44 protein-coding genes and 3 tRNA genes (1 of these 47 running past the window's edge) are annotated in these 57671 nt (G+C 60.5%); 15 read left to right on the forward strand and 32 right to left on the reverse strand.

Translation table 11 applies throughout. The annotated features are described in order from the left end of the window. Positions 1-354: 354 nt before the first annotated feature. The 3 genes from DW870_RS05475 to DW870_RS05485 form a co-directional block, all read right to left on the reverse strand. Positions 355-430 (reverse strand) — tRNA-Ala (locus tag DW870_RS05475). A 55-nt stretch (positions 431-485) separates the two neighbouring features. Further along, a complete protein-coding gene (locus tag DW870_RS05480; RefSeq protein WP_117877098.1) occupies positions 486-1142 on the reverse strand; it encodes a thiamine diphosphokinase in 657 nt (218 codons plus the stop codon). A gap of 9 nt (positions 1143-1151) precedes the next feature. Then, positions 1152-1841, reverse strand: a complete 690-nt coding sequence (locus DW870_RS05485) for an HAD family phosphatase (RefSeq protein WP_117877100.1) — start codon at positions 1839-1841, stop codon at positions 1152-1154. Positions 1842-2172: 331 nt separating this feature from the next. Between DW870_RS05485 and glgB the strand changes: the two genes are divergently transcribed. The 7 genes from glgB to DW870_RS05520 all read left to right on the forward strand — a co-directional run bounded on the left by glgB (position 2173) and on the right by DW870_RS05520 (position 15484). Beyond that, entirely contained in the window at positions 2173-4449 is a 2277-nt protein-coding gene (gene glgB / locus DW870_RS05490; protein ID WP_117877102.1) for a 1,4-alpha-glucan branching protein GlgB, read from the forward strand. A 94-nt stretch (positions 4450-4543) separates the two neighbouring features. Continuing rightward, positions 4544-6970: a glycogen/starch/alpha-glucan phosphorylase gene (locus DW870_RS05495; protein ID WP_117877104.1), complete on the forward strand. Its 2427-nt coding sequence runs from the start codon at positions 4544-4546 to the stop codon at positions 6968-6970. Between the two features lie 106 nt (positions 6971-7076). Further along, positions 7077-8225, forward strand: coding sequence for a glucose-1-phosphate adenylyltransferase (locus DW870_RS05500; protein WP_117762940.1), 1149 nt, complete (start codon positions 7077-7079; stop codon positions 8223-8225). Positions 8226-8229: 4 nt separating this feature from the next. Next, on the forward strand, positions 8230-9357 hold the full coding sequence (glgD, locus tag DW870_RS05505; RefSeq protein WP_117735092.1) for a glucose-1-phosphate adenylyltransferase subunit GlgD: 1128 nt from the start codon (positions 8230-8232) through the stop codon (positions 9355-9357). A 90-nt stretch (positions 9358-9447) separates the two neighbouring features. After that, entirely contained in the window at positions 9448-11646 is a 2199-nt protein-coding gene (gene glgA / locus DW870_RS05510; RefSeq protein WP_199570189.1) for a glycogen synthase GlgA, read from the forward strand. A 217-nt stretch (positions 11647-11863) separates the two neighbouring features. After that, complete coding sequence (locus tag DW870_RS05515) at positions 11864-15160, forward strand: 4-alpha-glucanotransferase (protein WP_117877106.1); 3297 nt, start codon at positions 11864-11866, stop codon at positions 15158-15160. A gap of 87 nt (positions 15161-15247) precedes the next feature. Continuing rightward, positions 15248-15484 (forward strand): FmdB family zinc ribbon protein, encoded by a 237-nt coding sequence (locus tag DW870_RS05520; RefSeq protein ID WP_117877108.1) that lies wholly within the window; start codon positions 15248-15250, stop codon positions 15482-15484. 141 nt (positions 15485-15625) lie between these two features. Here the strand turns inward: DW870_RS05520 and DW870_RS05525 are convergent, their stop codons facing one another. The 5 genes from DW870_RS05525 to gltX form a co-directional block, all read right to left on the reverse strand. Further along, complete coding sequence (locus DW870_RS05525) at positions 15626-17032, reverse strand: RsmB/NOP family class I SAM-dependent RNA methyltransferase (RefSeq protein WP_117877110.1); 1407 nt, start codon at positions 17030-17032, stop codon at positions 15626-15628. Continuing rightward, positions 17029-17949, reverse strand: coding sequence for a methionyl-tRNA formyltransferase (gene fmt / locus DW870_RS05530; RefSeq protein ID WP_117877112.1), 921 nt, complete (start codon positions 17947-17949; stop codon positions 17029-17031). Before fmt ends, DW870_RS05525 begins: the two co-directional genes overlap by 4 nt. A gap of 327 nt (positions 17950-18276) precedes the next feature. Further along, a complete protein-coding gene (gene def / locus DW870_RS05535; protein ID WP_117877114.1) occupies positions 18277-18813 on the reverse strand; it encodes a peptide deformylase in 537 nt (178 codons plus the stop codon). An 18-nt stretch (positions 18814-18831) separates the two neighbouring features. Continuing rightward, on the reverse strand, positions 18832-21285 hold the full coding sequence (priA, locus tag DW870_RS05540; RefSeq protein ID WP_117877116.1) for a primosomal protein N': 2454 nt from the start codon (positions 21283-21285) through the stop codon (positions 18832-18834). A 210-nt stretch (positions 21286-21495) separates the two neighbouring features. Further along, the gene (gltX, locus tag DW870_RS05545; protein ID WP_117877118.1) at positions 21496-22971 is read right to left on the reverse strand and encodes a glutamate--tRNA ligase; all 1476 of its coding nucleotides are present in this window, start codon (positions 22969-22971) and stop codon (positions 21496-21498) included. Positions 22972-23303: 332 nt separating this feature from the next. Here gltX and metK point away from each other — a divergent pair, with 332 nt between their 5' ends. From metK to DW870_RS05580, 7 genes are all read left to right on the forward strand, one after another. After that, on the forward strand, positions 23304-24584 hold the full coding sequence (gene metK / locus DW870_RS05550; RefSeq protein WP_117877120.1) for a methionine adenosyltransferase: 1281 nt from the start codon (positions 23304-23306) through the stop codon (positions 24582-24584). A 311-nt stretch (positions 24585-24895) separates the two neighbouring features. Continuing rightward, positions 24896-26503, forward strand: a complete 1608-nt coding sequence (gene sdaAA, locus DW870_RS05555; protein ID WP_117877122.1) for an L-serine ammonia-lyase, iron-sulfur-dependent, subunit alpha — start codon at positions 24896-24898, stop codon at positions 26501-26503. A 149-nt stretch (positions 26504-26652) separates the two neighbouring features. Further along, the gene (locus DW870_RS05560) at positions 26653-28368 is read left to right on the forward strand and encodes a L,D-transpeptidase (RefSeq protein ID WP_158565180.1); all 1716 of its coding nucleotides are present in this window, start codon (positions 26653-26655) and stop codon (positions 28366-28368) included. Positions 28369-28500: 132 nt separating this feature from the next. Further along, positions 28501-29937, forward strand: coding sequence for an efflux RND transporter periplasmic adaptor subunit (locus DW870_RS05565; RefSeq protein WP_158565181.1), 1437 nt, complete (start codon positions 28501-28503; stop codon positions 29935-29937). Continuing rightward, complete coding sequence (locus tag DW870_RS05570; protein WP_117877128.1) at positions 29937-30710, forward strand: ABC transporter ATP-binding protein; 774 nt, start codon at positions 29937-29939, stop codon at positions 30708-30710. The genes DW870_RS05565 and DW870_RS05570 overlap by 1 nt, the downstream gene beginning before the upstream one ends. After that, positions 30707-31921, forward strand: coding sequence for an ABC transporter permease (locus DW870_RS05575; protein WP_117877130.1), 1215 nt, complete (start codon positions 30707-30709; stop codon positions 31919-31921). Before DW870_RS05570 ends, DW870_RS05575 begins: the two co-directional genes overlap by 4 nt. A gap of 216 nt (positions 31922-32137) precedes the next feature. Further along, on the forward strand, positions 32138-33571 hold the full coding sequence (locus DW870_RS05580; RefSeq protein WP_117794271.1) for a radical SAM protein: 1434 nt from the start codon (positions 32138-32140) through the stop codon (positions 33569-33571). A gap of 56 nt (positions 33572-33627) precedes the next feature. On the opposite strand, the gene DW870_RS05585 is transcribed toward DW870_RS05580, so the two are convergent. The 10 genes from DW870_RS05585 to DW870_RS05630 all read right to left on the reverse strand — a co-directional run bounded on the left by DW870_RS05585 (position 33628) and on the right by DW870_RS05630 (position 44469). Next, positions 33628-34239, reverse strand: a complete 612-nt coding sequence (locus DW870_RS05585; protein WP_117762930.1) for a TetR/AcrR family transcriptional regulator — start codon at positions 34237-34239, stop codon at positions 33628-33630. Positions 34240-34355: 116 nt separating this feature from the next. Next, positions 34356-35663, reverse strand: coding sequence for a lysylphosphatidylglycerol synthase transmembrane domain-containing protein (locus DW870_RS05590; protein ID WP_117877132.1), 1308 nt, complete (start codon positions 35661-35663; stop codon positions 34356-34358). Between the two features lie 150 nt (positions 35664-35813). Then, positions 35814-35890 (reverse strand) — tRNA-Glu (locus DW870_RS05595). 22 nt (positions 35891-35912) lie between these two features. Next, a tRNA-Glu gene (locus DW870_RS05600) sits at positions 35913-35989 on the reverse strand. A 226-nt stretch (positions 35990-36215) separates the two neighbouring features. Beyond that, positions 36216-37610 (reverse strand): CCA tRNA nucleotidyltransferase, encoded by a 1395-nt coding sequence (locus DW870_RS05605; protein WP_117877133.1) that lies wholly within the window; start codon positions 37608-37610, stop codon positions 36216-36218. 198 nt (positions 37611-37808) lie between these two features. Then, a complete protein-coding gene (locus DW870_RS05610) occupies positions 37809-38741 on the reverse strand; it encodes a 1-phosphofructokinase family hexose kinase (protein WP_117877135.1) in 933 nt (310 codons plus the stop codon). A 189-nt stretch (positions 38742-38930) separates the two neighbouring features. Then, entirely contained in the window at positions 38931-39863 is a 933-nt protein-coding gene (locus DW870_RS05615) for a 1-phosphofructokinase family hexose kinase (protein WP_117735074.1), read from the reverse strand. Positions 39864-39937: 74 nt separating this feature from the next. Next, a complete protein-coding gene (gene ptsP / locus DW870_RS05620; protein ID WP_117735073.1) occupies positions 39938-41641 on the reverse strand; it encodes a phosphoenolpyruvate--protein phosphotransferase in 1704 nt (567 codons plus the stop codon). Positions 41642-41774: 133 nt separating this feature from the next. After that, positions 41775-42038 carry an HPr family phosphocarrier protein gene (locus tag DW870_RS05625; protein WP_022094575.1) on the reverse strand — a complete coding sequence of 88 codons (264 nt, stop codon included), beginning with the start codon at positions 42036-42038 and terminating at the stop codon, positions 41775-41777. A gap of 421 nt (positions 42039-42459) precedes the next feature. Further along, positions 42460-44469, reverse strand: a complete 2010-nt coding sequence (locus DW870_RS05630; RefSeq protein WP_117877137.1) for a fructose-specific PTS transporter subunit EIIC — start codon at positions 44467-44469, stop codon at positions 42460-42462. A 272-nt stretch (positions 44470-44741) separates the two neighbouring features. Between DW870_RS05630 and DW870_RS05635 the strand changes: the two genes are divergently transcribed. After that, positions 44742-45599, forward strand: a complete 858-nt coding sequence (locus DW870_RS05635) for a MurR/RpiR family transcriptional regulator (protein WP_118273438.1) — start codon at positions 44742-44744, stop codon at positions 45597-45599. Between the two features lie 59 nt (positions 45600-45658). Here the strand turns inward: DW870_RS05635 and DW870_RS05640 are convergent, their stop codons facing one another. The 14 genes from DW870_RS05640 to alaS all read right to left on the reverse strand — a co-directional run. Continuing rightward, the gene (locus DW870_RS05640) at positions 45659-47287 is read right to left on the reverse strand and encodes a DNA repair protein RecN (protein WP_117877139.1); all 1629 of its coding nucleotides are present in this window, start codon (positions 47285-47287) and stop codon (positions 45659-45661) included. Further along, a complete protein-coding gene (locus tag DW870_RS05645; protein WP_117762925.1) occupies positions 47277-48137 on the reverse strand; it encodes an NAD(+)/NADH kinase in 861 nt (286 codons plus the stop codon). The genes DW870_RS05640 and DW870_RS05645 overlap by 11 nt, the downstream gene beginning before the upstream one ends. Then, positions 48134-48937, reverse strand: a complete 804-nt coding sequence (locus DW870_RS05650; RefSeq protein ID WP_233539338.1) for a TlyA family RNA methyltransferase — start codon at positions 48935-48937, stop codon at positions 48134-48136. The genes DW870_RS05645 and DW870_RS05650 overlap by 4 nt, the downstream gene beginning before the upstream one ends. 34 nt (positions 48938-48971) lie before the next feature. Further along, entirely contained in the window at positions 48972-49211 is a 240-nt protein-coding gene (locus DW870_RS05655; RefSeq protein ID WP_006233978.1) for an exodeoxyribonuclease VII small subunit, read from the reverse strand. 2 nt (positions 49212-49213) lie between these two features. Continuing rightward, entirely contained in the window at positions 49214-49801 is a 588-nt protein-coding gene (nusB, locus tag DW870_RS05660; protein ID WP_147326609.1) for a transcription antitermination factor NusB, read from the reverse strand. A 3-nt stretch (positions 49802-49804) separates the two neighbouring features. Then, positions 49805-50167 carry an Asp23/Gls24 family envelope stress response protein gene (locus DW870_RS05665; RefSeq protein ID WP_006233982.1) on the reverse strand — a complete coding sequence of 121 codons (363 nt, stop codon included), beginning with the start codon at positions 50165-50167 and terminating at the stop codon, positions 49805-49807. A 24-nt stretch (positions 50168-50191) separates the two neighbouring features. Continuing rightward, positions 50192-50755 (reverse strand): elongation factor P, encoded by a 564-nt coding sequence (efp, locus tag DW870_RS05670; RefSeq protein ID WP_006233983.1) that lies wholly within the window; start codon positions 50753-50755, stop codon positions 50192-50194. A gap of 186 nt (positions 50756-50941) precedes the next feature. Further along, on the reverse strand, positions 50942-52072 hold the full coding sequence (locus DW870_RS05675; RefSeq protein ID WP_117742841.1) for a Xaa-Pro peptidase family protein: 1131 nt from the start codon (positions 52070-52072) through the stop codon (positions 50942-50944). 133 nt (positions 52073-52205) lie between these two features. Further along, the gene (locus tag DW870_RS05680; protein ID WP_117877141.1) at positions 52206-53315 is read right to left on the reverse strand and encodes a hypothetical protein; all 1110 of its coding nucleotides are present in this window, start codon (positions 53313-53315) and stop codon (positions 52206-52208) included. Further along, positions 53312-53845, reverse strand: coding sequence for a shikimate kinase (locus DW870_RS05685; RefSeq protein WP_117735064.1), 534 nt, complete (start codon positions 53843-53845; stop codon positions 53312-53314). The genes DW870_RS05680 and DW870_RS05685 overlap by 4 nt, the downstream gene beginning before the upstream one ends. An 8-nt stretch (positions 53846-53853) precedes the next feature. Next, entirely contained in the window at positions 53854-54351 is a 498-nt protein-coding gene (locus tag DW870_RS05690; RefSeq protein WP_117646451.1) for a YqeG family HAD IIIA-type phosphatase, read from the reverse strand. A 1-nt stretch (position 54352) separates the two neighbouring features. After that, positions 54353-55738 (reverse strand): endolytic transglycosylase MltG, encoded by a 1386-nt coding sequence (gene mltG / locus DW870_RS05695; protein WP_233540131.1) that lies wholly within the window; start codon positions 55736-55738, stop codon positions 54353-54355. Continuing rightward, positions 55731-56159, reverse strand: a complete 429-nt coding sequence (ruvX, locus tag DW870_RS05700) for a Holliday junction resolvase RuvX (protein WP_117742838.1) — start codon at positions 56157-56159, stop codon at positions 55731-55733. Before ruvX ends, mltG begins: the two co-directional genes overlap by 8 nt. 17 nt (positions 56160-56176) lie before the next feature. Beyond that, on the reverse strand, positions 56177-57671 hold the 3' portion of the coding sequence (alaS, locus tag DW870_RS05705) for an alanine--tRNA ligase (RefSeq protein WP_117877145.1). 1163 nt of this gene lie beyond the right edge of the window; only the last 1495 of its 2658 coding nucleotides appear in the window; its start codon lies beyond the right edge, outside the window; the stop codon is at positions 56177-56179.

Consider the following 57671-nt stretch of genomic DNA (forward strand, 5'->3'; position numbering starts at 1 on the left):
AGAGCAAGGCGGGGCCGAGGCCGCCTCGATCAATTTGCGAAAGAATCTTGACGGTACCAAACTGATTTGGCTTGCGTTGGACAACATATCGTTCATTTGACGTGCTCAAGGTGGTTGTTTTGGGATGTTGTTCACGTTGCTGCTGGTTATTGGGGTGCTGACGATAATTAGAAGCGTTCCTAAAGTCCAAAAGGGGCAGCGAGCTGCACTGGTAATTGCGTTTGTCTAACAAACTATGTACAGACATGGGAAATAAATTGTGCAACTTTTTGTTGGTGTGGAAGTGGTTTGTGGCGCGAGGTATTTTGGCATGAAAAAAGGCCTTCGGAATTTCGAAGGCCTTTGCATTCACGATGGTGGAGACGAGGGGGATCGAACCCCTGACCTCTTGACTGCCAGTCAAGCGCTCTCCCAGCTGAGCTACGCCCCCGTGACGAGGACATACTATAAGGGAAGTTGGCGTGGGTTGCAAGGACTTTTTTGGGTCAGACTCTAAATGTCTCTTGATATAGGTAAGCGATGGCGGCGCCGGTGTGGACTTGGATCGTGGCTGTTGACCTGACGACGTTGCTGATGCCCGTGTCGGCCAATAGGCCCAAGGGGCTATGATCTAGTTCCCACTCCAAGCCATGTTCGCTTACCTCGGTGTTGGGGGCAATGGCGATGATGGAGAACGTCTTGCCCTCGGCACCTTCGATGGTCCACGTTTCGCCTGCGCGAAGGATGCGGGCGACCACCTTGTCCTCGGCGATCCAGACGGGGGCATCTACGTATCCCGCGAGCAGGCCCAGTACGGACAGTGCCATGTCGGAACGGCCGCCGGTGGCGCAGGTCGCAACCACTTCGGCACCCGGCCAGCGGCGGCGGACGGAATCGAGCGCCAGCGCCAGATCGGTATAGTCCTTGTAGGGATCGTGACGCTCTACCTCAAAAGCTTCGGCGGCATCGACTAGCGCGCGACCCGCATCGCTTACCGTGTCGGCATCCCCCACATATACGTCGCAGTCCAGTCCAGCGCCCAGCAGAGCGTCGAGTCCGCGGTCCACGGCGACAATGTGATCGCACTCCCCTGCTAGCCTATGCAACAGATCCGCGCTCGCCACCACGGGCGAGCCGCAGACCACTAATACCTTGCAAACCACAGCCCTCGCCTATCCCTCAAACGAAAGCACACGGGCCAGATCCAGGTCTTCATAGCTGTCGATAAAGATATCGCAGTTGTCGCGAACCTCGTCGCGCTCCATACGGCCATGCGGGTCATAGATGCCTACACGCTTAAAGCCGGCGGCGCCAGAACTCTTTAGGCCAAAGACGGCGTCCTCAAACACCCATGTGCCCTCAAACTTGTGCCCATGGCGCTCCTCAAGGCGGCGCAGCGCAAGCTCGTATACGTCGGGGAACTGCTTGGAGCGTCCCGCCTCACCCGTGGTGGTCACAAACTCCATGTAGGCATCGAGCCCGGCACCAGCGAGCGCAGACTGCACCAGCTCGGCCGGCGTGGACGTGGCAACGGACATGGCAATGCCGGCCGTCTTCGCCTGCTCCAAAAATGCCAAGAGCCCCTCGCGCGGTGGCACCTTGGAGTAGCCATCGATCAGGATGTCGCTCAGCTCGCGATACAGCTCCTCGCCATTCGCGCCAATGCCCCACGTGTCATGGTAGGCCTGGCACTCGTCCTCCAACGACAGGTGCTCAAATTGGGCAAAGTCATCCACGGTCACGTCAATCCCGTGGCGGCGCAATAACTCGGGCTGTGCATAGGCCCAAACGGGGGTGCTATTAACCAGTGTGCCGTCGCAATCGAAAATAAAAGCGACATTGGGAGCAGCGGTCTGGGACATAAACGAACCTTTCGATGTCAAATGGTAAACATCCTGCTAAAAACGTTTTACCAAACGTTAGTCTACTAGTCTAGAAACTCTATTTGGTAAAACTGTCAAGAGTTTTACCATCGCAATTCTGCCAGTGGTATAAACATGGCGCTCGCCGATTAAACGCCGCCGCAAATCCACTTTTCTCCATAAAAGTAACGAACAGGTGTTATCGTATTTCGTGCCGAAAGTTCCACCGAGCACGCGAGGTGGAACGAATCATAGAACTATCGCCGTCCCCTCGATTCGTGCAGCCTTGGACCTTTCGCATCTAGTCACCAAGGCAACACGCTGCCGCGTCATGATGGGATCAAACGTGAGCGATACAAAGCTAAAGTCAGCAACCAAAAAGCCTGCTACCCGTAAAGCCGCCCCGCACGCACCGGAGCTCTCTAAGGACGATGTCTACCTGTTTGGCATTGGCATGTGGGAGCGCAGCTGGGAAAAGATGGGCGCGCACCCCGACACACAGAACCGTACGCGCGGTTGGCGCTTTTGCGTTTGGGCGCCCGACGTAAAGAGCGTCCATGTCATTGGCGAATTTAACGACTGGAATGAGGAAGCCAACCCGCTGGCGCCCGTGCATACGAGCGCTATCTGGGAAGGCTTTATTCCTGGCGCCGAGCAAGGCCAGCTCTATAAATACCTTATCGAGACCAATGAGGGTGAGAAGCTCTACAAAGCCGATCCGTATGCCTTTAAGGCCGAGTGCCCTCCGGGAACGGCGAGCGTGCTGTGGACCCTCGATGGCTACAAGTGGAACGACGCCGCATGGCTCAAGCGCCGCGCCAGTCATAACCACATGTCACAGCCGCTCAACATCTACGAGGTGCATATTGGCTCGTGGAAGCGCCACGGCGACGCGCCACAGGGCGATCCGGACGAGTACGGCAACTATCCTGGCCCCATGGATCCCTTCCCCGCGCAGCGCGGCGAGTTCTATACCTACGACGATCTGTCGGTGGAGCTCGTGGACTACGTGCGCGACATGGGCTATACGCATATCGAGGTCATGCCGCTCATGGAGCATCCCTTCGATGGCTCCTGGGGCTACCAGACGACTGGCTACTATGCCGCCACGTCGCGTTATGGCAACCCGCAGCAACTCATGCATTTTATCGATGCATGCCACGAGGCGGGCATTGGCGTGATCATGGACTGGGTGCCCGGCGGTTTTTGTGCCGACGCCCACGGCCTTGCCACCTTTAACGGCCACATGCTGTTTGAGCACGAGATTCACCCTAACTGGGGCACGCACAAGTTCGACTTCGCCCGTGGCGAGGTCCGCTCCTTCCTGGTCTCCAACGTGCTGTACTGGCTCGAGAACTTCCACGTGGACGGCATTCGCATGGACGGCGTGTCCAGCATGCTGTACCTCAACTTTGGCATCGATGATCCCGGCCAAAAGAAGTTCAACAAGTACGGTACCGAGGAGGACCTGGACGCCAGCGCGTTTATCCGTCAGGTCAACTGCGCCGTGGAGGCCCACTTCCCTGACGTGATGATGATGGCTGAGGAGTCCACCGCGTGGCCGCTCGTGACCTACCCGCCGCAGGACGGCGGCCTGGGCTTCCACTACAAGTGGGACATGGGCTGGATGAACGACACCCTGCACTACATGCAGACCGATTTTCCGTGGCGCCCCGGCAACCACGGGCTGCTCACGTTCTCCATCATGTACGCCTTTACCGAGAACTTTATTTGCCCGCTGAGCCACGACGAGGTCGTGCACGGCAAGTGCTCGCTGATCGGGCGCATGCCGGGCGACTGGTGGCGCCAGTTTGCCGGCCTACGCACGCTGGCTTTCTATCAAATGACACACCCCGGTGCCAAGCTCAACTTTATGGGCAACGAGATCGGCCAGTTTATTGAATGGCGCTACTACGAGTCTATCCAGTGGTTCCTGACCGAGGAGTACGAGACCCACCGTCATCATCAGGCGTTTATCAAGGCGCTCAACCACCTGTATACCGACGAGCCCGCCCTGTACGAGCGTGGCTACACCGACGACGGCTTTACCTGGATCGACGCGGACAACTCCAAGCAGTCCATCGTGAGCTTTGTGCGTCAGGGCGAGGACGTCGACGACGACCTGGTGATTCTGATCAACTTTGACCCGGCGAGCTACGAGAGCTTCCGCGTGGGCGTGCCGCGCGAGGGTGACTGGGAGGTCATCTTCGATTCTGACCGTCCTGAGTTTGGCGGCAGCGGCTATGCCGGCAAGGAGCCCTACACCTGCTCGAGCGAGCCCTATCCCTGGAACGGGCAGATGGACTCCATCGAGATTAAGGTACCCGGTCTGGCAGGTGTGGTGCTTAAGCGCCGCGGTCCCAGCAGCTATAAGCCGCCCGTGGTCGAGGAGCCCAAGGCTGCGCCCAAAAAGCGCATGTCTTCGGTGAAGCCCAAGCCTGCGGCTGCTAAGAAGGCTCCGGCTAAGGCCAAGGCTACGACGACCAAGGCCAAGGCCAAGGCTGCCGCAAAGCCCGCTGCTAAGGCCGCAGCCAAGAAACCGGCTGCCAAAAAGGCCGCTACCAAGGCCAAGTCTGCTTCTGTTAAGCCGTCTGCCAAGGATGCGTAACAAAACCGTTACAGCTGTAATTACCCGCCCCGACGAGGCGTAGGATACAAGTCATAGCCGTTCCGGGAGAAACATCCCCGGGGGAAAGGAACGTATGAATAAGATCTTCGACAACAAGCAGGAGTTTACCGAGCTCTATCGCGATGCCGTCATGAGCATCAGCGGTAAGAGCGTCGAGGCCGCCAGCGACCTCGACCGCTTTAACGCCCTGGCCAAGCTCGTGGCCGAGAAGGCGCGCACCGTTGCCACCAAGAGTGACGCCCGCGTCACCGCCGAGGGCAAAAAGCGCGTGTACTACTTCTCGATCGAGTTTTTGATCGGCCGCCTGCTCGACAACTACCTGCTCAACTTTGGCGTGCGCGACATGGTCGCCGAGGCGCTCGACGACATGGGCTTTGACCTGTCCGTCATCGAGAACCAGGAGCCCGATCCGGCCCTGGGCAACGGTGGCCTGGGTCGTCTGGCCGCGTGCTTCCTGGATTCCATGGCAGCCGAGGGCATTGCCGGCTACGGCAACGGCATGCGCTACCGCTACGGCCTGTTTAAGCAGGAGATTGTCAACGGCAGCCAGGTCGAGGCCACCGACGAGTGGCTCACCCACGGCTATCCCTGGGAGGTCCGTCGTCAGGACAAGGCCGTGACCATCAAGTTTGGTGGCCATGTTGAGGGCTTTGAGGAGAACGGCCGCACGTTCTACCGCACGGTGGACACGCAGGACATCCTGGCTGTCCCTTATGACATCCCCGTCGTGGGCTATGCCGGCGAGACCGTCAACAAGCTGCGCGTCTGGGCCGCCGAGCCGGTCGAAGAGCACTTTGACCTGGAGGCCTTCAACCGTGGCGACTATGCCCTGGCCGATGCCGAGCGCGCCGAGGCCGAGGCCATCAGCGCCATCCTCTACCCCAACGACGCCGGCGAGCACGGCCGTCTGCTGCGCCTGAAGCAGGAGTACCTGTTTGTCTCGGCCGGCATCTACAGCCTGCTCGACACCTTTGAGAAGGAGCACGGCGCGAACTGGGAGCTGTTGCCGCAGTTTGTAGCCATCCACACCAACGACACGCACCCGGCCATGTGCGGCCCCGAGCTTATGCGCATCCTCATCGACGAGAAGAAGCTCGAGTGGGACGACGCATGGAACATCGTGACGCAGGTCGTGAGCTACACCAACCACACCATCCTGCCCGAGGCTCTGGAGAAGTGGCCCATTGGCACGTTCTCCAAGCTCCTCCCCCGCGTGTACCAGATCATCGACGAGATCAGCCGTCGTTGGCACGAGTCGTTCGACACCACGCAGGAGGGCTGGCAGGAGCGCCTGCGCCAGACCGCCATCCTGTGGGACGGCGAGATTCGCATGGCCAACCTGTCCGTGATCTGCAGCCACAGCGTCAACGGCGTGGCCAAGATCCACTCCGACATCATCAAGAACATCGTGCTCAAGGACTTCTATGCCCTGACGCCCGAGAAGTTCAACAACAAGACCAACGGCATCTCGCACCGTCGCTTCTTTGCCGAGGCCAACCCCACCTATGCCAAGCTCGTGACCGATGCCATTGGCGATGGCTGGCTCAAGGACGCCTTTGAGCTGGAGAAACTAAAAGAGTTCCAGAACGACACCGAGTTCCTGAAGGCCGTGGGTGCCTCCAAGCGCACCAACAAGGAGCGTCTGGCCGCCTACGTTAAGGCCGAGACCGGTCTGGTCATTGACCCCAACACCGTCTTCGACGTTCAGGTAAAGCGCTTCCATGCCTACAAGCGCCAGCTCATGAACATCATGAAGGTGATGGACATCTACAACCGTCGCATCGCCGATCCCAACTTCCACGTGACGCCGACGACCTTCATCTTTAGCGGCAAGGCAGCCTCGAGCTACACCTTTGCCAAGGAGACCATCCGCCTCATTAACTCCGTGGCCGACGTCATCAACAATGATGCACGCGTCAACGAGGTCATGAAGGTCTGCTTTATCCCCAACTTCCGTGTGAGCAACGCCCAGCTCATCTACCCCGCCGCCGAGATCTCGGAACAGATCTCCACGGCCGGCAAGGAGGCCTCGGGCACGTCCAACATGAAGCTCATGATGAACGGCGCCATTACGCTGGGCACCCTCGACGGCGCCAACATCGAGATCGCCGACCTTGCCGGCCGCGAGAACGAGGCCATCTTTGGCCTGACCGCCCCCGAGGTCGAGCAGCTGTGGGCATCGAACAGCTACTTTGCTTGGGATACGCTCAACAACGATCGCGAGCGTCTGGGCCGCGTGATGGACGAGCTCAAGGACAACACCTTTGCGGGTCTTTCGGGCAACTTCGAGAGCATCTACAACGAGCTCATGAACAACAACGATCCCGACCTGGTCATGGCCGACTTCCGCAGCTACGTGGATGCGTGGGAAAAGCTCACCGGCAGCTACGGTGACCAGGAGACCTGGAACCGCAAGGCCCTGCTCAACACCGCCTCCTCCGGCTGGTTCTCGAGCGACCGCACCATTCGCGAGTACCGCGACGAGATCTGGCACGCGTAAAGGCGCGCGAGTCCCCTTTGCCGCACGGCATTACTCGACGGGCGCGACCGAGCGCCGCGCCCGTCGCTAATGGGTTTAGGAACATCGATGACAGAAGGAGAGATCGATGAGTAAGAAAGAATGCATCGCGATGCTCCTCGCGGGAGGACAGGGCAGCCGATTGGGGGCACTTACCCAAAAGATCGCCAAGCCGGCGGTTAGCTTTGGTGGTAAGTTTCGCATTATCGACTTCTCTCTGTCCAACTGCTCCAACTCGGGCATCGACACGGTGGGCGTTCTGACGCAGTATCGCCCCTACCTGCTGCATGCCTATGTGGGCTCTGGCGAGGCGTGGGATCTGGACAGCCGCGACGGTGGCGTGTCGATCCTGCCGCCGTACGAGACGCAGACCGGCGGCGCCTGGTATGCGGGCACGGCCGACGCCATTACGCAGAACCTCGACTACATCAAGACCAACGACCCCAAGTACGTCCTGATTCTTTCGGGCGATCACCTGTATCGCATGGATTACCGCAAGATGCTCAAGACGCACATTGAGAACAACGCCGACCTCACGGTGAGCGTTATGCCCGTGCCGTGGGAGGAGGCCAGCCGCTTTGGCATCCTGACCACCGACCCCGAGGACGGCCGCATCACCAAGTTTACCGAGAAGCCCGAGAAGCCCGATTCGAACCTCGCCTCCATGGGCATCTACATCTTCTCGGCCGACGTGCTGATCGAGGCGCTCGAGGAGGACGCTCTGGATCAGCGCTCGAGCCACGACTTTGGCAAGGACATCATCCCCAAGCTGCTCGGCGAGAACAAGCGCCTGTACAGCTACGAGTTCCACGGTTTTTGGAAGGACGTCGGCACCATCGCCAGCTTCCACGAGACCTCGATGGACCTGCTGGGTAACAACCCCGAGTTCGATCTGTTTGACAAGAACTTCCCCATCATGTCCAACATCACCACGCGTCCGCCGCACTACATTGGCCCGGACGGCCGCCTGGACGACTGCCTGGTCTCCAACGGCTGCAAGATCTACGGCACCGCTCGCCACTCGATCCTTTCGACCGATGTCATCATCGAGGAGCGCGCTGTGGTCGAGGACTCCGTGTTGCTGCCGGGTGCGCACGTTAAGAGCGGCGCGCACATCTGCCGCGCTATTTTGGGCGAGAACTCCACGGTCGAAGAGGGCGTGAAGCTCGGCTCTGTCGATACCACCAAGGATACGGCCGTCGTTGGAAATGACGTCGTTATCGGGAAGGGGGAATGATCCGATGATCAATCGCAAGGCCATCGGCTATATCACCGCTAACTACTCTTCGACCTACGGCAGCGTGCTGCTCAAGGACCGCCCCATCGCGTCCGTTCCGTTTTTGGGCCGCTACCGCCTGATCGACTTTCCGCTGTCCAACATGATGAATGCCGGCATTAAGACCGTCGGCGTCGTCATGCCGGGCAACTACCGCTCGCTGATCGACCACGTGGGTTCGGGCAAGGACTGGGGCCTGGATCGCAAGAAGGGCGGCCTGTTCATGGTGCCCGGCAACGCGTATGGCACCACCAAGGGCGGCATGCGCTTCCTGCTGCGCGACATCATCTCCAACAAGACGCTGTTCCAGCGCTCGGACAAGCCCTATGTTGTGATGATGGGCACCAACATCATCTTTAACATGGACCTCAACACCATCATCGAGGCGCACGAGAACTCCGGTGCCCAGATGACCGTTGTGTACTGCAAGGCCACGCGCAACGTTGATGACGAGACCAAGCTCGAGATTAACGAAAACGGCCGCCTGACGGGCGTGAGCGCCGGCGTCGTGTACGGCGACAACGCGTCTATGGACTGCTGCATCGTCAACCGCGAGACGCTGCTCGAGATTATCGACCACTACCAGGCCGCCGACTATCTGGACCTGCTCGAGGCACTCCAGGGCGACTTTGGCAACATCGACGTGTGCAGCTACGAGTACAAGGGCGAGGTCGTGGGCGTGTTTAGCGAGAAGTCGCTGTATCGCCGCAGCATGGACCTGCTCGACCAGACCGTGGCCGATCAGCTCTTCGATCCCGAGCGCCCGATCCTGACCAAGGCTCACGACGTGCCGCCTTCGCGTTATGCGACCGGCAGTCACGCCTGCAACTCGATCATCTCGGCCGGCTGCATCATCAAGGGCACCGTGCGCAATTCTATCCTGTCGCGCGGCGTCGTGGTCGAGGAAGGTGCGTCGGTCACCAACTCGATCATCAACCAGAGCTGCATCATCAAGAGCGGCGCCCGCGTCGAGAATGCCATTCTGGACAAGAACAACGTGGTTCCCACCAACACCGAGCTTCGCGGCACACCCGAGAACATCCTGGTGCTGGGCAAGGCTCCGTTAACTTCCGACACCACCATCGTACGTTAACGTTGGTACCGCAACATCGCTCGTAACATGTAGAATAGCCGCCCGGTTAGCGCCAGGCGGCTATTCTCGAATTGCAACATAGGAGACAAAATGGCACAAACCAGCAAAAAGATGCAGATCGTGTTTGCCTCGGCCGAGTGCGCACCGTTTGTTAAGACCGGTGGCCTGGGTGACGTGGCGGGCTCGCTGCCCGCGGCGCTTGTGCGCGCCGGCGCCGAAGTTATCGTGATGGTGCCCAAGTACGCCACCATCAAGGACGAATACAAGGCGCAGATGGAGCACTTCTCCGACTTTTACGTGAGCCTGGGCTGGCGCAACGAGTACTGCGGTCTCGAGAAGCTCGAGCACGACGGCGTCACCTATATGTTCATCGACAACGAACGCTACTTTGCGCGCGACTATCCGTACGGCTTCTTTGACGACGGCGAGCGTTTTGCGTTCTTCTCCAAGGCCATCACCGAGAGTCTGCAGCACCTGCCGGCCGGCTTTGAGTGCGACATCCTGCACTGCAACGACTGGCAGACGGCACTGGCGCCCGTGTTTTTGCGCGAGTTCTACCAGGGCTTGCCGCTGTACGACCGCGTCAAGACCGTGTTCTCGATCCACAACGTGGCGTTCCAGGGCCAGTTTAGCGACACCGTGATGGAGGACATCCTGGGTGTGGCGCATATTCCCGCCGCCGCCTCGCAGCTGCGTTGCGACGCCTGCAGCGTCAACTACATGCTGGGCGCGCTGCGCTATGCCGACGCCATCACCACGGTGAGCCCCACCTATGCGGCCGAGATCCAGACGCCCGAGTTTGGCGAGGGCCTGGACGGTGTGCTGCGCGAGCGCTCCTACGCGCTGCAGGGCATCCTGAATGGCATTGATGTGGCGGGCTTTGACCCGGCGACTGACAAGCGCATTGCCGCCAACTACACCGTGGAGGACCGCACCGGCAAGGCCGTGTGCAAGGCCAAGCTGCAGGAAGAGCTGGGGCTCGAGGTGCGCGACGACCGCCCGCTCATGGTGATGGTCACGCGCCTGACGCGCCAAAAGGGCATGGACCTGGTCATGTACGCGCTCGACCGCATTCTGGCCGGCGGCGTTCAGGTGGCCGTGCTGGGCACTGGTGACCGCGACTACGAGGACGGCCTGCGCTATTTCCAGGACAAGTACCGCGGCACCATGGCCGCGCGTATCGAGTTTGACCCGGCGCTGTCGCAGCGCATGTACGCCGCCGCCGACATGTTCCTGATGCCTTCGAAGTTTGAACCCTGCGGTCTGTCGCAGATCATCGCCATGCGCTACGGCACCCTGCCTATCGTGCGCGAGACCGGTGGCCTGAAGGACACCGTGCGGCCGTACAACGAGTTTACCGGCGAGGGCACGGGCTTCTCGTTTAGAAACTTTAACGGAGATGAGATGGGCGACGCGGTGTTCCGCGCGGCGCGCCTGTTCTGGGATAACCGCGACGCTTGGAACCAGCTGGTCACGCAGGCCATGAGCCAGGACTTTAGCTGGACGCGCTCGGCCGACAAGTATCTGGACCTGTACTTCTTTATGCATCCGGAGATTGAGAGGCCGGCGGCTGTTGTGGAGGCTGCGGCTGAGCCCGAGGTTGTGGCCGAGCCCGAGCCCAAGGCCGAGGTCAAGCCGGTTGAAGCTGAGCCCGCAAAGGCCGAGCCTGAGGTGAAGGCTGAGGTTGCTTCTGAGGCAGAGGCCGAGGTCAAGCCCGCTGCAAAGCCCGCAGCTAAGAAGACCACGACCCGTAAGACGACCGCCAAGAAGGCTACGACGACCAAGGCTGCTGCGTCTAAAACGACGGCTGCCAAGGGAACGACCACGCGCAAGCGCACGACCGCCGCTGCCAAGAAGGCCGCCGAGGCCGAGGCTGCTCCCGAGGTAAAGGCCGAGACTCCCGCCGTTGAGGCCAAACCGGCCGCCAAGGCTCCGGCTAAGACCGCTGCCAAGAAGACGATCACGACCGCCAAGAAGGCAACAGCTGCCAAGACCACCACGCGCAAGCGCAGCACGACGACGACCAAAAAGACCACGACTAAGGCCGCAGCTACCAAGGCAGAGGCTAAGCCCGCCGCCGTCAAAGAGGAGCCCAAGCCCGAGGTAAAGCCCGAGCCGGCACCGAAGGCCGCCGAGGTCAAGGCTAAGACCAAGGCTGCCCCGAAGGCAGAGGCTAAGCCCGAGCCTGCCAAGGAGACCCCGGTCTCCCCCGCCGCTCCGGCAGAGGAAAAGGCCCCGTCCAAGAAGACGTCCGTCCGCAAGGCCACGGCTGCCCGAAAGCGCCGCTAGCCCACAGACGATCCAAAACCTCATCAAACCCTAAGCAAGGGGCGCTCCAACCGGGCGCCCCTTCTCTGTAGAAAGTGGTAAAACGATTTTCTAGGACAACCGTTCGCCGATGATAAACGGATGTTGTTTATACACCCTGTGTACAACAGATATACTTACATCCTGTGCGTAAAGCCCATGGCCCGCAGGCCGTGATTCTATTGAACTGGACCGTACTATGAGATTGATACACAACAGCCGTCTGCCGCAGTTTCGCACTCCGTTTGGCGCTGTGACCACTGGAACTTCCGTTTCGCTGTCGGTAATTTTGGAGGATGCCGACCCCAACCAGGCAACGCTTACCCTGCGTACCTGGGTCGACGAGATCGGGGAAACTCTGTATCCCATGACGCACGAGGGCGACGGCATCTTTACCGCCGAGCTAGAGTGCACCGAGCCCTGTCTTATCTGGTACAGCTTTATATGCAATATCGAGGGCCAACCCGAGGTCCGCTTGGGCGCACCGCAGGGACGCACCGGCGGCGAGGGCGTAACCTACGACTACGCCGAAGTGCCGTCGTTCCAGATCACCGTCTACAAGCACCGCGAAGTTCGACCCAAGTGGTACGAGCGCGGTATGGTCTACCAGATCTTCCCCGATCGCTATGCCCGCGACGAGCACTGGCGCGAGCGCACGCTGGCCGAGGTCGAAAAGCCGCGTCGTGGCATTCAGCGCCGCATGGTCGAGGACTGGAACGAGCCGCCCGTATACGAGCGCTCCGAGGACGGCTCCATCAAGACCTGGGACTTTTACGGCGGATCGCTCAAGGGCATACAAGAAGACCTGCCTCGCATCGCCGAGCTGGGATTTACTGCCATCTACCTCAACCCCATTTTTGAAGCCGCGAGTAACCACCGCTACGACACCGCCGATTACACCAAGATCGATCCAATTCTGGGCACCGAGCAGGACTTTACTGAGCTGTGCGAGGCGGCCGAGAAGCTGGGCATTTCCATCATTCTCGACGGTGTGTTCAACCACACGGGCGACGATTCAATCTACTTCAACCGCTACGGCAACTACCCCGGCGCGGGCGCGTGGCAGAGCGAGGATTCGCCGTGGCGCGACGCGTTTTATTTCCACGAGGACGGCTCGTACGACTGCTGGTGGGGCGTCGGCAATATGCCCGCCATCAATGAGAGCTCCGAACTGGTACGCGAGCGGCTCCTGGGCAAGGACGGCGTGATCCGTAAATGGCTACGTGCCGGCGCTCATGGCTGGCGCCTAGACGTGGCCGACGAGCTTTCGGACGATTTCCTGACCGAGATCAAAAAGGCCGTGCTAGCTGAGAAGCCCGACGCGCTGTTGCTCGGCGAAGTCTGGGAAGACGCCTCCAACAAGATTAGCTACGGACATCTGCGCCGCTACCTGCAGGGCTCCGAGCTGGACTCTGCCATGGATTACCCCTTCCGCGACATGGTCATCGGCTTTTTGATGGGCTACAAGAATGCCTTCCAGGCAGCCGAGGATATCGAGACCCTGCGCGAGAATTATCCGCGCGAAGCCCTGTCCTGCGCGCTCAACCTGCTGTCGAGCCACGACCGCCCACGCATCATCTCGGTGCTCGGAGGCGGCCCTGACGAGTCGCAGCTACCCGAGTGCGAGCGCAGCAAGTGGCGCCTGGACGAAAACTCGATGGACCTGGCCAAGAGCCGTTTTTGGCTTGCAACGCTCATGCAGATGACGTTCCCCGGCGTGCCTTCGATTTACTATGGCGACGAGTACGGCCTTGAGGGCCTGACCGATCCGGGCAATCGCCGCACGCTGCCTTTAAAGGAAGACCTGCACGACTTCGATACACTCGCCATCCTTAAAAACGCCTCGGCCGTGCGCCGCGCCCTGCCATTTATGGTAGACGGCGAGATCAAGGCCTTCGCGCTCAACGACGAGGTACTAGCCTACACGCGCACCGGTAAAGACGGTGAGGCCGCAACGGTTATCATCAACCGCAGCCTGCGCAATTCGCACCGTGTGACAATTCCGGCGCTCGGCGAATGCGCAAGCGACGTGATCAGCGGCCACGAGTGCGAAATCCACAACGGTACCATCACACTCGATCTGTATCCGCTGGGGTCGTCGATCATCTATCACCACGCCGAGCAACGTCTACAAGAGCCGCTTTATCACGGCGCGGGTGTCGTGTGCCATATCACCTCGGTGCCCACCGACGATGGCAAGCCCGGTACGATCGGCGCTCCCACACGTCGCTTTATCGACCATCTGGCCGCAATGGGCATGCGCTACTGGCAGGTCCTGCCTGTCAACCCGACGGACTTCTTCCGATCCCCTTACGCCGGTCCCTCGGCCTTTGCGGGCAATATCGATCTGCTGCCCGAAAGCCACGAGGAGCTGGCCGCCGACTTTGTTACCTGGAAGGCTCGCGGCGGTGAGGATGCCGACCCGCTGTACACGGCGTTTAAACATCGCAACGCCGACTGGCTCGAGAAGTACTGCGTTTACATGGCCGTTAAGAAGTACTTTGAGGGCGAGTCGCGCCACGATTGGCCGGCAGATGTCGCGCGCTACAACGAGCATCTGATCGACGACAAGCGTTTCCACGACGAGGCCGAGCTGCAGGCGTACATGCAGTACCGCTTTGACCTGGCCTGGTGCGAGCTTATGAACTATGCGCACAAGAAGGGTATCGAGGTCATCGGCGACATTCCTATGTATGTCTCGGACGATTCGGCCGATGCGTGGAGCGAGCCCGAGAACTTCTGGCTGTCCGAAACCGGCAAGGCGATTGAGATTTCCGGTGCGCCGCCCGACAACTTTGCGCCCGAGGGCCAGGTGTGGGGCAACCCGACGTTCCGATGGGACCACATGAAGCAGAACGGCTATAGCTGGTGGATGGATCGCCTGCGTCGCGCGTTCTCGCTCTACGACCGCGTGCGTCTGGATCACTTCCTGGGATTCCACAGCTACTTTAGCATTCCTGCGGGCAAGGCCTGCGCCGACGGTCGCTGGCTGGCGGGACCGGGCAAAGACCTGTTCCAGACCGCCTACGACGAGCTGGGTCCGCTCAACTTTATCGCTGAGGACTTGGGCTATCTGACGCCTGGCGTTCGCGCCATGGCTTTGACCTGCGGCTTCCCCGGCATGGATGTGCTGGAGTTTAGCGACTACGACGTCCGTTGCGGCGTGCACCCCACGCCTGGTAAGATCCTGTACACCTCGACGCACGATACGTTGACGTTGGCCGGATGGTGCACGCGTTCCTTTGCGGGCGGCGATGGACCGAGCGGTGTTGAGGTGGCGGCCAAGCTGATGGGCGACGCGCTGGCAAGTGATGCTCCCCTCGTGATGATGCCGCTGCAGGATGTCCTGGGACTGGGCGACGATGCGCGCATGAACGTTCCGGGCGTGGCCACGGGCAACTGGACCTGGCAGGCTGAAGAGGCCGACGTTGCGGCCGCCGAGAGCAAAACTGCGCAGCTCCTGCGCGACACCCATAGATTCTGGGGCGAGGCGTGATAAAACGCCCGATATAGGGTACAGTACAGACGTTTGAATTTTTGCGGGCAGAGTAATCTGCCCGCTTTGTGCTGAAAAGGAAGTATTATGGCGCGCTACGATTACAAGTGCTCGAGCTGCGGCAACGTGTTTGAGGTTGAGCATCCCATGTCCGAGACTCCCGAGGTCGTTTGCCCGAGCTGCGGCGCTCCGGCGGCCAAGACGTTCTCGGCCAACGGCATTAAATTTGAGGGCAGCGGTTTCTACAACACCGACCAGCGAAGCGGCGGCTCAAGCACCAGCGCCACCAGCGGCTGCTGCGCCAATTGCACGCACAACCACTAACAGCCGAGCAACCAACCACACGCCAACATAAACACAAACGAGGGCGGCCTGCGACTACACCAGTCGCAGGCCGCCCTTTTTCGTAATGTCAACGCCTTTGCGCCAATACGGTCTGGATAGCTAAAATAGCCCCGTCCCAAATTAGCTACTTTGACGGACCAGGCGGGCGCAGAAGTGGCCGTCGTAGGAGTCGGCGTTTACCGGCACGCTTTGGAAGAGGCCTCGATCGTTTTGGCGTACAGAAACGAGCTTCTTGGCCTGCTCGAAATCGGGCAGTTGCAGAATCTGTGCCCCGGAAAGCGGTGCCATGGTAAAGCCGGCACCCTTGGGAGAAGCAAGGAACGCGTCCACGACCTGCGTGTTCTCCTCGTCGAAGACCGAGCACGTCGCATAGATGAGTTCACCGCCGGCAGCCACGCGCACGGCTGCTTCCTTGAGCATTGCCAGCTGCAGCTTGGGCAACTCGGTCGTAACGTCATTCTCAGTTAGGCGCCATGGGATCTCGGGATGACGGCGCATGGTGCCGGTGCCCGAGCACGGTGCATCGATAAAGACCGTGTCGAACTTTACCGGCTCGCCAAGCATGGCATCAAACGATGTGAGCACCTCATCAAGCTCGCAAGCATCGCCCGAAACCGTACGAACGCCCTGAATACCGGCCTTATGCAGGCGAGCGAGATTCAGATTGCACTTGCGATCATGCAGATCGAGCGCCGTATGCTGACGCTCATAGCCCGCACGCTTGGCCTGGCACATCATCACATAGGTCTTGGTGCCACGGCCGGCGCCAATCTCAAGACAGCTACCAGGGCGCGTGGCAGCTGTGGCGATAAGCTGCGCGTTAAGGTCCGAGGCCACCGCGGCAGCACGCTCAAACACGCCCGACGCAACCGTGACCTGCGCATCGACCGGAGCATGGCAGCCCGGGAAGACAGGCGCAACGAGCTGCGAGATATACGGATCGGGCTTAGTCGCAAACGCATTCTCGTGCAGGGCCAGCGGCGCGGGGGCCAGATTGCCGGCAAAGTTAAGCGCACCCTCTGGCGTGTCAAACGACGCCATAATGCGAGCGCACAGCCAACGCGGCAGACCCATCAGGCGCGACAGACGGACCAAGCGCCGCTCAGACTCATCCACATCGGACGCAGTAGCAAAGTCCTCAACATTGTCCGCAACCTTGTGCAGCACGGCATTGGCCAAGCCAGCGGCGGACTTAGCACCGCAGCGAACCAGCTCAACACCCTGACTTACGGCAACGCGGCCAGGCGTATGCAGATAGAGCATCTCGAAGACCGAGATACGAAGCGCCATGCGAACACGCGGTGCAACCTTTTTGGGCTTATCGAGAAACTGGTCGAGCAGCTCATCCAAAATGCCCTGCGTGGCGGCAACGCCAAGTGCCAAACGAGCCGCAAAAGCGGAATCGCGCTGGTCAATAGCCTTGGCCGATGCGCGAGAGGACAGCACGTCACGCGCATACATGCCACGGCGATCGGCCTCCATCAGCACATCGAGCGCAAGCTTGCGCGCGGGAGACAACTTGCTCATGACAGTACACCCCACGTAAGATCGGCACCCTGCAGGCCAGCAGCCCAAGCAGAAGCGACCATAGCACGCTTGCCATCAGGCTTAACCTCGAGCAACTCAACAGAGCCATCGGAAAGGCCAAGGTAAACACGCTTAGCCTGAACGAGAACCTGACCCTCGCCAAGCGACACATCAGCCGCCGCAGCATCGAGCACACGCACGGTCTTGCCGGCAATCACGCAACGAGCAGGCGCGGTATCGGACGAGGCCAGCACATGACGCACGCAATCAAGCGCCGACATTTGCGGATCCAAGCGCATCTCCTGCTTAGAAATCTTGGCAGCATGGGTGACAAGCGACTCATCCTGTTCTGTCCACACAGCGGTGCCATCGGCAAGAGAAGGAAGCCTATCGGCAAGCAGTTTGCCGCCGAGCTCAGCGAGCTCCATAGTCAGCGCCTCGGCATGCTTACCGGCAACCGAGGTCGAGGCCTGCGCACAATAAGCGCCGGTATCAACGCCATGTCCAATACGCATGATAGAAACGCCAGCAACCTCATCACCAGCAAGAATGGCACGCTGAATAGGAGCAGCCCCACGCCAACGAGGCAGCAAGGACGCATGAACATTCACAATGCCGAGCGGTGCCATATGCAGCACCTCATCGGGCAAAATGCAACCATAGGCTGCCACACAGAAAATATCGGCCTGGGCAGCCCGGAGCGCCTCAATAACCTCCGGCGTCATACGATTAGCTTCAATAACCGGCAACCCCAGCTCAAGCGACTTAGCCTTAACAGGAGACGGCTCCAGCTTCTTACCACGTCCGCGAACAGCATCAGGACGAGTAATTACGAGCGCAATATCATTGCCAGCCTCAACAAGCGAAGTCAGCGAAGGCACAGCAAAATCGGGCGTACCCATAAACACAATACGCATAAAGAACGTCTCCCCTCAACCAAAGCCGAGACGGCTACAAAGAACAGCGGAAAGCCAAGTCACCAGTTCATCCGCAATAACAATTCAACAAGAACAAATATACCCAAAACCAAAGAAAGAGCCGCAATAAAAGCAGCTCTTCCAACAAAGCACCTATCAGCGAAGACGCCCATCCCTGGCCCAACGGCACCTGGGCGAGACAAGCCAGAACAACGCAGTCCCCGGTGCTGAGCGCCCACATATCGTCCCGCGCGCAGTTTCGCAGCGAAGCGAGAATGTTTGAGCACGGGATGATATGTGGGCGCTCAGCACCGGGGACGGTGGGACCTACTCCGTCTCGCCCGGTCGAGCGCCGCGGGCCAGGGCGTCCTGGTACTCCTTGACTGCCTTGATCCTCTGCATCGGCTTCAGTCGCTCGAACATAGTATTGCCATGCAGGTGATCGATCTCGTGCTGCAGGCACACGCAGAAAAGGTCGCCTGAGGCCTCGTAGCGAATCAGGTTGGCATCCAGGTCGTACGCCTCGACGACGACATGGTCGGGACGCTCAATCTCGCAGCTAATGCCAGGGATGGACAGGCAGCCCTCGCTAAACGGCACCAGATGGTCACTCTGCTCCACGATCACGGGGTTGATGAGCACGTACGGGTCATAGTCGTTCTTGTCGGTGTAGTCGCAGTCGATGGTGACGAGCTGAATAAGCTCGCCGATCTGCGGAGCAGCCAGGCCGCAGCCGCCGTTCTCGAACATCATCTTCTTCATCTTCTCGGCAAGCGCCTCGATCGCCGGGGTGATCTCCTCGATGACGGCGCACTCCTGGCGCAGACGAGGGTCGGGCGACAGTACGATTCCGTTGGCTTCCATGGCCATCCTTTCGGGTTGTTACATCAAATCATAGGCGTCGACGTCAACGCTCACGCTCACGCCACGCACAGAGCCCACCTCTTTGAGACAGGCGTCGATATCATCAGAGACATGGTACCCCACGGGCGACTTCACAAGCAGGTGGAAGCGATAACGGTCCTTGGCTCTTTCGATTACACACGAAGCCGGGCCCAGCACCTGCGGCACGGCACTCCCCGCCCGCAAAAAATCGGGCGCGGCGGCATGCCAGCGACGCTTGAGGAGCTTCGCGATGCGCCCAATATAATCCCGTGCATCATCTGCATTCGCCGACCACACCAAAATGTTGACTAGTCGAACAAACGGCGGATACAGCGCGTCGCGGCGCTGGTCCAGGTCGTGGTCGGTAAAGATCGAACGGTCATGCTCGGCAACGGCGCGAATGACCGGGTCCTCGGGCAGATAGGTCTGGATGATGACCTCGCCGGGGCGATCGCCGCGGCCGGCGCGCCCCGCCACCTGCTCCAGCAAATCGTAGGCACGCTCCCCCGCGCGAAAATCGGGCAGCTTGAGCGCAAAGTCGGCATTGACCACGCCAACGAGCGTGACCTCGGGAAAGTCGAGCCCCTTGGCGATCATTTGGGTGCCCAGCAGCACCGCGCAATCGGCGGCATCGAACTGCTCGAGCAGCTTTTTGTGCGCGTCCTTGCCACGCGTGGAGTCGGCGTCCATGCGAATGATGGCGACGTCCTCGGGAAGCATCTGGTGCAGTGCGTCCTCGATCTGCTGCGTGCCCAGGCCCATTTTTGCCAGGTAGCGGCTACCGCATTTGGGGCAACGGCTCGTGGGCGCCGGATACGGCTGCACGCGCCAGGACGATCCGCAGGTGTGGCACTGCAGGGTGTGCGTGCGCTCGTGATACGTGAGTGCGGTGGAGCAGTGGTTGCAGGTGGGCACGCAGCCGCATTCGCGGCACATCAAAAACGGCGCAAAACCGCGGCGGTTGTGCAGCAACACGGCCTTTTCGCGACGCTCGACCACACGCTCCAAGCCCTCCATCAGCGGCTTTGAGAACATGGAGCGGCTGCCGTGCGAAAACTCGCGGCGCAGGTCGGCAATACGGACCGTAGGCAGCACGGCTTGTCCCGGGCGCTCGGGCATCTCGACGCGCGTCCAGGTGGCACCGTTATACGTGCCGCGGCGGCAGCGGTCGAGGGCCTCGGCAGAAGGCGTGGCCGAGCCCAGCACGAGTGGGCAACGATAGCGCCGCGCCATCTCGGCCGCCACCTCGCGCGCGTGGTAACGCGGGCTGGAGCCTTGCTTGTAACTGGTCTCGTGCTCCTCGTCAATGATGATGAGGCCCAGGTCGTTAAGCGGGCAAAAGAGCGCCGAGCGTGCACCGACGACCACGCGGGCGGCACCGCTGACGACCATATCCCACTGGTCCAGGCGCTCGCCGGCCGAAAGCCGCGAATGGAAAACGGCGACCGTCTCGCCAAAGCGCGAGCGGAAGCGGCCGACGGTCTGGGCCGTCAGCGAGATCTCGGGCACCAGCACGCAGGCCGAACGGCCGGCTGCGAGCACGCGCTCGATGGCGGAGAGGTAAACCTCAGTTTTGCCGGAGCCAGTGACGCCGTCGACCAGCACCACGTCGCCATGAGCGTCCAGACGGGCGCGCTCAATCTGCGCGAGTGCCTGTTGCTGTCCGTTGGTAAGGGAGACTGGCGCCTTGCCGCTTGCCGAGGACAGCGTGGACTGCTCGCTGCAGCCACGCCACGCACGGCGCTCCTCCACAACCACGACGCCGCGTTTTTCGAGTGCCTTGATGGTCGCCGACATGCTGTTGTAGAGCAGGTTGAGGTCGCGCGTCGTGACCGGCCCGCACTGGAGCGCCTCGATAAGCTGACGCTGGCGGACCGCGGTCTTGGGCGGCGTATAGTCAAATCCCTCGGGCGTAAGCATGACCCAACGGTTTTGAATGGGCTTGACGGCGGGGCGCTCAACCGCCCATACGCCGTCGTCGCCCTTGACCACACGCGGGCTGCCGCCCGGAGGCAAAAACAGACGCAGACACTCGGAAAGCGTTGCGACGTACTCGCGGCTCATCCAGCGTGCGATACGGGCAGCCTCGGCGGTAAAGAGCGGTTTGCTGAGGATGGCCTCGATGGCTTTAATGCGCGCGGGGTCGAAGGCGTTGTTGCCCTGCAGGTCGCCCAGCTCAGGCGCAATGTCGACGATATAGCCCGCGGCGGCACGGTTACCAAAGTGGACCAGGACCGTGGACCCGATCTGTGCCTCGTTAGCAAGGGTTTGCGGGATGCCGTAGGCAAATGGCTCGGACAGCGCACGCGTCGGGATGTCGAGGACCACGCTCGCGTAGGCGGCGATGGGGTCAGGTGTATGCTCGGGCTTGGCCGGTGCAGCGGCAGGCACGGGCGCCGCTGGAGCCTCCTCCGGTTCCGGCGAACCAAACAGCGACAGTTGTTGAGCCATACACCACCTCTAACGAACGGACCTGAAAGGGCTGGGACAAAATAATCAGTAGTGTTTGTCCCATGGCCGATACGAGTGTCGAGCGTGTTGCGTCGCTCGAACATGGGACAAACACTACTGATTATTTTGTCCCAGCAACCCGCTCATCGGTACAGAAACAAGAGCCCCGCTCGGGTGAACGGGGCTCGGATACATACGTGTGCGCAGCGATTACAGCGCCATCGTGCGGGCGCGGTCGATGCGCGCCAGGCAGTCGTCGCGGCCGACGAGCGCCATGGTATCGCCCAGCGGAGGGCTCACCATGTTGCCGCAAACGGCGACGCGCACGGCCTGGAACACCACGCGCTTCTTGAGGTCCATCTGCTCGGGCAGCGGCTCAAGCGCGGCGTCGATAGCCTCGGCGGTCCAGTCGGTCAGGCCCTCGAGCGCGGCCTTGGCGGCATCCAGAATGGCACCCATGCCCTCCTTGGCCAGGCCCTTGTTGACGGACTTCTCGTCATACTCGAGCGTCTCGGCCGTAGCGAAGATGGGAGCGGCGACGGTCACGGCGTCGGCCGGCATCTTGGTGCGCGGCTTGACGATGGCAGCGAGCGCGTCGATCCAATCCTCACCGTACTCGACATTACCCTCGATGAGACCCGCCTCGTGCAGCTCGGGGACCATGATCTCGTCGGCAAACTGAGCATCGGACATGCCATTGATGTACTCGGCGTTGACCCAGTCGAGCTTCTTGGGGTCAAAGGTCGCCGGATTCTTGGAGATGCGGTCGAGCGAGAACTTACTGGCCAGGACATCGCGCGGGATGATCGTGGTCTCGCCGTCGAGCGACCAGCCGAGCAGCGCCAGGTAGTTGACGAAGGCGTCGGACAGGTAGCCGGCGTCGCGGTACTCCTCCACCGAGGTGGCGCCGTGGCGCTTGGAGAGCTTCTTGCCGTCGGCGCCCAGGATCATGGAGATGTGGGCGAACGTAGGCACGGGCGCGCCGAGGGCCTCGTAGACCATGACCTGGCGCGGGGTATTGGACAGATGGTCGTCGCCGCGAATGACGTGGGTGATCTTCATCATGGCGTCGTCGACGACGGTCGCAAAGTTATACGTAGGCGTGCCATCGGAGCGGAAGATGACAAAGTCATCGAGCTCCTTGGCGTCGAAGGTCACCTCGCCGTGGACGGCGTCGTGGATACGGACGTCGCCGCGGTCCTCGGGCACCTTGATGCGCAGGACGTAGGACTCGCCGGCCTCGATGCGGCGGCGTGCCTCCTCGGGATCAAGATCGCGGCAGCGGCGCTGATAGCCCTGGAAGGGATCCTTGCGCTCCTGGGCGGCCTTGCGATCGGCGTCGAGCTGCTCCTTGGTGCAGAAGCATGGATAGGCCTTGCCCTCGTCCCAGAGCTTCTGGGCGGCCTGCTTGTACAGGTCCAGGCGCTCAGTCTGGGCGTAGGGGCCAAAGTCGCCGCCCACCTCGGGACCCTCGTCCCAGTCCAGGCCCAGCCAACGCATGGCGCGCAGGATGATCTGCGTGTTCTCGTCGGTGGAGCGGGTGGGGTCGGTGTCGTCGATGCGCAGGATGAACGTGCCGCCGTTTGCGCGGGCGAAAGCCCAGTTATAGATAGCGGTGCGGGCGCCGCCGATGTGCAGCTTGCCCGTCGGTGAGGGTGCAAAGCGGACGCGAACGTCTGATGCCATGGAAATCTCCTCGATTGCAGGATGGATGTCTAACCGCACCAGTATAAGGCAACAATGCCCACCTCCGCACAAAGGGCATCGACCCAGTCATTGGGTAGCTAATTTGGGACGGGGCTTTTTTAGCTACCCTATGTCGAGGTAGGCCTCTGGCTCCGAAGACTCCGGATTGGGTAGCTAAAAAAGCCCCGTCCCAAATTAGCTACCCCCAAAGCGATGTATGACTAGGTGCGGAAAGGGTGTGAATGTTTGATTTACGCGCTATGATGTGCCCTTGCATAGAGAGCCCGGCGGAATGGTAACGGTCGCCGGGACACGTTTTTGAAAGGACAATCATGTCAGAAGAACTTCGTTCCATCCCACCCCAACACGGGTCCTTTGTTTTTACGTCGGAGTCGGTGACCGAAGGTCATCCCGATAAGATCGCTGACCAGATCAGCGACGCCGTCCTCGACGCAATCCTCGCCAAAGAAATAGAGCTCCAGGAACAGGGCTACATCGCCCCCAACGGCGTGCCTGCCAACGTGGAGAACGTCCGCTGCGCCTGCGAGACCCTCGTGACCACCGGCACCGTCATCGTCGCCGGCGAGATTCGCACCCAGGCCTACGTCGACGTACAGGAAATCGCCCGCGGCGTTATCCGCCGCATTGGCTACAACCGTGCCAAGTTCGGTTTTGACTGCGACACCTGCGGCGTTATGAGCCTCATCCACGAGCAGTCGCCCGATATCGCCCAGGGCGTCGACGAGTCCTTCGAGACCCAGACCGGCGCTACCACCGACCCGATCGACCTGATCGGCGCCGGCGACCAGGGCATGATGTTCGGTTATGCCTCCAACGAGACCAAGACCCTCATGCCCATGCCACACTACCTGGCAAGCCGCCTGGCCGAGCGCCTGGCCGCCGTGCGTCACGACGGCACCCTCGCCTATCTGCGTCCCGACGGCAAGACCCAGGTCACCGTGCGCTACGAGGAAGGCAAGCCCGTCGAGGTCACGACCATCGTCATCTCCACGCAGCACGCCGCCGAGATCGAGGACATGGGAAAGATCAAGGCCGACCTCATCGAGCACGTCATCACCCCGGTCATGGCCGCCGAGAACATGCCGTGGGACAACGCGGACATCTACGTGAACCCCACCGGTCGCTTTGTCGTGGGCGGCCCCATGGGCGACACGGGCCTCACCGGCCGCAAGATCATCGTCGACACCTACGGCGGCTACGGCCGTCACGGCGGCGGCGCCTTTAGCGGCAAGGACTGCACCAAGGTCGACCGCTCCGCCGCGTATGCCGCGCGCTGGGTCGCCAAGAACGTGGTCGCCGCCGGTCTGGCCGACCGATGCGAAGTCGAGCTTGCCTACGCCATCGGCGTTTCCACGCCCCTCTCAATCATGGTCGACACCTTCGGTACCGCGCATGTTGCCGAGGACAAGATCGTTGAAGCCGTAGAGAAAACCTTCGACCTGCGCCCGGGCGCAATCATCCGCGACCTAGACCTGCGTCGCCCCATCTACGAAAAGACGGCAGCCTACGGTCACTTTGGCCGAGAAGACGCCGACTTCACCTGGGAGAAGACCGACCGCGTCGAAGAACTCAAAGCAGCCTGCGGCCTGTAATTGGGAACCACCAAGGTCACAACACGCACACGCTTTCACAAGAAGTACCGCTCCCAAGCGGTACTTCTTTTTTATTAATCCGGTAGTGAAGATGTTTCGATATGAGCCTACGCTGCGTCACCAGCTAATGAATTTTGCAGCACGGGCACTCCAACCATGTATCCTTAGTCCCGAGGGGCGGGGCATAAGGTCGATCGCGAGTTCCGCACGAGCCGGAGAGCACTTAATGTGCTCTCCGTGCGAGCAGGACTGCCCGAGCAGGCGATCTTATGCGCCGCTCCTCGGGACGACGGGATAGAGAAGGAGCACCCATGGCAGGCAAGCCGCAAACACTAGCTACGACCTCGGCATTCGAGATTTTGGGCCCCGTCATGGTCGGCCCCAGCTCATCGCACACCGCCGGCGCCCTGCGCTGCGCCCAGGTTGCCGCCAGCTTGCTGGAAGGCCGCATCACCAAAGTCACCTTTGGCCTGTGGAACTCCTTCGCCCATACCTACCGCGGCCACGGCACCGATCGCGCGCTCGTCGCGGGCATCCTGGGCCTCGACACCGATGACGAGAACATCAAGCAGGCCTTCGACCTCGCACGCGAGCAGGGCCTCGAATATCACTTTGGCATCAAGGGCGACGACGTCTCCATCCACCCCAACACCGTCGACATCGACATGGTCGACGACACGGGCGCTACGGCACAGGTCCGCGGCGAGAGCCTAGGCGGCGGCAAGATGCGCATCAGCCGCATTAACGGCGTCGGCGTTGACATCTCGGGTATGTACTCCACACTCTTCGTGGCGCACCAGGATGTTCCCGGCGTGCTCGCCGCGCTCACGAACCTGCTCGCCTACGCACACGTGAACATCGCCTTCTGCCGCACCTACCGCACCGAGGTGGGCGGCCAGGCCTACTCCGTCTTTGAGACCGACGGCGCGCCCGACGACACCGTCGTCCCCATGCTGCGCAAGCTCGACAATGTCGATTACGCGACCTTTATCGAGCTCCCCGGTTCTGCCTCGTCGCTCTCCCCCGGCGTCTCAGCAAAGGAAATCTTCGACGACGGCGAGCAGCTGCTCGATGCGTGCGAGGAACTGGGACTCAGCATCGGCGCCGTCATGGCCGTGCGCGAGGCGCGTCTGACCGGCGAGGCCCACGCCGTCGCCGCCATGCGCCGCGTGCTCGACGTCATGCGCGAGGAGACCACGGCCCCCATCGTCAATCCGCAGCGCTCGCTCGGCGGGCTTATCGGCGGCGAGGCCAAGCTTGTCGATGCCACCGGCCGCAACGACCTTGGCTCAAACTTAATGGGCCCCGTCCAGACCGATGCCGTGGCCCGCGCCATGGCCGTCCTGGAGCGCTCCGCCACCATGGGTGTGATCGTCGCTGCCCCCACGGCAGGCTCCGCAGGCGTCGTACCCGGCTGCGTGCTGGCGCTCGCCGATCACCTTCAGCTCGACGACGAGCAGGTGATAGACGCGCTCTACTGCGCAGCCGCCATCGGCCTCAACCTCACCACGAGCGCCTGCGTTGCCGGCGCCGAGGGCGGATGCCAGGCCGAGGTGGGAAGCGCCGCCGCCATGGCTGCCGCCGCGCTGGTGCAGATGCTCGGCGGCACGCCCGAGCAGGCGCTTGACGCCAGCTCCATCGCGCTGAGTAACCTGCTGGGCCTCGTTTGTGACCCCGTCGGAGGCCTGGTCGAGGTGCCCTGCCAAAACCGCAATGCCATCGGCGTGGCAGCGGCCTTTAGCTCGGCACAACTCGCCCTCGCCGGCATTAAGAGCCTGGTGCCGTTTGACCAGATGGCACATGTCATGCTCTCGGTGGGCCACGCGTTGCCGGCCACGCTGCGCGAGACGGCAAAGGGCGGCATCGCGCAGGCTCCGGCCGCGCTTTCGGCCTGTGCAAAATGCGGTGTGTGCGGGTAGTGACCAAGAACGACTCGATCGTGGGACAACTGTCCCACCTCTTTTGAATGCCACCGTTTCCGTACCACAAACAACTAGGTAATCGCTATAATGCAAGCCCAGTAAAAACACGATGAGCCGCAAGGCGAAATTCGAAGGATATGCATACGATGTCGCAAAACGATCGAACTCAACTGATTCCCGATCCGCAGCAGCCGAGCAGGCACACCGGTGGCGTTCAGTCGCCGCGTCCTATCGCGCCGAATCACGGTCAGCAGCGTGGTGCGACAAACGCTCCCCAACGCCCGAACCATCAACGTCAGCAGCGCCAGGCAAACGGCAATGCGCCCAAGCAGCCCCCCGCGCACGGTCGAGGCGATCGCGGCCCCGCGCGCAAACCCGCCGAGAACAATAAGTCGGGCAAAAAGACGACGCTCTTTGTCGTCCTTGGTCTTATCGTCATTGTCTATATCGTAGGCGTCGTAGCGTTTTCCCAGCTAGCCTACCCCAATACCACCATCGCCGGCGTCGACGTCTCGTTCTCCAACGCTTCGTCTGCCGCCACCAAGGTCAACTCGGCATGGAAGCACTATAAGCTCACCGTGGCAGGCGATGACTTTAGCTGGACCTATCAGCCCGAGTCCAATGAGCCCATCGTCGACGGCGAAGCAGCCGCAAAAGAGATTATCAGCCACAACGAAGCCTTTGTATGGCCGGTCCGCCTTGTGGAATCCTTAAGCGGAGGGACCAAAACAACCGCTACCTCCAACGAAGTCGATCTTGATCAAGACGTCGACCTGTCTATGCTCTCCGACACTTTTGACCAAAAGAAGTTTGAGGAGGATCTGGGCGCCGCCATCGACGAGTTTAACGAGGGGCGTTCGGGCACGTTCGAGGCCAATAGCTCCTATGACGAGCAGGCCGGCAAGTTTACCGTCGAGAAGGCGCGCTCCAACGAAAAACTCGACCGCGAGCATGTCATTAAGTATGCCGAGCTCGAGCTTGCCTCGCTGTCCGAGACCGTAGACCTTTCCAAGCTCGGCAGCGATGCCTACGAGCCGCTCAATGGAACGCTTACCGATGATCAGATTCAGGCCGCATGCGATGCCGCCAACAACTTCCTGGGCGTCAACGTGACCCTCAAGCTCAACGGCGAGGATGCCGGCAAGGTTGATGGCAGCTCCGTGTTGCAGTGGATCAGCTTTGCCGATCCTGCCAACCCCACGCTCGATACGTCGCAAATCAGCAGCTGGGCAGCCGAGCTCGCTAACGGCTTTAATACCGTGGGCTCCACTCGCTGGTGGACGCGCGCCGATGGCAAGCAGTGTGCCGTCGAAGGCGGTGACTTTGGTTGGTCCATTGACAGCAGCTCGCTCGCCAAGCAGGTCGAGGACGCCATTAACAACAAGCAGACCGGCGAAATCGAGATCAAGTACTCCCAGAAGGCCGACACCTTTACCGCAAAGGGAGAGCCCGACTGGAAGGCGTATATCGACGTCGATCTGTCCGAGCAGCACGCGCGCTACTATGACGAGAACGGTAATATCGTGTGGGAGGCCAACTTTATTTCTGGCAAGCCGGGAGAGGACGCCACCCCCGAGGGCGTATGGCAGATCAACAGCAACAATGGCGCCAGCAAGCTTATCGGTGCCAAGGACCCCGAGACCGGCAAGCCCAAATACGAGAGCCCGGTCAGCTATTGGATGCCGTTCGAGGGCAATATGGTCGGATTCCACGACGCCACCTGGCAAAACGACAAGAGCTTCGATAATGCCGAGTCGTACAAGTGGTGCGGCAGCCACGGTTGCATCAACCTGCGCCTGGCCGATGCAAAGGCACTTCACGACTGCATCAAAGTCGGCCTGTGCGTGGTTGTCCACTCGTAGTGCAACGCGCGCATTCCCACAACGTGGAGCTGCTGCGACCAATCTAACAGTTCCGAAAGAAACCGTCCTATGCGCCCGCCCCAACCGGTGGGCGCATATACTTATCGAGGTTCTTTCTATAAAGGAGACGCTATGCCGAATGTCCCCACGATCACCCCGGGTCCGGATAATACCGAGCACACGCCCGAAGGTATCACCGAAACGCTTCCTCTGATCACAGACGTACATGCCGACAAGGAGAGCGGACGCACGAACGACACGGCCGAGATTTCCGATGAAGAGGTATATGCCAAGCTCAAGGCAAAACGTGCCGAACGTCGACGCAAAAAGCTGATTCGACGCGGCATTGCCGCCGGCATCGTGGGTGTCATCGCGCTCATTGCCATTGTCGCAACCCTGGTTATCAATGCGCAGCCACAGGGCGATATCGGGCCTGCGACCGACATGGTGACCGAGGGCACGTTTAGCACAACGGTCGAAGCGAAAGGCCAGCTCAAACCCATTTCGTCCTCAGTGGTCTCCCCTTCTGTCGACGGCATGGTCGATTCGATAAACGTGCAGGCAGGCCAATCCGTCAACGAGGGCGACGTGCTTATGACCATTAAAATCGACGAGCTCGATCGCAACGTTGCCGAGGCGCAGCGCGCAGTTGCAGCAGCTCAGGAAGACCTCGCCAACGCGCAGAAAGCCGCAACTGCCGCGCAGGCCACCCCAACGACGGACGTCGACGAAGCTTCCGCAGCGGCTGGCATCTCCGCCGCATCAGCGGACACGAACGCCGTATCGGCCGCGCAGCGCAGCCTCGCATCGGCCCAGGCAAACCTCGATCAGGCGAACGCCAAGGCCGCCAGCCGTACGATCACGGCCCCGAGCTCGGGCAGCATCGTGGAGCTCAACGCCAAGGTGGGCGCCACGGTAACAGGCGGCATGATCATGGGCGAAAGCGATACGAGCGGCGGCAAGCAGTGCATGCAGATCGCCGACCTGTCCAAGATGAAGGTGACGGTTCAGGTGGGCGAAAAGGATATCGCCAAAATTGCCGTGGGCCAAAGCGCCAACGTGACCTATCCCGCGTTTCCCGATATCGTGAGCCAGGGCACCGTCACGGCTATCGCCTCGGTGGCAACCTCCGACTTCTCCTCCGGGAGCGGCGGCAGCGTGACCTTTAACGTCGACATCCTCATCGAAGCACCCGACAGTCGCCTTAAGCCGGGTATGACTGCCGAGGTCTCGGTAGTGACCGAGAAGCTCGACGACGTGGTGATGGTGCCGACCATGGCGCTGATGACCGAAGATGGCGAGCACTATTACGTCAATCTGGCCACCGATTCGGAGGGCAAAAAGACGCGCCGCGTGAAGGTGACCGTCGTGGCGCAAAACGACAACGAGGCTGTAGTCGGTAAGACGCAGGTCAAGCGCGACGACCAGGGCAACGAGATCAACCCAGACGCCCCGGTTACCAAGCTTCGCGACGGCGACACCCTCGTCATGGACACCGGAGCGGACGCAACGGCTGACGACGGCTACAGCGCGGATTCGGGCAGCATGTCTGCCGACGAGGGCATGTAATGCGTCCCGTCATCGACATTCGCAACGTGCATCGCATCTTTGAGAGCGAGGCGGGTTGCGCCCATATCTTGCACAACGTGAGCCTGGCAGTAGATCCCGGCGAGTTCGTCGCCATCACCGGCCCCTCGGGCTCGGGCAAGTCAACGCTCATGAACATCCTGGGCTGCCTGGACAAACCGACGGCAGGCGATTATTACCTGCAGGGCCTCAACGTGGCCGAGCTCGATTATGACGAGCTCACCGAAGTCCGCGCCCTGAGCATCGGCTTTGTCTTTCAGAGCTTCAACCTGCTGCCGCGCCTGTCGGTTATCGAAAACGTCATGCTGCCGCTGGCATACACTAACGTGCCCCGTAGCCAGCGAGAAATGCGCGCCGTGCACGCGCTGCAGGCCGTCACGCTGCCCGTCGACCACTGGGACCACCGCATATCCGAGCTCTCGGGCGGCCAGATGCAGCGTGTCGCCATCGCACGTGCCCTCGTCAACGATCCGCCCATCATTTTGGCTGACGAGCCGACGGGAAACCTGGACTCCGCCACGGGAGCGCTCGTCATGGAAACCTTCCGCAAGCTCCAGAAACGCGGCAAGACCATCGTACTCATCACGCATGACCCCGGCATCGCCGCCGAGGCCGATCGAGCCGTAACCATCCGTGACGGGCGAATCCATGACGGCGCATATGTCGCGCATACACCGAATACGTTACGCGGGGCCGTCAACAACCTGCCCGCGATTTCTGCAACCACCAATCAGCCGAAAGGAGCGAAGGCATGAGCACCCGCGATCTTGTCCAAGAAGCCCTTCACTCGCTCGAGGCCAACAAGGGACGCAGCCTGCTCACCATCCTTGGCATCGTCATTGGCATCGCCTCGGTCATCGCCATGACTTCGCTCATCGGCGGCATCCAAAACAGCCTGGTCAACAGCCTGGGCCTCAATGCAGCCCGCATGGTAGAGATCTATTCGTCCCAAGAACTCACCGATTCGGATGTGGAAAAGCTTCGCAAACTGGTGCCGCAGATTGAGCAGATCGGCATCGTCGATAGCGCCTATTCCGAGTACAAGGTCGGGGATAAAAGCTATACCGTCATGGCACACGGCGTCGATAGCGACATGCTCGATGCCGTGGGCGCCAGCAAGATCGTCGCAGGGCGCACCTACAACGGTATCGAGTCAAAATCCGGTGCGCGCGTGGCGCTCATCGGCCGCGGCGGTGCCGAGCAGCTGTACGGTAACGAACAGGACGCACTCGGCAAGACCATCAAGGTGTCGAGCGGAGAAGTGCAAATTGTCGGCGTTATCGATGGTGGCAACGAATCCATGGGTTCGCTGAACCTGTACATGCCACGGGCCGCGATCGCCGAGCTCTACGGCGATGACAATCCGTCGTTTCCGAGCGTGACGGCGCTCGCCGCCGAAGGCACGGATATGGATAAGCTCTGTAAGACCATCGAGTCCAAGGTGCGTAGCATAAAGGGCATCTCGAAGGACGACGAGTACGATAGCGTATCGGTAAGCTCCATGAAAAGCGCTATCGACTCCCTCAATTCCTTTATGGGCGCCTTCTCGCTCATCATGGGAGCGGTTGCCGGCATTTCGCTGCTCGTGGGCGGTATTGGCATTATGAACATGATGCTCACCAGCGTGACTGAGCGCATCCGCGAGATCGGCATCCGTCGCGCTCTGGGCGCCAGTCGTCGCGATATCACCGCGCAGTTTTTGGCCGAGTCCTCGGCGCTGTGCGTCACAGGTGGCCTGCTGGGTGTCCTGATTGGCTATCTGCTGGCCTGGGGCCTCGCGATGTTTGCCGCAGGATCAGGGGTTCTCAGCGAGCTCGGCGCCAGCGGGCAAATCACACCGAGCTTTTCAATCGCCACGGTGCTGCTGGCCTTCGCCGTCTCCGTCGGCATCGGCGTAATCTTTGGCTTCAATCCCGCCCGCCGCGCCGCAAAGCTCGACCCGGTCGAGTGTCTCCGCTATCAGTAAGCAACCACCCATACGTTGCGGTGAAATACTGACTGTTTATGCGTTTAAAAGCGCATATTAGACACTATTTCACCGTAACTTAGAAGGTGTCGGGGCATGACACTTCGCCCCAAATCAAATTGATTCGTTGAATAGACACATTACGGATTCTTTAGACGCATTTAATTCCACATATGGGTATTATCTCACACGAAGTACACGTGAAAGGATATGCTCATGTCGCTTACACAGTCAGCGGAGCGCGCAGCGCTCAACAAACTCATCGATTATCTCGACGACAACCCGCAGGAAAACATCGACAAAATCATGGACCTTGTGAACAAGCTGGTCCCCGATCGCGTATTTCCCGCGCAGCGCGAGGCGTTCACCAACGTCATCAAGAGCCGCGGCAACTGGTATGACCTGATCATGCGCGTCTTCACCCTCAATCCCGATATGCGCACCAAGTTGCTCAAGGCACTGATTGTCGACGGCAACCTGCTCGCGTGGCCGCAGCAGGAAAAAAGCCGCGAAAAGTACCAGTGCAATATTCCGTGGGCCATCCTGCTCGACCCCACGAGCGCCTGTAACCTGCATTGCACGGGCTGCTGGGCAGCCGAGTACGGCTATAAGCAGAATCTCTCATTTGAAGACATCGACTCTATCATCACGCAGGGCAAAGAGCTCGGCACGCATATCTACATCTATACGGGCGGCGAGCCGCTCGTCCGCAAGCACGACCTCATCAAGATCTGTGAAAAGCACCAAGATTGTGTGTTCCTTTGCTTCACCAACTCCACCCTGATCGACGAGGCGTTTTGCGATGACATGATCCGCGTGGCAAACTTTGTCCCTGCCATCAGCGCCGAGGGCAACGAGCACACCACCGATGCCCGCCGCGGCGAGGGCACCTACGTCAAGATCGAGCATGCCATGAAGCTCCTGCGCGAGCGCAATCTGCCCTTTGGAATATCGACCTGCTGGACGAGCGCCAACGCCGATACCGTCGCCACCGAGGAAAACATGGATTGGATGATCCGCGAGGGAGCGCTCTTCTGCTGGTACTTCCACTTTATGCCTGTCGGGCGCAACGCCACCTCAGAGCTCATGCCCACGCCCGAACAGCGTGAGCACATGTATCGTTTTATACGCGAGATGCGCGAGAAAAAGCCGCTCTTTACGCTCGACTTCCAAAATGACGGTGAGTTCGTGGGCGGCTGCATCGCCGGTGGTCGCCGCTACCTGCACATCAATGCAGCGGGCGACGTGGAGCCCTGCGTGTTCATCCACTATTCCAACGCCAACATCCACGATGTGAGCCTGCTCGATGCGCTGCGCTCTCCCCTCTTTATGAAATACTACGAGGGCCAGCCGTTCAACGACAACTATCTCAAGCCCTGCCCCATGCTCGAGAACCCCGACGTGCTGCCCAAGATGGTGGCCGAGACCGGTGCCAAGAGCACCGACCTGGTCGAGAAGGAATCGCCCGAGCAACTGCGCGAAAAGACCCGCGCCGCAGCCGAGGCCTGGGCGCCCGTGGCAGAACGCATTTGGAACGATCCCGACGATCCGCTCTACATCAAACGCCATGAGGACGAGACGCAGGGCATGGCCGACAGCGACATGCATAAGTTTGAACAGCAGGGCCGCAAGCTCAAGAGCAACTGCTAGCGCTTGATAACGGAGCAGGCAGCAAAGACGCGGGCGCCTCGGAAGGGGCGCCCGCGCTAGGACAAACGGGTCTCCAAGCTCGAAAGACCGTTCAGAGTCAGGTCGTTGGCGACTGCCGAGACGCGCTCAATGGCGACCGAGCCATCGGACAATGCCCACGTGCGATAGATGCCGATAATACCGGACAGCAAGAACGCCAGGTAGTATTCGAACATTTCGTCCTTAATGCCCTCGGGCAGCAGGCCGCGCTCGGCAATCTCGTGCTCGAGCGGCACACGCAGGCGAGCCATAAAGTCGTCAAGCGGAATGTTTTCGATGAGCTGGCGATTGAGCAGCAGGTTGTTGCACAGTGCCTCGTTAACGGTTTTAAAGAAGGTCGCCGCCGCGCCCAGGGCGCGCTCGTTGGTGTCACCGTCCATGGAGGCAAGCGTTTTCTCGACCGAGTCGACAATCATCTCCACCACATCGACGGCAATGGCATCGAGCAAGCCATCAACCGTACCAAAGTGAACGTAAAAGGTCTTGCGGTCGACATTGGCCTCGCGCGCGATGGCACTCACCGTAATGTCTGCCAGCGGCTTTTCCATGAGCAGGCGCTCGAAAGCGGAAAGGATGGCAGTGCGGCTGCGAACGATGCGGCGATCAATACGCGGTTTGCTGGTGGCCATGGGCGTGTCCCTTCGATATACGGGCACTCATCAACAGATGAGAGATAATCTACGTAAGAGGATTATCCCCCATACAGCACAAATATGCCCCGCATCATGAAGAACGCACGACTGCCCTACTGCGACTTAAGGTGCTTCTTCTTATTGAGTGCCGACGGAGATACGCGAATACCATCGCCTGTCTGGCGCACATAGGCTTTATGAGCCTGCTTAGCGGTCCCAGAAGCCTTCTGAGCGTGCTTCTTGGGATCAACGGTAACAGCATTCGTGGGGTGCGGCTTAGTGGGCGCAGAGGGCGTCTGAGGCGTGCGGCCGAGCTTGCGCACCACGCGATCCCAGCGCGCATGGATGCTCTCGTTGTGGGCGCTCTTAAGGCCCAGCAGGGGCGCAGCCAAAATGGTCGGCGCAATAAACGTAATGAGGCGCCACAGCAGATAGCCGGCGGTCGAAGCCGATCCAAAAAAATGACCCAGGAAAAGCGCGAAGCCACCCTCGGCACCGCCGGTGCCACCGGGCAGGGGAACAGCAGAGCTGAGGAGCTGAACAAAGGCGCTCGCGGCCATGACCGAGAAAAAGTCGACCTCGTGGTGGCCAAAGGCAAGCATCAGAAAATACGGCACCAGATAGAAAAACGCGAGCTGCAGCATGGTGATAAACACGGTGAGCAGCATGGACGAAAAATGGCCAGCCGAAAGCTTGAACTTCTCGGAGAACGAATAGACCTCGCCATCGACAAACGTGCGCCATCCCTCGATCTTAGTGGACGAGACACCTATGCGCTCGAGCCAATTAATGATGCAATGGGCGACGCGCGTGACGGTCTTAGGCATGAGCGCGACGGCAAAGATGCCTAGCAAGATGCAGCAGTGTCCGCCAAAGCTAAAGACGCACAGCAGTGTCATGTCGCCATAGCGCTCGGCGAAAAACGGCATACGAGCAAGTAGCAGGATAGCACCCCAGGCAACAAGGCCAAACTGATACACGATAAAACGCGTGAACTGTGTGGCGCCGGCCTCGCCGACATTTTGGCCCGCTTTGGTCAGGCGGTAAATCTGGGCAGGAGTCGAGCCCATCATCATGGGCGTCAGGTTGCCAAAAAAGATGCCGCTCGCCTCGACAGAGATCAGGTCGCGAATGCCGACGGGTGAATTGGGGTCGAGCCAGACGGCGATCGCATAGGCCACAATGCCAAAGAACAGATACATGAACATGCATAGACACGCGACAACGAGCCAGGGCGCCTGGACGCTCGACATAGCAGCCCAGAACTGCCCCATCTGCCCGGTTACCACCAGATAGACGATATAACCCACCAGCACAACGCCGATAAAGATGGCGCCGCGGCGTGCGCTCTTATTGTCATCGCCGCCCGAGGCCTCAACCTCGACCAGGGGCTTGGACGTATGCTGAGAGGACTCCGTCATGAGACTCCTTCTAACAGTCAAAATAACTTGGTTATTGTACCCGTAAGGGCCATAAGCAGAACGTAAAGCTCTTGTTCAAACGGGAATTGCAGACGGTTGTTTGATAATAAAAAACCCGGCCTTCCGTGGGAAGTCCGGGTATCAGATGCGTGGTAGCCCGTACCAGATTCGAACTGGTGATCTCCGCCTTGAGAGGGCGGCGTCCTAAACCGCTAGACGAACGGGCCATAAATCTCGGCAGAAAAGAAATGGTAGCCCGTACCAGATTCGAACTGGTGATCTCCGCCTTGAGAGGGCGGCGTCCTAAACCGCTAGACGAACGGGCCACATGACATCTGCACTGCCGTGCTGCGAGGAAATATATTACGGGACAAAAAACGCGAGCGCAAGAAAAAATTCCAAATTGCCGAAAATTTGTCGGCAGGTTATGGAACGCGCAGTTCAGCAAGGTAGTTAATTTGGGACGGGGCTTTTTAGCTGCCCTAGCCGTCAATCGACCGAACCGCCGGTGCTGCCGGCAGGGGTAGCTAAAAAAGCCCCGTCCCAAATTAACTACCCTAGGTTGAGATGGACCAAAAGAGCTTCGCGGTCGTTGGGGATGTTGTCCTCGATCACGGCGTCGAGCGCTGCGTTGAGAAGCTGACCTAGCACGGGCCCCGGCTTCACGCCGGCGCGGATCAGATCGCCGCCGTTGATGGCGAGCATCTTGAGCGTATAGGGCACCCCTGCCTCCAGTAGCTCGTGCGCCAGCGTGCGCATCTCCTCGATGGTCTCGACGTAATAGAAGCACGACGGGGCCTTGCTGAGCGTATCGGCACGCTTGAGATCCATGAGCTCGTCCATCAGGCGGGCGGTGTCGACGCCCTCGCCCGAAAGCAAGCGCATCATATTGAGCAGACAGGAACGCTCGGGGCGCAACGGTTTATCGTGATACTTGATGAGCAGACACACGTCACGGATCAGGTCGTGCGAAAGCGCCAGGCGATCCATAATGACACGCGCCTTCTTGGCCCCGAGCTCGGGATGACCGTAAAAGTGGCCGCTGCCCGCATGGTCGACCGTAAAACACTCGGGCTTGGAAACGTCGTGCAAAAACGCCGCCCACATCAGGCTCGACGAGGGCGCGACGCCGTCACACAGCGCCAGCTCACCTGCCACCGTCAGCACGCGGGCAATATGCTCGTAAACGTTAAAGGCATGGTAGACGCTGCGCTGATCAAACCCGCGACCCTCTGCCAACTCGGGCACGGCGGCGCAAACAAGCTCGGGGTAGCGCAGCATGGCGTCTCCCCCGTGGCCGGTCGAAAGGATGCCCTCGAGCTCAATGCCCACACGCTCGCGCGCCACGGCATCGAGCAGCGGCGCGCACTCGGCAAGGGCACGCTTAGTCTCGGGCTCAATCACAAAGTCCAGGCGGCAGGCAAAACGCACCGCACGCAGCATGCGCAGGGCATCCTCGTTAAAGCGACGCTTGGGATCGCCGACGGCACGGATCAGCTTTCGTTCCAAATCACCCTGGCCGTCGTAGCGGTCGACAAGCCCGCGCTCGGGATGCCAGGCCATGGCGTTGACGGTAAAGTCGCGGCGCGCCAGATCGTCCTCAAGCGACGCCGCACGCTCCACGCTTTGCGGATGGCGGCCATCGGTGTAAAAGCCGTCCAGGCGGTACGTAGTGACCTCGATACGCTCGCCATCACTAATGGCGGTGATGCCGCCAAATTTAATGCCCGATTCAACCACCGCAATGCCGGCAGCCTCGAGTGCTACCTTGGACTCCTGCCACAGGCCGCTGCAGCACATATCAACATCGTGGCTGGGGCATCCCATAAGGGCATCACGTACCCAACCGCCTACGTACCAAGCCTCAAGACCAGCTGCCTCGAGCGCGCGTAGGACGCGCAGGGAGGCGGCTGACGGCTGCGTAGCGTTAAGCGAAACTGTGCACATTCCTGTGGCCTCCTGCAATTGCGAGTGTATTGATTGTTGGTTCTCAAGAAGTCTAGCAAGAAACAGAAGAAGGCGCACACACGAACCCACTTCGCGCACGATTGAGCCCCAAGGGCTCGACAGCAGGCTTAAAAAAGCACCCGTCTCGAAAATCCGAGACGGGTGCTCGACAAGCAAAGAATGAAACCGTGTGCCGCGCTAGCAAACCTGACGGATGGCAATACCCTTCTTGTACTCCTCCACCTTGGCAAAGTCACCCAGACCCGGGCACTCGACCACGTTGGCGCCAGTTGCCATCGACAGGCGCAGGGCGTCCTCGACGCACTCGGGGGCGTCGTGCCACACGGACAGGAAAGCGGCCAGGGAGGAGTCGCCCGCGCACACCGTCGACAGCAGCTTGACGTCGAAGGTGCGGTTGGCAAACCAGATGTGCTCGCTGTTGGAGAAGTACGCGCCATCGCCGCCAAGGGTCAGCAGTACGTTCTTAGCGCCCTTGGCATGCAGCTCGGCCATGGCACCCTTGACGGACTCGTCGTCGCCACCGCTCACCTTAATGCCAAAGATATCGAGCAGCTCGTCGTCATTAGGCTTAATCAGCAGAGGCTCCATGGCAATGAGGTCTGCCAGCTGATGGCTCGAGATGTCAAGCACGAACTCGGCACCCTTTGCCTTAACACGGCGAAGCACCTCGGCGAGGAAACCATCAGAGGTGTTGGGGGGCAGTGAGCCGCTAATGACCAGGCAGGTCATGTCGTCGAGCGAATCGATGAGCTCGAACATCTCCTGCTCGTTGGCCTCGTTGATGGCGGCACCGGCGTTGACCATGTTGTACTCGGTGTCGGGGCCCGCGTTGAGGAACACGTTGACGCGCGTGATGCCATCGGTCCACACGGGCTTGACGGGTACGCCCAGGGCCTCGGCGCCCTTGACGATAAACTCGCCCGAAAAGCCGGCGAAGAAGCCCAGGATCGTGGTGTCGACGCCGTAGTGATCGAGGGTGAACGAGACGTTGAGACCCTTGCCGTTGGGCGTGTAAACGGCGTTGCGGGTACGCGTGACGGTGTTGGCGTCAAGACCGTCGCAGGCGATGTTGTAGTCGATGGCGGGATTTGCAGTGAGCGTGTAAATCATGAATGTTCCTTTCACAAGGCAACGTGTTAATGAAAGTATATTCCACACATCGGTAAAAGGCTAGGACAACTCGGTAAACGGTGTGGAAGCGATGAAGTACGGCAGAACATGTCTCCCCCATGGGCGAACAAAAAAGGCGCCCCGGCCGAAACCGGGGCGCCGCATGCGCACGAATATGTCGCGTTTCGATTACTGACGATCGAGCTTGCGGACAGCAATGCGCTTGCTGTACTCGTCGACGTGACCAAAGTCGCCAATGCCGACGGACTCGGCAACGTTGGCACCGGTGGCCATAGCGAGCTTCATGGCCTCCTCGACGTTGTCGCGGTTCTTGTACCACTTGTGCAGGAACGCAGCGAGGGTGCAGTCGCCGGCGCAGACGGAAGAGACCAGCTTGATGTTGAACTCACGCTTCGCGTACCAGATGTCCTCGCCGTTGGAGAAGTAGGCGTCGCCGCGGCTACCACGGGTGAGCAGCACGTTCTGAACGCCGGCCTCGTGAGCCAGCTTCATGGCAATGCGGACCTCGTCGTCGGTATCGACCGGCACACCGAAGATAGCCTTCATCTCGTGATGGTTCGGCTTGATGAGCAGCGGCTTCTTGTGAGCGAGCTCCTTGAGCTTGTCGGAGGACAGGTCCAGGACGACGTCGGCGCCACGAGCCTGAGCGTGCTCCATGACCTGAGCCAGGAAGTCGGGCGTGGCTTTGGGAGGCACGGAGCCGGAGACGATCAGGCACTCAAGATCGCCCGCGGTGTCCAGGATGTTGTAGAGCTCCTCCTGGTGCTGCGGCGTAATCGGAGCGCCGGGGTTCAGGATGCCGTACTCGTGCTGGCCATCGTTGACGTAGGTGTTGATGCGCGTGATACCGTCGGTCCAGACCGGGCGGCACAGGCAACCGAGGTTCATGACCTCCTCGACGATAAACTTGCCGGTGAAGCCAGCGAAGAAGCCGAGCGCGACGGTGTCGACCCCCATCTTCTTGAAGGCGAAGGACACGTCGAGGCCCTTGCCGTTGGCCGTGTAGCTGGCCGAACCGGTGCGGACGTTCTCATCGGGCTCAAGCGGAGAGCTCGAAACCGTCATGTCGACAGCCGGGTTAGCAGTTAGCGTGTAGAACATTTACAGTACCCCCTGTATACGTGAGGGCCGCGTGGCCGGCCCATTCCAGCCACGCGGTTACCTCTGATACCAAATTAGCGAGCTGCGGACTCGAGCAGCGCCTTGACCTCGGCGGCGGTGTTGCAGGCGAGCGCCTTCTCGGCGAGCTCGTCGCACTCGGCCCTGGTCCACTGGCTGATGGTCTTGCGGGCGCGCAGGATTGACGGAGCGCTCATCGAGAACTCCTCCAGGCCCCAGCTGATCAGCAGCGGCTCAAGCAGCGGATCGGCAGCGGCCTCGCCGCACATGCCGACCATGATGCCGGCCTTCACGCCGCTCTCGATGATGTTCTTGAGAGAGCGGAGCACGGCGGGATAGTACACCTGGTACAGGTTGGAGATGGTGTCGTTGCCACGGTCGGCGCACATAGTGTAGCCAATCAGGTCGTTGGTGCCGATAGAGAAGAAGTCGGCGACCTCGGCCAGGCGGTCAGCGAGCAGCGAGGCGGCAGGCGTCTCGACCATAATGCCGACCTCGATGTTCTCGTTGAACTTGCGGCCCTCTTCGGTCAGCTCAGCCTTGCACTGCTCGACGAGCTCCTTAACGGCCACGACTTCCTCGACGCAGGTGACGAGCGGGATCATGATCTTGACGTCGCCAAAGGCGCTGGCGCGCAGCAGGGCGCGGAGCTGCACCTTGTACTGGTCGGGGTTGGCCAGGCAGTAACGCACGGCGCGGAAGCCCATGAAGGGGTTCTCTTCCTTGACCATGTGCAGGTACGGAATCTCCTTGTCGCCACCCACATCGAGCGTGCGGATGATGACCGGAGCGCCCTTAAGCGCACTGGCGACCTTGCGGTAGGCGTTGAACTGCTCCTCCTCGGAAGGAAGCTCGGCGGAGTCCATGAACAGGAACTCGGAGCGGAACAGGCCGATAGCCTCGGCGTCGTGATCGAGCGCGTTGGGCACGTCATCGGGGTTGCCGATGTTGCAGGCGATGATCTTCTTGATGCCATCGGCAGTCACAGAAGGCTTGCCGCGGAAGGACTCGAGGGCTGCCTTCTCGGCAGCGAAGGCCTCGGCCTTGGCGGTGTAGGCGGCAAGCGTCTCCTCGTCGGGATCGGCCTCGACAACACCCTTGCCACCGTCGACGACGACGGTCATGCCGTTGCGCAGTGCGGTGCAGCTGTTGGAAACCGAAAGGACGGCTGGAATCTCGAGGGCACGTGCGATGATCGCGGAGTGCGACGTACGGCCACCGGTCTCGGTGACGATACCGGCAACGTGAGCTTTGTCGATCGTGGCGGTCATGGACGGCGTGAGGTCGTGCACGACAACGACGGTGTTCTCGGGCAGGACGGAGAGGTCGACGACCTCCTTGCCCAGCAGCTCGGCCAGAATACCGGTGCGGATGTCGGCGATGTCGGCCGCGCGCAGACGGAACATCTCATCGTCCATGGACAGGAACATGTTCTCGAACATGGTCGAGGTGTCCATGAGCGCCTGCTCGGCGCAGGTGCCGCCATCAATGGCGGCGTTGATGGCGTCGGTCATGCCCGGGTCCTGAGCCAGGACAATGTGTCCGCTCATGATCTCGGCCTCGGCCTCGCCCACCGTCTCCTTCATGTGGTCGGCCTGAGCCTGGGTCTTATCGCAGAAGACCGAAAGAGCGGTCTGATAGCGCTCCTTCTCTGCTGCCGAATCAGCAACCTCGTGCGGCTCAAACGTCAAGTCGGGATCGACGGCGACCATGACGGTGCCGATACCGATGCCCTCAGAAGCGTTGACTCCCTGATACATTCCCATTCCTCTCTCCGTGTCATGTGATAAAGCGTTTTGCCATATCCATGACAAAAGAGCGCAGCTACCTTAAAACAGGTCACTGCGCCCCCAAACATGAACTTAGTTGTTCAACATGCGACCCGTTTGAGTTCTACTCGCCAAGACCGCTCTTGATGAGCTCGATGGCAGCAGCCAGAGCCTCGGCCTCATCAGCGCCGTCGCACTTGACCTCAACCTCGGTGCCGCAGGGGATACCAGCAGCCATGAGGGCCATCGGGGACTTGCCGTTGACCTCCTTCTCGGGGGTGACGACCGTCACGTCACAGGCGTACTTGCCCATGGTGGAGGCGAACAGACCAGCCGGACGCATGTGCAGACCCTGAGGATTAACGAGGGTAGCCTTCTCAGAAACCATAGTTGACTCCTTTTTTGTGTTTAACCCCTGTCATGCATGTGGCAGGAGTCAGATTCACGACGTTGTTTATATTAACTCACATCAAACGGTTTTTCATTGTGTTTCAGACGAATTATTGGACAGATGTGTTTGTCGTCCGCTTGCTCGCCTGGCGGGGCGGTTAAGTTTGCTGCTCTACAGTCCTGCGTAAGACGGAAAGCACATTAAGTGCTTTCCTTTGCGTGCGGAACTCGCGACAAACTTAATCGCCCCGCCCGGCGAGCAAGCTGCGGAAACTCGGTCGGTCCAGAGCAATGTCGGCTGAAAGGAATTCTGGCTGATGGGATCAACCGGTGTGTTCTCTATTTTCGAAAAAGGCGGAGGCCCTGGAGAGGGTCTCCGCCTTTATTACAGGGGGCGATGTAATTCGCGAACTGTGGGATTAGACCAGGCGGGCGTTGATCGTCTTTGCGATCTCGGCGGCGTCGGTGGAACCCTTGACGGTGGCACGGAAGTCCTCGTCCATGAGCGCCTCGGCGACCTTGGACAGGATCTTGAGGTGCGTGGTGCCAGCCTGGGCACCCGGGATGAGCAGAGCGATGGCCACGTTGACGGGAGCGCCGTCCATGGTGTCCCAACCGGTCACGCCAGACTCGTCCTTGACGACGATGACGGCAGCCTCGGTAATGGCGTCGGACTTGGCATGCGGAATGGCGAAGCCCTCCATCATGCCCGTGGTGCCCTCGGCCTCGCGAGCCAGGAAGGCGTTCATCACGGCGTCGGCGTCACTGGCGATACCGGCCTTGACAGCCTGGTTGGAAACGAAGCTCAGAGCCTCGTCACGAGAAGTGAAGTCCTCGGCGACAAAAACGTTCTCGACCTTCACAAAGTCGGCAGCCTCGGCCTTGGGGGCCTCGACAGCAGCGGGCTTGGGAGCCTCGACCGACTTAGAGGGAGCAGCAGGAGCGGCCTTCTGATTCTTCTCGAAGTCGTGCTTCTTGAAGGCCACGAACAGGATGCCACCGACCACGGCGCCGATGAGGATCGCGAGGACCCACAGCGGACCGTTCTCGACAACGGGCAGGACCAGGAAGCCACCGTGAGGCGCCGGATCGTGAACGTTGAACATAATGGTCAGGATCGAAGCGATAGAGGAACCGAGCATCATGATGGGCATGACGGGCCAGATGTTCTTGGTCATGAACGGAATGGCGCCCTCGGTGATGTGGGTGCAACCAAGGATGAGGTTGACGATACCGGCGTCATGATCCTCTTGGCTGAAGTACTTCTTGCCGACAACGACGGCGAAGGTGGTGATCAGCGGCGGAACGATGCAAGCGGCGGAGACGGCAGCCATGAAGTTGGTACCGAAGTTGTAGGTGTCGGTGCCAACACCGGCGGCCAGGGCCTCGGTGAGCATAGCGGTACCGGTGACATAAGCAGCCTTGTTGACCGGGCCGCCCATGTCAAAGGCGCACATGCAGCCGATAGCAAGACCCAGAACAACGGCGCCAGAGGCGGACAGACCCTTGAGGAAGTCCATCATGGCGGTGTTGATGGCAGCCATGGGGCCGGAAATGCCGAGCATGACCAAGCCGACGATAGCCGTCGAGAACAGCGGGTACAAAAAGATTGCCTTGAGGCCGTCCAGGTTCTTGGGCAGACCGGCAAAGACCTTCTCGAGCAGTAGGATGACATAACCGGCGAGGAAGCCACCGACGATGCCGCCGAGGAAGCCGAAGCCCACGCCGGCGCCACCGGCGTCGATCAGGCCGGTCTCGGCGTTAACAGGCAGGCCCTGGATGGCGATCATGCCGGCAACAAAACCGGGGACGAGCGCCGGGCGCTTGCCGATGGATTCGGCGATGTAGGCGGAAAGCACGGGAACCATGAGGTTCATGGCAATGCCGCCGATGATCTTGAGCATAGCGGCGAAGCTGTTGTAGTCGGCAGCCGTCGAATCGAAGGACGTGATGCCCCACAGGAACGAAACGGCGGTCAGGACACCACCGGCGACGACGAAGACCAGCATATGGCTGACGCCGTTCATAAGGTGCTTGTAGATGACGTGGCCGATGGACTCCTTCTCCTCGACCTCGTCCTCGACATCGGCAGCGGCTGCAACCGTGCTGTCGCCCTTGGCGGCGAGCGCGCGGTCAATCAGCTTACCGGCGGCCTCAACGGACAGGGCCTTGGAAACACCAACGGAAACCATGGGCTTGCCGGCAAAACGCTCGGCCTGGACATCCTTGTCAGCTGCGACGACGACGGCCTTGGCGCCAGCGATCTCGCTCTTGCTGAGCTCGTTCTCGACACCGACCTGGCCATGAGTCTCGACCTTAATGGTCAGACCTCGCTCGGCAGCTGCCTTCTCCAGCGCCTCCTTCGCCATGAAGGTGTGCGCAATGCCGGTCGGGCAACCGGTCGCGGCGATGATGTCAAACTTAGCCATGTGTCCCTCCTTTTTAAGTTTTGCGCCCGCAGGCGCTCCCCTACACGCGCGTCCTTGCGCGCTTTTCCACAACTGAAAGATACCAACCTACCGTCCGCGTGAGAAGAGACAAGGCGCAATTCTCCGGTGAAAGGTTCTTTCATAACCGTAAACGGTAGGTGAAAGTTTACCATCAACTCTTGAAACGGCAAGATGTATCTTGTAATTGAAAATCCCCCTATACTATGAGAATACAAAACGAGTCCGATTTTCATGCCAACCAGGAGCCATCCATGACCGATAGTAGCAAGAGCGCGCTTTCCCTCATTAGTACCCATCAGGGATATAGCGAGTCCGAGCAGCGCATTGTCGACTATATATTGGAGCACCAGTCCGAGGCGCCACGCCTCACGGCGGCTCAGCTCTCGCGCGCCGCCGCCACGTCCGAGGCGACCGTTTCTCGCTTCTGCCGCAAGCTTGGCTTTGGTAGCTTCCGCAGCTTTCAGTTTTCGTTGGCAAGGGATTTGGAAAGCCAGCGCAACGAGGGCCTGACTGACGAGGTCTCGCTCGACAATATGGAGCAGAGCCTCAAGAACATACTGGCTGCCAAGGTAAGCGAGCTTAATGCGACCATCGACGGGATCGACCACGATACGCTGGCGGCTGTTGTGCATGCCCTTAAGCATGCAGGGGTTATTGAGTTTGCGGCTGTGGGCAATACGAACGCGGTCGCGCTCGATGCGACGTTTAAGTTTTCGCAGCTGGGCCTGCGCTGCATGGCAAGCACCATTAGCGAGACATCAATCGGCTTTGCGCTCACGTTGCGCCCGGGTGACGTCATCGTGCTTATCTCAAACTCCGGCAAATCGCGCCGACTGAATCGCATGGCAAAAGCGGCTCGCGACTGCGGCGCAACCATAGTCGTCATCAGCAGCGACAGCAAATCCCCGCTCGCGCGCCTGGCAGACTACACCTTTAATACCGTCAACCACGAAGCGCTGCTGACGACGGGCGACTTTGCGTTCTCTAAAATCAGCGCAACGATGATCATCGAGGTTATCTACAACTTCCTGCTGCCCGAAATCGAGGACGCGCGCGAGCATATCAGCTACTACGAGGAGCTCATCCAGCCGGACAAGGTCGTTGAGTAAAACGCGTTGTGGGACAAAAATTACAGTCTATTTTGTCCCACCAACACCGCTGATACGACCTAACCTCGAGCTTCTTCGAGCATCTGCTTGGCGTGGGCCAAGCTTGCCTCGGACTGATCGCCGCTGAGCATGCGGGCGATCTCGCCGGTACGCGCTTCGCCGGTTACCTCGTCCAATTGCGTCTGGGGAACATCGCCCGGTTCCTTGCTGACAACATAATGCTTGTCGGCCATGACGGCAACCTGTGCCAAGTGGGTTACGACAATCACCTGATGTGTAGCGGCGAGATCTGCCAGCACGCCTGCAAGCGCACGCGCCGTGGAGCCACCAACACCAGCATCAACCTCGTCAAACACCAGCGTATCGACACCGTCTGCGTTACCGAGGACAACCTTGCTTGCCAGCATGACGCGGCTTAGCTCGCCGCCCGACGCAATTCGGCGCAGGGGGCGCGGCGTCAAACCGGCACCGCTGCGGTATAGCAGCTCGTAGCTCGAAGGGCCAACGGGCGTCCACTCAGCACGGGGAAGATCACGTGACTCCCAGACGAGCTCGGCACTACCCATCTCCAAGCGCGCCATCTGGCGGCCAACCTCGTGGCAGAAGCGCGGGGCCGCCGTATTGCGAGCGCGCTTAAGTGCCTTGGCAGCGGCAAACAACTCGCGCTCGGCGATCCCGAGCGCCTCACGCGCCTGTTTGATCTGTTCATCGCCATCATCGACCAGGGACAGCAGCTCTTGCGAGCGATCGCGCATGGCAAACACATCGTCCATGGTGGGACCCCACTGACGCAACAGGCCCTTGAGGTCGGAATACCGCTCACGCATGCGAGCGAGCTCGCGCGGGTCGAAGGCGATGCCATCGCGATAGGCACGAAGCTCGTTCGCGCAATCCTCAAGGGAGATACAGGCATCCGAAAGCGCATCGGCAATGTCACCCAGTTTGCGATCGACGGCAGCCATACGGGAAAGCTCTGCCACGGCACTGTTCACGGCATCGAGCGCTCCCCCTTCGGCGGCAAGCGATGCATGGGCATCGTTAGCTGTGGCAACCAGTACCTCGGCATGTTCGGAGCGCGGTAGCAGTTCCTCGAGCTCCTCATACTCGCCCGGCTTGGGGTCGACCTCGCCGATGCGCTCGAGGGCAAAGCGCGCCTCCTCGACGCGGCTCCCCTGCGCACGCGAGGCCTCTTCGACACGTCGAACTTCCTTGGCGGCAGCGCGCGATGCCTTAAAGCAGGTGCGGTACGCATCCAGCGCCTCGAGCGCAGAGCGCCCCGCCCAGGCATCGACCATCGCAACGTGATGCGCCGGGTCGAGCAAGCGCTGATGCTCATGCTGCCCGCACAAATCCATCATCACGCCAACGCGCTCCGAAAGCTCGCGCACGCTGGCGATGCGGCCGTCAATTTTTACGCGACTGCGGCCCTCGGCGGAAAGGCTGCGCTGCACGGTGAAGCCTTCCGTGTCGTGCGGCCCGTCGAACAAGCGCGCCTCGACGCTCGCCAGCGCCTCGCCCTCGCGCACCATCGACGAATCCGCGCGCTCGCCCAAAATGAGCTTGAGCGCCGAGAGCAGCGCGGTCTTGCCGGCGCCGGTCTCGCCGGTCAGGACAGTCAGGCCGGCACTCGGCACCAACGTCGCCTCGCGAATGAGTGCAATGTTAGAAACCTGCAGCTCATCGATCATGACGGACTCCGTAGAATACGCGGCTCACCGAGTTATAAAAGCTCTCGGGGCCGTAATCGAGCAGCAGCACATCTCCGGGCCCACGACGCGCCGCCACGCTCTCGACGGTCCCATCGCAGGTAATAAACTGTCCATCGATAGCGATCGCCGGAACGCTCGGGCGGTCATCAGACATAAAGATTTCGACGACATCACTCGGCGAAGTCAAAAAGGCACGGGCCTGAATGGTGTGCGGGGCAATGGGTACGCAGACCATGCCCGTATAGTCGGGGCTCACGATGGGGCCACCGGCACTCAGCGCGTACCCCGTAGAACCAGTCGCCGTGGACACGACCACGCCATCACCACGCAAGCGATCGATATGGTGGTCCGACACTGTGATGTCAAACTCGACCATATCGGAAAGGGGGCCACGCGTGAGCGCCATGTCGTTGAGGGCGAACGTGCGCACAACATCCTTCGTGCCATCGTCGCGCACGGACACGATATCCGCGGCGATCGTGGCGCGACGGCTCACGTGCAGCTCGCCGGACAGGGCATCGCTCACGACCTGCAGGATGTCGCGCTCCTCCGGACTCGCAGCAGTTAAAAAGCCCAGGTGGCCATAGGAAAGACCGAGGATAGGAATCTCGCGATAGTTGAGGATACGAGCCGCGCGCAGCAGCGTGCCGTCGCCGCCGAGCGTAATGACCAGGTCGGCATCGTCAACATCGGGCGCGCTCTGGATCTTGGAGCGCTGATCGGCAGCCCATGCCACCTCGTAGCCCTGGCGCGAAAGCCAAAGCTCGAGCATCAGGCCACTCTCGACCGCCTCTTGCTTGTAGTAATTGGGAACCAGAAAGACCTTCATAGCGTTGCAGCTTTCTCGCTCAAAACCGATACCTGGGATTGCAGCTCATCGTCGGTGCGTTCACCGGGGGCAAACCTCGTGCCGTACAGGAAAAACTCAACGTTGCCCTTGGCACCATGAATGGGTGACACGCACACATCGACCGGGAACAGGCCCTTGGCAGCAAAGAGCTCAATCGCCGCCGCGAGTGTATCGCGGCGCACAGCGGGATCGGTCACAATGCCGCCCTCACCCACCAGCGCCGCCGGAGCCTCAAACTGCGGCTTTACGAGCGTGCAGAATGCGCCCATAGGTGCCAGGCACGCCAGCACCGCATCGATAATGTTCGCAATGCTGGTAAACGAGACATCACACACAGCCAGGTCGATGGCGCCCGCATAGCCAAGCTCGGGCAGCTGCGTCACGTTTGTGCGCTCATGCAGTGTCACGCGATCGTCCTGACGCAACGACCAATCGAACTGGGCGCGACCCACGTCCACCGAGACAACGGTCGCAGCTCCGCGCTTGAGCAGGCAATCGGTAAAGCCGCCGGTAGAGCAGCCAACATCCAGACAGGCAAGGCCCGTCGGATTGATGTCAAACGCATCAAGCGCGCCTTCGAGCTTAAGACCGCCGCGGCCGACATAGGGAATGCGCCCCTTCACGTGCAGCGGCAGACCCGGGGTCACCTTAAGGCCCGGCGAAGTCAAGCGCTCGCCGCCACTCGAGACCAAGCCGGCCATAAGAGTGCGAAGGGCATCCGCGCGATCGGCGCAGATGCCCTGTGAAATCAGTTCGTCATCAAGACGCACGCGTTTCATGAATGCCATCAACCATTCGTATCCGGAGATGCGGCTAGCTATCCTGGGATTCGTTTGCCGCGTCCTCATCGTATTCCTGCTCGAGCTTATCGGCCTCACGCGGAGTCAGCTCAAACTTGTCGACCATATCGACCGCGCGGGAGCCCAGCTCAATTGCCTCGTCAAACAGATCGAGTGAACGCTCCAAGGACGTATCCTTGGAGCGAACGGTAGCGATGATCTGGTCTAGACGGTCCGAGATCTCGTCAAAGTTGCGGACAGAACCCTCTGGCATGACTACTCCTCGACGGAGTCGGCCTCGACGGCCTCAGCAGCGTCCGCATCCTCGGCTAATACGCCGGCGGCAGCCTGAGCGGCAGCGACCTTGGCGGCCGCCTCGGCAGCCTGTGCCTCCTCGCGAGCGCGATCCTCGGCCAGCAGCTCCTGGTACAGGTCCTCGCCCGGCAGCTCCTCGCTGCGAGCGATCTTGCCCAGCACGCCGTTGACAAACGATGCGGACTGGTCGGTACCATAAGCCTTAGCGATTTCTACGGCCTCGTTGATCACGATAGCGTCCGAAACCTCTTCGTCGGTGAGGAAGCGCATCTCATAGACAGCGATACGCAGCAGATTGCGGTCGGCACCGGGCATGCGCATAAGATCCCAGTTCTTGGCGACGGCGCGCAGGGCACAGTCGATGCGATCAATATGCTCGTAGGCACCGCGGCAAAGCACCAGCGCATAGGGGTCGAGGGGACCCTTCGAGATCAAGAAATCGCCCTCGAGGACGCGCTCGAGCGGGCTGTCCGTGGCCTCGGCCTGGAACAGCAGCTGCAGCGCCTGACTGCGGGCAAGCGTGCGCCCGCGATAAACCTTAAGGCTCAAAGGTTACTCCTTGGGGAAAACGAGGCCGTCGATGCAAACGTCAACGCGCTCGACCTCAACGCCCACCTGGGCATCGATGGCGGCGACAACTGCGGCGCGAACGGCCTCGGCGAGTTTCTTGAACGGATAGCCAAAGAACACCACGACACGCACGGTGAGTGCGAGCTTGTCGCCGACGACCTCGGCCTCGACCGCCGGCTCGGAAGCCGGGGCCTTGGACGAGAGCATCATGGAGACAAGGTTGGTGGCAAGGTCCTTGACGCCAACGGAGGCGATGCCCTCGACATCGGACACGGCGCGCGAGACGATGGCGGTCAGAACATCGGGCGAAATGCCGATACCGTCAATCTTGATTTCCTGGGGCATGAGTCCTCCTAGAAGAGTTGGTTGCTAGACGCGGGAGACGAACTTGCCGTCGCGGGTGTCAACCTTGATGACCTCGCCCTCGTTGAGGTACATGGGGACCTGGATGACAGCGCCGGTGTCGATCGTGGCCGGCTTGGTGGAACCCTGGACGGTGTCGCCCTTAAAACCCGGGTCGGTCTGGACAATGGTGGTCTCGATGAACATCGGCGGGGTCACGCCCATGAGCTCATCGTCGGCGAAGAGCAGCTGGCAGATGTCGTTCTCGCGCAGCCACTTGGAGTTCTCGCCCACCATGTCCTCGGGAACGGGAACCTGCTCATAGGACTCGTTGTCCATGAAGATGTAGTCGGTGCCATCGTTGTAGAGGTACTGGAACTCACGGGTGGTGAGCATGACGCTCTCGAACTTGGTGCCGGCGTTGCAGGTGTTCTCGACGACGCGGCCGCTCTTGATGTCGCGGGTCTTGTAGCGCACAAACGCGCCACCCTTTCCCGGCTTGACATGCTGGAACTCGACGATGGTGTAGACCTTGTCCTTAATGCGGAGACCGAGGCCGTTCTTGAAGTCGGCGGTAGAAATGGTAGGCATAGCGACCTTTCTTGTTATAGGCAGAACGCACAAGCGTCCAAGTTACATACGACCGAAATTATACACTTGCAGACGGCGCCTGCAGCGAGCGCATAAAAAGAGAACGCGGGGCGCCCGAATCTATCCGAACGTCCCGCCCCACAAAAGTAGATTTTAAGGCATGTCCCAAAAATCTACCGAGGTGTTTTAGCAATCGATGACGCGGAGGTCATGCGGGGTCTTGGTGAAGGGCTCGTAGCCGTTCTCGGTGACCACGCCGTAGTCCTCCAGGCGCACGCCGCCCACGCCGGGCAGGTAGACGCCGGGCTCCATGGTGACAACCGAGCCAACCTCGATGATATTCTTGCTGCGGTTGAAATTGGGCAGCTCGTGGATGTCGATACCGACGCCGTGGCCCAGGCCATGGTTATAGTAATCGCCATAGCCGGCATCGCCGATGATCTTCTTGGAGAGCCTGAAGATGTCGTTGCCCTCGACGCCCGGATGGATGGCGGCGACGCACTCCTCGTGCGTACGGCGCACGAGCGCGTACAGGTCGAGCTGCTCCTGGGTAGGCTCGCCCATCACGACGGTACGCGTCATATCGGAGCGGTAGTCGCAATAGCCCGCGCCGTAATCCATGAGGACGAAGTCGCCCTTCTCGATCACGCGGTCACTCGGGACGGCGTGCGGGTTCGCAGTGTTGGGACCGCTCGCGACGATGGAGCCAAAGGCCAAGCTGTCGGCGCCGTTGGCGAACATAAAGTTCTCGAGCTCGTTGCGAACCTGCTTCTCGGTCATACCAGGCTTAATAAAGCCGAGCATATGCTGGAAGGCGGCGTCGGTGATCGACTGTGCGTGGCGCATGAGCTCGATCTCCTCGGCATCCTTGACGGCGCGCATCTTACGGATATCGTCGTGCATCAGCGGCAGCATGCAAGCGACGGAGCGGTCCTCCAGGCCGCGCTGAATGCCCTGGTAGAAGTTAATCTGCATATCGTCCTCGACAGCGCAGACGCGGCACTTGTTGGCCGCGATCTTGCCGGCGACCCAACCGGGGATGGTGCCCTCGTCCATGTCGTAGACCCAGGGACTGCCGGCGGGCGTGTTCTCCTCAAAGCTGTTGAGATAGCGCGAATCGGTATGGAACAGGCACTGGTCAGCCGTAATAAACGCCGCGTGCGGAAACTCGAAGGTGTAATCGAAGACGCCCTTCACGCCCGTAAGCCAACGAAGATTTGCCTCGTCGCGTACCACGATGGCGTCGTAGCCACGCTCGACCATCAGGGCACGGACACGCTCGATACGACCGGCAGGACCGGCAGCAAACTCAGACATGCAGATTCCTTTCTTGTTGTCGTCACATACAGACGGGACGGGCTCAATCAGCGTACGAAAACGCAAGCGATTCGTAACCGATTGAAAACCCGTCCCTCAACATGATACGAAAGACGATGGATGTCAATAAATCTTAGAGAAGTTCCTTACGAGAAGCCAGATACGCCTGGGCATGGCGCTCGAGAACCTCGTCCTCCACGCTGGTCAAACGTATAGCGCCAAGCGCCGCGGGCAACGGCAGCATGCTACGGTTCGAGCGCGCAAACTGCTGCCTGCGGAACTCCTCGACAAACGCGGTAGGCTCCAGGTCGAAGGCAAGTTCCTCGATGTCAAAGTCCTCCAGGCAGTCATCGACATCAAACACATAGTCGATATCGAAGTCGCAGGCATCATGTGCTAGGCGTGCCTCAAAGCGCATGCCCTCGGACAACAGCTGGTAGGCAGGGACCTGCGAAGCGGCATCGCCCAAGCAGGCGCGCAGGGTGCGTTCCCCCATCTTGCCAAAATCGAGCGCATGCCGAGCGCTCGGGTTCGTGGCCGTCAGCACGTCCTTGCGGGCAGTCTGAGACCATTGGACGGCATTGACGAGCGCGACCTCCTCACCAGCAAGAATCTCGGAGACAGTCTCAATAAACTGATTCCAGCGCGACTTGCTGCTCGAAAGCATGGTGCCAACAAGTACCGCATAGCCGAGCTTGAGGTCCTCGGGGTCCGCTTCGCGAACAAGGTCGAGGTCACACACGACCAAGCCCGGTTCGGGACGGAACGCGATAGCGGGAAGCGCATTGGCCGACGAGGCGACGAGCGGCTTCATGGTCGTCGCGACCGTGAGCATGGCGTCGAAGGTCGTCGGCAGCAGCGCGCACTCAGTTCGGCCGCACCACTGGTTGGCGCACCAGCTAACAACCGAGCAGGTCGCCGTGTCGCCGACGGCGACAACGAGATCGTCACAGGTAATGCCGTTAGCCGACAGGGCGCCAAAGACGGTATCGGCATCGGCCAGCGTGGCACCGGCAGGCGAAACCTCGAGGACGAGCGGCGACACGGCAAAGCCAGCATCGACCAGAGCGTGCTCAACGACCTCGCCAAAACGCTCTGACGTGGCGGTGTTCCAAACGACCATCGCACGCTTAGGCTTGCCCACGGCCGAGGCAAACATACGCGACAGCTCATCGAACGCGCCCAATCCGACACGGACATCGACGCTGCGGTTTTGGAAATTGATCAGTTGACGGCGAATCATAGCAGTCCACGCTCCAAAAGCATCTCGGCACAAAGGTAGGAAACGTCCTCGAAGGACTTGTTGCGAATATCAAGGGTAAGGTCGGCTGCCTGGCGATACAGCGGACGGCGATGCTCAAACAGGCGCGCGGCATGCTCGGGCGAGCGGAAATCGGGGCGCGTGTCGCACCGACGAATCTGGCGCAACGAGTCCTCGAAGTCGCCCTCGAGGTACACGCACGTACCCATTTCGTGCATCAGTTTAATGTTCACTGGCGTCTCGACGATGCCACCCCCGCACGATACCAGCAGGCTGCGCTCGCTTTGAAGCGAACGGAGTGCCGAGGTCTCGAGCTCGCGAAAACGATCCTCGCCCTCGGTCTCAAAAATCTCGGTAACCGACTTGCCGCATCGACGCACGACCAGGCGGTCGGTATCGATAAAACGCCGCTTGAACATGGTGCCGACGTTGCGCGCGAGCGTCGATTTGCCCGCGCCCAAAAAGCCGATAAAGAAGATATGGTCGCAGCCGTGTTTGATGTGCTGGGACATAGCGAGACCTATTCCTCGCAGGGAAGGTCGCGCAGGGCCCGGCGCTCAAAGATACGGAAGATCTGCGTGTACCACAGGTCCTGGGTTGCTTGCGGCTTGACCAGGATGGTATCGACGCCGGCAAAGTTGCCGCTCCACACGTCCGTGTAGAGCTGATCACCGATCAGCACCGCCTCATCGGCCGTGGCGCCGAGGCGCTTAAGACCCGCCTTGAGGGCAAACGGAGCCGGCTTCATAGCGTGGCTGATGGCCTCGAGCCCCAACTCGCGTGCAGAGCTCATGACCTGGTCGCGATGCCAGTTGTTGGACACCATGCACAGCTTAAAGCCTTTGGCACGGGCGGCATCGAGCCAAGCGGAAACCGCGGCGGGAACCTGCTCGGTATCGCGCGGCACCAGGGTGTTATCGCGATCGAGCAGAATGGCGCGTTTGCCGTCGGCCCACAGGGTATCAAGGTCGATGCGATCGACCGAGGCAACGTATCGTTTGGGGCTAAAAATCCTCATGCTAATTCCAAGACTGTTGATGTTCTTCGTAGGTTTGCGAGAAATACTCCTCGTCCTGTGTAATGTAGAAATACAGGTCATCGGAGTCGGTCGGCTCAAGGGTGGCCTTGAGCGCCTCGAGCGACGGAGAACAGATGGGCGTGGGCGGCAGGCCCTCGTGCTTATAGGTGTTATACGGGCTATCGCTCTGCAGGTCGTCGGCGGTAACCTCGCCGCCGGTAACATACATCATGGTCGCATCGCTGTTGAGATAACGCAGACCGTCAAGCTTACCGGCAAGGCGGTTGTAGAAGACCGAGGCCACGTGCGACCGTTGATCGGCGTTGAGACCCTCGCGCTCAACGATAGAGGCAAGGTTAACGATGTCGTAATCGGACATCTCCACACCGTAGCGCTCCTTGATCTTGGCCTCGCAGCTGGCAAAGTCAAGCGACTTGTACTCGGTCTTAAACTGATCGAGCATGGCGCGAATCACTTCATCGGCCGTCGGCGAATCGCCCAGCGAATAGGTCTTGGGGAACAAGAAGCCCTCGAGCGAATCGTTTGCAGCACCCCTAAGGAAGCTATAATCGTCCACGTAGTTGGAGGCCTTGGCCTGGTTGAGGAAGTCTTCCTTAGAGATGCTGTCGTAGGCCTGGGCCACACGGTCGGCGACTTGATCGACCGTCAAGCCCTCGGGAATCGTCAGCGCATTGGAGCCCGCGTTGGGGCCTTCCATGAGTTGCTGCACCACCTTAGTCGTATCCATGAGCGTGGTGAACGAATAAGTACCGGGCTTAAGCGACATATCGGCGTTGAGCTTTTTTACCGCCGCATAGTAATCCTTGGGATTTTCGACGATATGGTTCTCGGAGAGAATCGAGGCGATCGTATCGCCCGAAGCACCGTCGGGAATGGTCACCGTAACCTGCTGACCAGCCGTGACCTTCGAATCCTCGCCGGCAAAGAAGCCCTTGACGACTGGCACGACAAAGAAAACGATCGCGACAAGCGCAAGCACGGCGACGACGCCACCGATAATCATAGGCACCGGGGAGCTTTTCTTTTGGGCACCACGGCGGGCGTGCGTGTTATAGCTCGATCGCGTGGCCGGAGCAACGCCGTGCGAGCCATGAGCGTGATACGAATGCGATTGGGGGGCCTGCGTTCGCTGGATAGGTGCCTGCTGCTTAAAGCGGGTACCGCCTGTAGGCTGGGCTGTACGAGCAGTGGGCTGCTGACCCGTCCGCTGAGCAGGTTGGGCCGAACGAGAGGAGGACTGCACCGGGCGCGCGGCAGGCTGAGCTGCGCGCTGTGTCGGCTGTGCCGGACGCTGGCCAGGTTGGGTAGGGCGCGGCACAGGCTGTCCCTGGCGAATCGGCTGGCGCGGATCGGAAGCGCTAGGCATGCGAGACCTCCTCGTTTTTACGATCAAGCCACGTCTGCAAAAACAGACTAGCGGCAATCATGTCAATCTTGCCCCTCATCTGCTTTTCGTTGAGTCCCTGCTCGCGCAAGATGCGCTTGGCCTCTTGCGAGGACAGGCGCTCGTCCTCAAACTCCAGCGGAAGTTCGAGCTCGTCGGCAATCTTTTGCGCTACGGCGGCGACGCGCTCGGCCTGGGGGCCGGGCTCACCGGCCATGGTCAAGGGACGTCCGCTTACCAGGATATCGGGCTCATAGTCCTCGACCATGTAGCGAAACGTCTTGGACATACCGGTGACCTCAGCAGCCGGAAGCACCTTGACAGGCATTGCCATCTTGCCATCACGGCTTGAGACGGCAATACCGATCCTAGTCTCCCCTATGTCCAGCGCGAGCGCGACCACAGCGACTACTTAGGTTCTTAGGCGCCGAGCGCGGTCTTGGCGGCCGCGATGGCATCGGCGATACCGGCAGCGTTCTTGCCACCGGCCTGGGCCATGTTGGGACGACCGCCACCGCGACCATCGACCAGGCCCGCGATCTGCTTGATCACGTTGCCGGCGTGGAAACCGGCCTTCACAGCGTCATCGGAGCCGGCGGCGAGCAGGGCCGGGGTGCCCTTCTCGGTAACGCTGGCAACTACGCAGGCGACGGGGCCGGCAACCTTCTGGTGCACGGTATCCCAGACGTTGCGCAGGTCTGCGGCCTCGAGACCCTGGAGCTCAGCGACGACGAGCTTGTAGCCATTCAGCTCGACAGCGCCGTCGATGGCGCTGGAAATGGCGTCGGAGGAGCCACCGGTCAGAGCCTTCTTGAGCTTGTTAGAAGTCTCGCGCAGCTCGGCCTGCAGGTTCTCCACGCGGGCGGGAACCTCGTCGACGTGGCACTTGAGCGCAGCGGCGGCAGCGTCGACGAGCGCCAGGCGGTCGGCCATGTAATCGAGAGCGCCCTTGGAGGTCACGGCCTCGATACGGCGGACGTTCGAGCCCGTGGAGGACTCGGAAATGATCTTGAACAGACCGATCTCGGCGGTATTGGCGGCATGCGTACCTCCGCAGAGCTCGCGGGAGAACGGCTGATCCTCGGCGCCCACGGAGACGACGCGGACGACGTCTCCGTACTTCTCGCCAAACAGGGCGACAGCGCCGGCGGCCTTGGCCTCATCGATGCCCATGACGCGGGTCACGACCGGCTTGGAAGCGAAAATCTGCTGGTTGACCAGGTCCTCGACAGCCTTGAGCTGCTCGGAAGACAGAGCCTCGAAGTGCGTGAAGTCAAAGCGCAGGTGCTCGGGCGTCACGAGCGAGCCGGCCTGGGAGACATGCTCGCCCAGGACCTGCTTAAGCGCGGCGTCGAGCAGGTGGGTGGCGGTGTGGTTGCGGCGCAGGAAACCACGGCGCTCGGCGTCGAGCGCGGCGGTCACGGTAGCACCGACGGTCAGCGTACCCTCGGCAACGTGCGCGACGTGGGCATACAGGCCGTTGTGGTTCTTGGTATCGGAAATGGTCAGCGCAACGCCCTCGGCGGAAAGCTCGCCGGCGTCGCCCTGCTGGCCGCCCATCTCGGCGTAGAACGGGGTACGGTCGAGCACAACCTCGACGTCCTCGCCGGCGGCAGCGGACTCGACGGACTCGCCGTTGCGCACGATGGCGACAACCTTGGCGCACTCAATCACATCGTTGTCGTAACCGTCGAACTCGGTCGCGGCAACCTTGTCGGAAAGCTCGACCCACACGTCGTTGAAGCTGCCCCAGGCGTCGCCCTTGGCATTGGCGCGAGCGCGGGCCTTCTGGTCCTCCATGCAGGCGGCGAAACCGTCCATGTCGACGTCATGGCCAGCAGCACCGGCGATCTCGACGGTCAGGTCGATGGGGAAACCAAAGGTGTCGTGCAGCTTAAAGGCAACGTCGCCCGGA

This window comes from Collinsella sp. AM38-1BH (assembly GCF_003467545.1).
Taxonomy (GTDB): Bacteria; Actinomycetota; Coriobacteriia; order Coriobacteriales; family Coriobacteriaceae; genus Collinsella.

What these genes read in the sequence shown, in the direction of transcription:
- DW870_RS05665 (WP_006233982.1), bottom strand. Translation starts at nt 50,167, where the DNA reads ATGCCCCAGGAAATCAAGATTGACGGTATCGGCATTTCGCCCGATGTT.
- DW870_RS05655 (WP_006233978.1), bottom strand. Translation starts at nt 49,211, where the DNA reads ATGCCAGAGGGTTCTGTCCGCAACTTTGACGAGATCTCGGACCGTCTA.
- mltG (WP_233540131.1), bottom strand. Translation starts at nt 55,738, where the DNA reads ATGCCTAGCGCTTCCGATCCGCGCCAGCCGATTCGCCAGGGACAGCCT.
- glgA (WP_199570189.1), top strand. Translation starts at nt 9,448, where the DNA reads ATGGCACAAACCAGCAAAAAGATGCAGATCGTGTTTGCCTCGGCCGAG.
- gltX (WP_117877118.1), bottom strand. Translation starts at nt 22,971, where the DNA reads ATGGCATCAGACGTTCGCGTCCGCTTTGCACCCTCACCGACGGGCAAG.
- DW870_RS05560 (WP_158565180.1), top strand. Translation starts at nt 26,653, where the DNA reads ATGTCGCAAAACGATCGAACTCAACTGATTCCCGATCCGCAGCAGCCG.
- DW870_RS05570 (WP_117877128.1), top strand. Translation starts at nt 29,937, where the DNA reads ATGCGTCCCGTCATCGACATTCGCAACGTGCATCGCATCTTTGAGAGC.
- DW870_RS05675 (WP_117742841.1), bottom strand. Translation starts at nt 52,072, where the DNA reads ATGTCTGAGTTTGCTGCCGGTCCTGCCGGTCGTATCGAGCGTGTCCGT.
- DW870_RS05685 (WP_117735064.1), bottom strand. Translation starts at nt 53,845, where the DNA reads ATGTCCCAGCACATCAAACACGGCTGCGACCATATCTTCTTTATCGGC.
- def (WP_117877114.1), bottom strand. Translation starts at nt 18,813, where the DNA reads ATGGAAGCCAACGGAATCGTACTGTCGCCCGACCCTCGTCTGCGCCAG.
- ptsP (WP_117735073.1), bottom strand. Translation starts at nt 41,641, where the DNA reads ATGTATCAGGGAGTCAACGCTTCTGAGGGCATCGGTATCGGCACCGTC.
- DW870_RS05565 (WP_158565181.1), top strand. Translation starts at nt 28,501, where the DNA reads ATGCCGAATGTCCCCACGATCACCCCGGGTCCGGATAATACCGAGCAC.
- DW870_RS05650 (WP_233539338.1), bottom strand. Translation starts at nt 48,937, where the DNA reads ATGAAACGCGTGCGTCTTGATGACGAACTGATTTCACAGGGCATCTGC.
- DW870_RS05575 (WP_117877130.1), top strand. Translation starts at nt 30,707, where the DNA reads ATGAGCACCCGCGATCTTGTCCAAGAAGCCCTTCACTCGCTCGAGGCC.
- DW870_RS05585 (WP_117762930.1), bottom strand. Translation starts at nt 34,239, where the DNA reads ATGGCCACCAGCAAACCGCGTATTGATCGCCGCATCGTTCGCAGCCGC.
- DW870_RS05630 (WP_117877137.1), bottom strand. Translation starts at nt 44,469, where the DNA reads ATGGCTAAGTTTGACATCATCGCCGCGACCGGTTGCCCGACCGGCATT.
- DW870_RS05640 (WP_117877139.1), bottom strand. Translation starts at nt 47,287, where the DNA reads ATGATCGATGAGCTGCAGGTTTCTAACATTGCACTCATTCGCGAGGCG.
- DW870_RS05495 (WP_117877104.1), top strand. Translation starts at nt 4,544, where the DNA reads ATGAATAAGATCTTCGACAACAAGCAGGAGTTTACCGAGCTCTATCGC.
- sdaAA (WP_117877122.1), top strand. Translation starts at nt 24,896, where the DNA reads ATGGCAGGCAAGCCGCAAACACTAGCTACGACCTCGGCATTCGAGATT.
- glgD (WP_117735092.1), top strand. Translation starts at nt 8,230, where the DNA reads ATGATCAATCGCAAGGCCATCGGCTATATCACCGCTAACTACTCTTCG.
- DW870_RS05635 (WP_118273438.1), top strand. Translation starts at nt 44,742, where the DNA reads ATGACCGATAGTAGCAAGAGCGCGCTTTCCCTCATTAGTACCCATCAG.
- DW870_RS05615 (WP_117735074.1), bottom strand. Translation starts at nt 39,863, where the DNA reads ATGTTCTACACGCTAACTGCTAACCCGGCTGTCGACATGACGGTTTCG.
- glgB (WP_117877102.1), top strand. Translation starts at nt 2,173, where the DNA reads ATGATGGGATCAAACGTGAGCGATACAAAGCTAAAGTCAGCAACCAAA.
- DW870_RS05590 (WP_117877132.1), bottom strand. Translation starts at nt 35,663, where the DNA reads ATGACGGAGTCCTCTCAGCATACGTCCAAGCCCCTGGTCGAGGTTGAG.
- DW870_RS05520 (WP_117877108.1), top strand. Translation starts at nt 15,248, where the DNA reads ATGGCGCGCTACGATTACAAGTGCTCGAGCTGCGGCAACGTGTTTGAG.
- efp (WP_006233983.1), bottom strand. Translation starts at nt 50,755, where the DNA reads ATGCCTACCATTTCTACCGCCGACTTCAAGAACGGCCTCGGTCTCCGC.
- DW870_RS05500 (WP_117762940.1), top strand. Translation starts at nt 7,077, where the DNA reads ATGAGTAAGAAAGAATGCATCGCGATGCTCCTCGCGGGAGGACAGGGC.
- DW870_RS05610 (WP_117877135.1), bottom strand. Translation starts at nt 38,741, where the DNA reads ATGATTTACACGCTCACTGCAAATCCCGCCATCGACTACAACATCGCC.
- DW870_RS05485 (WP_117877100.1), bottom strand. Translation starts at nt 1,841, where the DNA reads ATGTCCCAGACCGCTGCTCCCAATGTCGCTTTTATTTTCGATTGCGAC.
- DW870_RS05580 (WP_117794271.1), top strand. Translation starts at nt 32,138, where the DNA reads ATGTCGCTTACACAGTCAGCGGAGCGCGCAGCGCTCAACAAACTCATC.
- metK (WP_117877120.1), top strand. Translation starts at nt 23,304, where the DNA reads ATGTCAGAAGAACTTCGTTCCATCCCACCCCAACACGGGTCCTTTGTT.
- priA (WP_117877116.1), bottom strand. Translation starts at nt 21,285, where the DNA reads ATGGCTCAACAACTGTCGCTGTTTGGTTCGCCGGAACCGGAGGAGGCT.
- DW870_RS05525 (WP_117877110.1), bottom strand. Translation starts at nt 17,032, where the DNA reads ATGAGCAAGTTGTCTCCCGCGCGCAAGCTTGCGCTCGATGTGCTGATG.
- DW870_RS05680 (WP_117877141.1), bottom strand. Translation starts at nt 53,315, where the DNA reads ATGATTCGCCGTCAACTGATCAATTTCCAAAACCGCAGCGTCGATGTC.
- DW870_RS05690 (WP_117646451.1), bottom strand. Translation starts at nt 54,351, where the DNA reads ATGAGGATTTTTAGCCCCAAACGATACGTTGCCTCGGTCGATCGCATC.
- DW870_RS05625 (WP_022094575.1), bottom strand. Translation starts at nt 42,038, where the DNA reads ATGGTTTCTGAGAAGGCTACCCTCGTTAATCCTCAGGGTCTGCACATG.
- DW870_RS05605 (WP_117877133.1), bottom strand. Translation starts at nt 37,610, where the DNA reads ATGTGCACAGTTTCGCTTAACGCTACGCAGCCGTCAGCCGCCTCCCTG.
- fmt (WP_117877112.1), bottom strand. Translation starts at nt 17,949, where the DNA reads ATGCGTATTGTGTTTATGGGTACGCCCGATTTTGCTGTGCCTTCGCTG.
- DW870_RS05645 (WP_117762925.1), bottom strand. Translation starts at nt 48,137, where the DNA reads ATGAAGGTCTTTCTGGTTCCCAATTACTACAAGCAAGAGGCGGTCGAG.
- DW870_RS05515 (WP_117877106.1), top strand. Translation starts at nt 11,864, where the DNA reads ATGAGATTGATACACAACAGCCGTCTGCCGCAGTTTCGCACTCCGTTT.